We start from the raw sequence: 41295 nt of genomic DNA, 5'->3' as shown, positions 1-41295 counted from the left end.
TGCGCGTGGACGTCCGCGCGTGGGAACTGGCGGAGCTGGCACGCGTCGACGAGCGCCTGCGCGCGCTCGCCCCCGCCGTCCCGGGAGCGGTGATCCGGGTCGACGGCGAGATCAACCGTCCGCCGCTGGAGCCGGCGAGCTCCCGGGAACTGTACGCGGCGGCCCGCAAGGCCGCGGCCCACCTCGGACTGCCCGATCCCGGAGAGGTCGCGGTCGGAGGCGCGTCCGACGCCAACTTCACCGGCGCGCTGGGCATCCCCACGCTCGACGGGCTCGGCCCGCTGGGGGACGGCGCCCACGCCGAGCACGAGTGGGTCGACCTGGACTCACTCGCCGGCCGGGCCCGGCTCGTCGCCGCCCTGATCGACACGCTGACGCGCCCGTGACCGTTCGGCGCGTACCTCGATCGCGTCGAGCATCATCTCCAGGCCGACGTCGAAGGCGGACGGGCCGCCGAGGCTCGGGAGCCGGTCGGCATGATGGGCGATGGCGGGGTACTTGCCGGCGTCCAGTTGCCGGTACTCCACCTGCCAGGCGAGCTCGTCCCTGCGCCGCACCTCCGGGTCGAGCGCGTGGACGGCCGCCTCCAGGCTCGCCACGGAACGGACGAAGCTGCCGAACGCGCGCTGCACCACCGCCACCTCCTCGTCGGCGACTCCGGCCCGCCGTACGGCGTCCAGGGTGAAGTCGACGCTGGAGAACTCCGTGGGCCGCCGCGTGGTGCGCATGACCATCTGCTGGGCGAACGGCGCGTAGCGGAGGTAGTGCTCGCGTACCCGCTGGGCGATGTCGCGCAGGTCGGCCCGCCAGTCGTCGGTGGGCGTGACGGTGCCGCCGTAGGAGCGGGCCCTGAGGCCGTCGACCAGTTCGAGGAGCAGTTCGTCCTTGTCCTTGAAATGGCGATACAGCGAGGTCGGGTGGGCCTCGAGCTCGGCTCCGAGCTCCTGGAAGGTCAGCGCGTCCAGGCCGTCGCGCAGCGCGATCTTCTCGGCGGCCGCGAGGATCACCTCCCGGTTGAGGCTGTCACGCGCGCGGCGTGGCCGCGCCTCCCCCTTGGAACCCTTCTCCTTCGACTGGCGCGTTGATGCCACCAAAGCCTCCCTCGTCTGCCGATGCACGCATTTTCGCACCACCTGATCGCAGTGACGGGCTAAAGCATAGTCAATGCGAATGACTAGAAACATGCCTAATACCCTTGCCTGGGTTCTGACTTGCCCATACTCTCCCTCTCATCACCCCCAGAAAGGTCAGAGCATGAGCACCAGGTTCAGACTCGGAGCAATTGGGCTCGCCGCCCTCGCCCTCCTCGCGGCCTCGTGCACGAGCGGAGGCACCGGCACGGCCCTGAAGTCCGACGCCCGCCCCGCCACGGCCGCGCCGGTGCGTCAGGGGGGAAGCATCGTCATCGGCGCCGAGCAGGAACCGGACTGCACCGACTGGATCGCGAGCTGCGCCACCTCGATCTGGGGCACGTTCATCATGGACATCCCGACGATTCCCCGGGTGTTCGAGCCCAGGAAGATCGACGGCACGTGGGGGCTCGCGGCCACGAACGTCATGGCGTCGGAACCCGAGGTCACCGCCGGGCCGCCGCAGAAGGTCACCTACCGGATCAACCCGGCGGCCGTCTGGTCGGACGGCGAGCCGATCACCTCGGAGGACTTCGCCTATACGGCGCTGGCGATCCGCGACGGCAAGGACGTCCTGAACCGGACCGGATACAGCCACATCACCAAGATCGACACTCCTGACCCCAAGACGGCGGTCGTCACGTTCGACGCTCCGTACGCGAGCTGGAAGGGCCTGTTCAGCGACGGCGGCGGCCTGCTCCCCAGCCACCTGCTCAAGGGCAAGGACCGCAGCGCCCTGATGAAGGACGGCTACACCTGGAGCGGAGGCCCGTGGAAGATCGAGTCCTGGACGAAGGGCGTCTCGGTCGTCCTCGTGCCGAACCCGAACTACTGGGGCGACAAACCCAAGCTCGACAAGGTCACCTTCCAGTTCACGGCCGACACCGCCGCGGCGTTCCAGGCGTTCAAGACCGGCCAGCTCGACGCGCTCTACCCCACGCCCCAGCTCGATTCGATCGACCAGATCAAGAGCGGGCTGCCCAACGCCAGCTCGATCGTCGATCCCGAGTCGGGCAACCTTGAGGCGATCTGGTTCAACAACGCCAAGGCGCCCTTCGACTCCGTGACGTTCCGCAAGGCCGTCTCGCACGCGATCGACCGCAAGGCCGTCGTCACCCGCCTGTACGGCGCGCTCGGCGTCACCGAACCCGCCCAGAGCGCGCACACCCCGCTCGTCGGCCGCTACGGCAGCACCGACTTCGCCCAGTACACCCCCGACCTCGCCAAGGTCGACTCCCTGATGCGGGGCGACGGGTGGGCCAAGGGATCCGACGGCGTCTGGGCCAAGGCGGGAAACAGGGCGGCGTTCTCCGTCAGCACGATGACCGGCAACAAGCGCCGCGAGCTGACCGAGCAGATCCTTCAGGAGCAACTGCGCGCCGCCGGCTTCGAGGTGAAGATCGACAACACCTCGGCCACGGACCTGTTCGCGAGCAAGCTCCCCAAGGGCGACTTCCAGATGGGCCTGTGGACCCTCGTCGACACCTTCCCCCAGCCCTCGCTCGCCGCGTCCTTCTCCTCAAGCGCGATCCCCACCGAGGACAACGGCCGCTCCGGGCTCAACATGTCACGCATCGACCTGCCCGGTCTCGACAAGGTGCTCGACACGGCCGCGTCATCGCTCGACGAGGCCGAGCGCGTCGAGATCTCCCACCAGGCGGACAAGCTTCTCGCCGACTCCGCCGCCCTCCTGCCGCTCGACGTGATCCCCAACATCCTGCTGTGGAACAACAAGATCGGCGGCCCGCTGGCCATCGACCCCGCGCGCGGTCCGTTCTGGAACCTCGCCCAATGGGGCCTGGCGAGCTGAGACGCCGATGTTCGCCTACCTCGCACGGCGGCTGCTCTACTCGGTACCCGTCGTCCTCATCGCCTCCTTCCTGCTCTTCTGGGCGGTCAGGATCGCCTTCGACCCGCTGGCCAAACTGCGCGGCGGGCGTGACCCCGGCGCGCTCGCCCGCGCCGCCGAGCGCCTCGGCCTCGACCAGTCGATCCCCGTGCAGTACTGGCACTGGCTCACGCGGTTCGTCACCGGCGACTGGGGAGTCAGCTCGCGTACGGCGGGCCCGGTCCACGGCCTGATCCTGCCCGCCCTCGGGACCACCCTGCAGCTGATCGTCTGGGGTGTCCTCGTCGCCGCGGTGGTCGCGCTGGCCGTCGGCGTCTACTCGGCGGTGCGGCAGTACTCCGCCGGCGACCTGGCCTTCACCGGGCTGTCCTACCTCGGGGTCGCGATGCCGCCGTTCTGGCTCGGGCTGATCCTCATCCAGATCCTCGCGGCCTGGCCGCAGGAACTGCTCGGCCTGACCGATCCCCCGCTCTACTTCGTGGGCCTGCACTCCCCCGACGGCGGCGGCCCGCTCGACTACGCGCGCCATCTCGTCCTGCCCGTGCTGACGCTGACCGTGGGCCTGGTGGCGAGCTGGAGCAGGTTCACCCGGGCCACCATGCTCGACGCCCTCACCAGCGAGTACGTGCGGACCGCGCGGGCCAAGGGCGTGCCGAAACGCCGGATCGTCACGCGGCACGCCCTGCGCACCTCGCTCGGCCCCTTCGTCAGCGTCACCGCGGTGGACGCCGGCCTGCTGTTCGGCGGGCTCGTGGTCACCGAGCAGATCTTCGCCATCCAGGGCATGGGCCGGTTGTTCCTCGACTCCCTGCTCGCGGGCGACGTGTTCGTCCTCGTGCCGTGGACGCTCGTGGTCGCGGTGGTCGTGATCGTGTTCAACCTGCTGGCCGACCTCGCCTACGCCGTACTCGACCCGAGAGTGAGGCTCCGATGACAGCGGAACGCACCCCGTGGCAACTCGCGCGCCGGCGGTTCCTGCGCCACCGTCTGGCCGTCGCGGGGCTCGCGGTGCTCCTCCTCCTGCTGCTCGGCTGCTTCGGCGCGGACCTGATCGCTCCCTACGAGCGCGGCGCCCAGAACCTGATGCTCGGGCCCGTGCCGCCGTCGGCGGCGCACTGGTTCGGCACCGACGAACTGGGCCGCGACTACCTCACCGAACTCCTGTACGCGGGGCGGATCTCGCTCGCTATCGGCCTGTGCGTCGCCGTGCTCGCCACCGTGGTGGGCACCGCGCTGGGGGCCGCGGCGGGGTTCTTCGGCGGCTGGGCGGACGAGATCATCATGCGGATCACGGACCTGTTCATCGTCCTGCCCGCGATCGTGGTCCTGGCGGTCGTGCTCCAGGGCGCCGGCCGTTCCCCCGTCGTGATCGTCCCGGTGCTGGCGGCGATCGGCTGGACCACCGTGGCCAGGATCGTCCGCGGCCAGGTGCTGTCACTGCGGGAGAAGGAGTACGTCGCCGCGGCCACCGTGCTGGGCGTGACCAGGTGGCGCATCATCGTGCGACATATCCTGCCCAACCTCACCGGTGTCATCGCCGTCAGCACCTCTCTCGGCGCCGCGAGCGCGGTGATCGTCGAATCGACGCTCTCCTTCCTCGGGTACGGCGTGCAGCCTCCGGAATCCAGCTGGGGCAACCTGCTGAGCCAGGCGTCCGGGCTGATCGGCACCGGCAAGGTCTACCTGCTGTACTTCCCCGGCCTGTTCATCCTCCTGACGGCGCTGGCCATCAACTTCCTCGGCGACGGCCTCAGAGACGCCTTCGACCCGAAGGGAGCACGCCCGTGAACGCCCTGCTGGAGGTCGACGACCTCACCGTCCAGCTCCCCACGGACGCCGGCACGGTCGCGGCCGTCACCGGGCTGTCGTTCTCCGTCGCGCCCGGCGAGACGCTCGCCATCGTCGGCGAGTCGGGCTCGGGCAAGAGCGTCACGTCGATGGCGGTGCTCGGGATCCTGCCCGGCCGCGCCCTGGTCACGGGGTCGGTCCGGTTCCGCGGCGAGGAGTTCCTGGGCCGCTCCGAGTCCGACCTGCGCACCCTGCGGGGCAGCCGCATCGCGATGATCTTCCAGGACGCGCTGACCGCGCTCACCCCGGTGCACACCGTCGGCGCGCAGATCGCCGAGGCCATCAGCGTGCACGACGCCTCGCTCACCCGCGCCGCGCTGCGCGAACGGGTCGTCGAGCTGCTCGACCTGGTCGGCATCCCCTCGCCGGCCAGGCGCGCGAGCCAGTACCCGCACGAGCTGTCCGGCGGCATGCGGCAGCGCGTCATGATCGCGATGAGCATCGCCAACGAACCGGACCTGCTCATCGCCGACGAGCCGACGACCGCCCTCGACGTGACCGTGCAGGCGCAGATCCTCGACGTGATCAGGCGGATCCAGCGACGCACGGCGACCGCGCTCATGCTGATCACCCACGACCTGGGCGTGGTGGCCGGGGTCGCCGACCGGGTGCTGGTGATGTACGCGGGCACCAAGGCCGAGGAGGCCGCCGTCGAACCGATCTTCTACACGCCCGCACACCCCTACACCAGGGGTCTGCTGGCCTCGCTCCCCCGGCTCGACGCCCGGCACGGCGAACGGCTCTACCAGATCCCCGGCCAGCCCTCGCGGGCGCCGGGCTGCCCGTTCCATCCGCGCTGCGAGCACGCGCGCGCCGGTCTGTGCGACACGACCGTCCCGTCGCCGGTCCGGATCGGCGACGGCCATACGGCGTCCTGCCTGCGCGCGGCGGAGCTGGAGGAGGTGCGCCCGCGATGACGGCGCTGGAGGTCACGGACCTGGTCAAGACCTATCCCGTGCGCGACGGGGCGTTCCGCCGCCGGTCCGGCACCGTGCGGGCGGTCTCCGGGGTGTCGCTGCGGATCGAGCGCGGCAAGACGCTCGGGCTCGTCGGGGAGAGCGGCTGCGGGAAGTCCACGCTGGCCGCGTGCCTGGTACGGCTCGTCGAACCGACCTCGGGCCAGGTGCTTCTCGACGGCACCGACTTCACGGCGCTGCCGTCCGACCGGTTGCGCCGGGCACGGCGGCGTATCCAGATGGTCTTCCAGGATCCGTACGCCTCGCTCAACCCCCGCATGACCGTCCGGGCGATCCTCACCGAGGCCCTCGAAACCCACGGCCTGGACACCGGGCGCGTCCCCGAACTGCTGGAGCTCGTCGGACTCGACCCCCTGCACGCCGGACGGTTTCCGCACGAGTTCTCCGGAGGGCAGCGCCAGCGCGTCGGCATCGCCCGCGCGCTCGCCGTCGAGCCCGACGTGATCGTGCTGGACGAGCCGGTCAGCGCGCTGGACGTCAGCATCCAGGCCGGCGTCATCAACCTCCTGGAGGACCTCCAGGACCAGCTCGGGCTGACGTATCTCCTCATCGCGCACGACCTGTCGGTGGTACGGCACGCCAGCGACGAGGTGGCCGTCATGTATCTCGGCCGGATCGTCGAGCAAGGACCGCCGGACGAGCTCTACCAGCGTCCCCGCCACCCCTACACCCAGGCACTGCTGTCGGCGGTGCCGATCCCCGACCCGCGGGCCGAGCGCGCCCGCCGCCGGATCATCCTGACCGGCGACGTCCCGAGCCCGACCGACCCCCCGTCGGGCTGCCGCTTCCGGACCCTCTGCCCGAAGGCGAGCTCGATCTGCGCCGCCGAGGTCCCCCCGCTCGTCACCGACGCGCGGGGCCACGGCGTCGCCTGTCACAAACCGGAGTTGATCCATGTCCTCTGACGCCTGGCGCGACCGCTTCGACACTCCGATCATCCAGGACATCCGTCCCTGTCCCGGCGACCTCAACCTTGAAATGATCTACGCGGCCGGACTCAGCGACGCCGAGGTGTCCCTCTGGAATCCGGCCACCGGCGAGACCCTGCGGGTGCCGGATCTGCCGCCGCACGTCGCGAACCCGGTGCCCGCCGCGGACGGGCGCGCCATCCTGGTGCTGCGCGACGAGGACGGCGGCGAGGTCGGCCATCTGTGGTCCTGCCCGGTCGACGGCGAACCCGTGGACCTCACCCCCGGGCTGCCTCCTTACACGCTGCGCGGCATCGACGTCGCGCGCGACGGCTCGGCGGTCGTCATCGCGACGGTCACCGACGAGGGATTCACGCTCTACCACCTGACCGGCTCAGGCCCCCACCGGCTGTATCGCAGCAGGAACGAGGCCTGGAACAGCCTGGTCTCTGCCGACGGAACGCTGGCGAGCATCGACACCACGGACCACAACCCCGGCATCCGCCGCTTCGCCGTCACGGTGCTCGACGCCGCCGACGGCGCGGTGCTGGCGTCGGTCTCCGACGGGCCGCTCGCGCCCGTTCGCGGAGTCCGGTTCTCGCCGGTCGCCGGGGACCCCCGGATGCTGCTGAGCACCGAACGCACCGGGTACGCGCGGCCCGCCGTGTGGAACCCCCTCACCGGTGAGCGGACCGACGTCGAGGCGCCCGAGCTGGCGGGCGAACTCGTCCCGCTCGACTGGTCCGGCGACGGCGCCCGGCTGCTGCTCGTCCACGTCGACGGCGGCCTGCACCGCGTCTACGAGTACGACCTCCAGGCGGGCCGGCTGCTGCGCGTGTCCCATCCCGACGGCGCCTACTTCTTCCCCGAGGTGGCGTGCGCGGTGACGAACCAGTGGAGCTCGCACTACGGACCGGACGGTCAGATCCGGCTGCTGCGCCAGCGCGCCGACCTGCCGTTCGAGATGCTCCGCCTGGAGCGCGGCGAGAGCGAGCCGCGCGTGGTCATGGCCCCGCGGAACGTCGTGCCGGGCATCCCGATGCGTTCGGTCACCGTCACCTCCAAGGACGGGACCGCGCTGCAGCTCTGGGTCGCGGCGCCGGCGGGCGCGAGCGGGCCGGTGCCGCTGGTCCTGCGGGTGCACGGCGGCCCGAACCTCGCCGACGTGGGCGGATACCACCCCGCCGCGCAGGCGTGGCTGGCCGAGGGCTTCGCCTACGCGTCGCTGAACTACCGGGGTTCCGTCACGTTCGGCAGGACGTTCCGCGAGGGGTTCTGGGGAGCCGTCGGCGACCGCGAGCTGGAGGACGTCGAGGCGGCCTGGCGGTGGCTGGTCGAGGAGGGCATCGCCGACCCGTCTGCCGTGTTCATCCGCGGCTCCTCCTACGGCGGCTTCCTGACGCTGCTCTCGCTCGGCCGGCTGCCCGGCCTGTTCGCGGGCGGGTTCGCGTTCATCGCGCTGGCCGACTGGAAACTCGCCTACGAGGACATGCACCCCGCCCTGCAGGCGGCCTGGCGCGGATTCCTGGGCGGGCGGCCCGAGCTCGCGGAGGAACGTTTCCGGCTGAGCTCCCCCATGACCTACGTCGAGGACGTGCGGGCGCCGGTGCTGATCAACCAGGGCCGCCACGACACCCGCACCCCGGCCCGCCAGGCCGAGGAGTACGCCCGCCGGCTGCGCGCCGCCGGCGGGGACGTGCTGCTGCGCTTCTTCGAGGGCGGGCACGGACCCGTCGGCAACGACGGCGTGGTGGGCAAGATCGAGCTGGAGATGGAGCTGGCCCGCAAGGCCTTGCGCGGGGAACGCTGGTCCTGAGGGGCCCTCCCGGCCGGGGTCCCGTCTCAGGCCCCGGCCAGGAACGCCTTCAGCTCCGCGGCGACCAGGGCGGGGGCCTCCTCCGGGAGGTAGTGGTCGCTCGGCAGGGCCGTACCGCTGAGATCGTCGGCGTAGTCGCGCCAGACCTTCAGGACGTCGTAGGTGCGGCCGACGAAGCTGTGCTCGCCCCACAGCGCCAGCACCGGGCAGCGCACGCGACGGCCCGCCGCGGCGTCGGCCTCGTCATGCTCCAGGTCGACGCCCGCCGCCGCCCGGTAGTCGGCGCACGACGCGGCGATCGCGGCGGGCTCGGAGAAGCAGCGCACATACTCACGGACCGCGGCCTCGTCGTACGCGGCGCCGCCGGAGTGCCGTGCGGTCATCCGGCCGCGGATCCAGAACTCGGGATCGTTGCCGATCAGCCGCTCGGGGATGCCGTTCCCGGCGGCGAGGAAGAACCAGTGGTAGTAGCCGAGGCCGAAGGCGGCGTCGGCGTGCGCGAACGTGTGCCGGGTCGGCACGATGTCCAGGACGGCGAGCGCCTCGACGGCATCGGGGTGGTCGAGGGCCATCCGGTGGCCCACCCTCGCCCCCCGGTCATGGCCCACCACGGAGAAGCGCTCGAACCCCAGCTCCCGCATCACGCCGAGCTGGTCTCCGGCCATCGCCCGCTTGGAGTAGACGTCGTCGGTGACCGGCTCCGGTTTGGCGCTGTCGCCGTACCCGCGCAGGTCGGTCAGCACGACCGTGTGCCGGGACGCCAGCGCCGGGGCCACGTCGTGCCAGATGAGGTGCGTCTGCGGGTAGCCGTGCAGGAGCAGCACGGGCGGCCCGTCGCCTCCGGCGACCGTGTGGATGGCGACGCCGTCCACGTCGATGGTGCGTGCTCGGAACGTGCTGGGCAGCGGGACGCTCATGCTTTCCTTCACGGGGCTTCGGCAGTGGGTGGTACCGATTCGAGCAGGTCCGTCAGGTCGGCGTCCAAGAGCGGCTACCTATCTGACCGATCGTCGCTGCCTATCGGTGGAACCAGGGCGAACTCAGTACGCCGCCACCTGGTCGAGGTGTGCCCGGACGGCGGCACGGTCGACGCCCAGGTGGTTCAGGAGCTGCGCCACCGGGTCCGGCTCGCGTTGGGCGAGCAACGCCAGGAGCAGCTGGACGGGCGCCTGGGCGTTCCTGTTCTTACGTGTCGTTGCCTTGATCGCGTGATTGACGGCGGCTCGGGCACCGGTGGCGAGCGCGGTAACGGGCACCGGAGGGTGCCGGAGCGGCCCGGCTTGCGGCGCCTGGCCGACGTCCAGGCCGATCGCGCGCAGGGCCGCCGTATCCAGGTCGGCGAGCGCGGCCCGTGCGGTGGCCAGATCCACGCCGAGCGCGCGGCTCGTGACGGAGCCGGGGTCGCCGAGCAGGCCGAGCAGGAGGTGCTCGGTGCCGATGCGACGGTCGCCGCGCTGCCTGGCTTCTTGAGCCGCGGCCTTGACTGCCGCCGCGAAGGGACTCTTCTCGCTCGCGAACATCGCGGTGTCTCACTTTCCGTATCTGGCGTGCACGGATTGCCGGGACATGCCGAGTGCGTCGCCGATCTGCTCCCAGGTCCACCCCTGCTCGCGGGCCAGCGCCACCGAGACGGCCTCGACCTGTTCGGCCAGCCGGTGCAGCGCTCCCACCGCGCGCAGCCCGACGGCCGGGTCGTTCGACCTGATGTGTTCGGACAGCTTCTCCATATCCACGTTGTCAGGCTAGATTGACAGGCCAGCTATGTCAATCTAGCCTGACAAGCATGGGCGATGTTGTGATCATCGGTGCGGGGCCCGTCGGGCTCATGCTGGCCTGCGAGCTGAGCCTGACCGGCGCCCGCCCCGTCGTACTGGACAAGCGAGCGGAGCCGGGCCAGACGCCCAAGGCCAACGGCCTGGGCGGGCAGATCATCGACCTGCTGGAGCACCGCGGCCTGCTGGAACGCCTGAGCGCCGACAGCCCCTTCTGCGGGGTCCCGCCGGGCTTCCCCTTCGGATCGGTCCCGCTGCGCTTCACCGGGGTCGCCGGCATCCCCCTGCGCATGCTGATGATTGCGCAGCCCCGGCTGGAGCGGCTGTTGCGCGAACGGGCGGCCGAGCTGGGCGTGTCGATCCGCTGGGGGCACGAGCTGGCCTCGCTCACGCAGGACGAGTCCGGAGTGAGCGCCCAAGGCGCCGGATTCGGCCTGCGCGCCCACTACGCCGTGGGCTGCGACGGAGGCGGCAGCCGGGTCCGCGAACTGGCCGGAATCGGTTTCCCCGGCACCACCGACGAGGAGGAACTGTGGATCGGCCACTTCACCGCCGGCACCGAGACCGGCGTGTTCGACCACCCTCAGCTGGCCGGGCTGAAACCGGGCTGGAACCGCACCCCGGCCGGGCGGATCCTGGCCGCCTCACTCCAGCCCGGCGTCCACATCGTCGGCGTGCGCGAGAAGGGCCGGCACCCGGCCGGGCCGGTGACCCTCGCCGGCTTCCGGGCGGCCATCCACCGCGTACTCGGCGACGACCTGCGGCTGGGCGAGCCGATCTGGCTGTCACGCACGAGCGCCCAGGCCCGGCTGGCCGACCACTACCGAGCCGGACGGGTGTTCCTCGCCGGTGACGCCGCCCACCTGTTCCCCGCGGGCGGCTCGGCGCTCAACGCCGGCATGACGGACGCGGTCAACCTCGGCTGGAAACTGTCCGCCACACTCAAGGGCCGAGGCCCGGAGCACCTGCTCAACAGCTATGAGTCCGAGCGCCGTCCCGCGGCTGAACGCGCCCTGCTGCAGACCCGCGCCCAGGCGGCCCTCGATCGCCTGCCGCGGGAGGAGGGCGAGGCCCTGCGGACACTGCTCACCGAGGTCTTCGCCTACGAGCAGCCCCTGCGCCACATGGCGGCCCTGCTGCACGGCTCCGACCTCCCGTACGGCGCCGCCACCCACCCACTGACCGGCCGCCTGCTACCCGGCCTGCGCCTGACCACCGGCGCCGGTGAACGGCGACTGACCGAATCCCTGCGGCAGGGCCGCCCCGTCCTGCTGGATCTCGGCGGTGAGGCCAGACTCGCCGACGACGCCCACCACTGGATCGACGTGGTCCGAGCGCACTGCGACAACCCTCCCGCCGACGCCCTCCTGATCCGTCCCGACGGGATCGTGGCCTGGGCGGGCACCGACGGGCTGGCGACGGCCGCAACGGAATGGTTCGCACCCCGCACCTGAAGGAGGCCGTCGCGGGCAAACGCTCAAGGCCGCCCGGAACCCGCACGCGAACCCGGCGACGGCGCCGTGGACGTGGCGGGCAGGGTGAGGGTCAGGACGGCCCCGCCCCCCGCGTGGTTGGCCGCGGTGAGGGTGCCGCCGTGCAGGCGCGCGTTCTCCGCGGCGATGGCCAGGCCCAGGCCGCTGCCCTCGGTCCGGGCGCGGGCGGCGTCGCCCTTGGTGAACCGGTCGAAGACATGCGGCAGCAGGCCGGCGGGAATGCCGGGCCCGTCGTCGGAGACGGTGACGACGAGCCGGTCGGCATCAGCCCGTACCCGGACGAGCACCGGCACCGCCGCGCCGCCGTGCCGCAGCGCGTTGCCGACGAGGTTGGCCAGGATGACGTCCACGCGGCGCGGGTCGAGGCGGGCGCGCAGCCCGGCCGGGATCTCGGTGCGGACCCGCTCCTGCCAGTGCCGCAGCGCGAGCGTGTTGGTGATGAGCTCGCCCAGGTCGACCTCGTCGAGGTGGAGTACGGCGGCGCCGGCGTCGAACCGTGACACCTCGATCAGGTCCTCGACGAGGCGGGTGAGTCTGCGTGTCTCGTCGGATACCAGGTGCAGCGCCTCGGCGGTGAGCGGCGCGAGCCCGCCGCCGGAGGCGTCGGCGTCGAGGACCTCGGTCACCGCGCTCATGGCCGCGAGCGGGGTGCGCAGTTCGTGGGAGACGTCGGCGGCGAACCTGCGTGCCCGCGCCTCCATGGCGCGCAGCGTGTCGGCGTCGGCCTGGAGCGTGGCGGCCATTGTGTTGAAGGTCCGGCCGAGGTCGGCGAGCTCGTCCTCGCCGGCGACGTTCACCCGGGTGTCCAGCCGGCCGCCGGCCATCTGCACGGCGGCCGCACGCAGCCGCCGGACCGGCCGCAGCAGCCGGCGCGCCGCCAGCAGCGCGGCCAGGATGGAGGCCACGGCGACGGGCAGCGCGGCGGCGCGTGCGGCGGCGGCCAGCGTGTCCACGTCCTGCTGCTGGGAGGTCAGCGGGAAGGACGCGTAGACGACGAGCGGTGCGGGACCGTCCGGGCGGGCGGCGGCGGTGACGGGAAGGGCCACGGCCAGCCAGGGTGACCGGACGTGGTGGAAGCGCTGGGCCAGCGCCGTGGTCGCCGTGGCCGCACGGGCGCGCAGCGGCGCGGGCAGCGGCGGTGCCGGCGCCCCGGCGGTGACGAGCGGGCCGCCGCGATAGGACAGGGCGGTGCGCTGACCGCGCGCGCCCATCGCACGGTCCAGTTGCAGCGCCAGGGTACGCAGGTCCGCCTCGGCGGGGTCGGCGGGCAGGTCGGGCGCGCGGGAGGTGACATGGGCGCGCAGTTCCTGCAGGGCGTCGGCTTGGGCACGTTCCACGATCGCGGTGCGGCCCTGGTGAAAGGTGACGGCGGCGGCGACCAGCGCGCTGAGCGCGGAGACCAGGAAGAACGCCACGACGAGCTGGGCTCGCAGGCCGCGGGCGAACGCCGGCCGGATCACAGCGGGCCGAACCGGTAGCCGAATCCGCGTACGGTCTGGATGTAGCGGGGATTGCGGGAGTCGTCCTCGATCTTGGCCCGCAGCCGCATGACGCACGCGTCGACCAGCCGGTAGTCGCCGTGGAAGGTGTGCTCCCACACCTGTTCGAGGAGCTGCTGGCGGCTGAAGGTCTGTTCGGGCGCGGCCGACAGGAACAGCAGCAGCTTCATCTCCGTGGGCGCCAGCGCGAGTTGCGCGCCCTTCTTGAGCACGCGCAGCGCGACCCGGTCGATGAGCAGGTCGCCCTGGGTGGTGCGCGCCTGGTTGCCGGAGGCCGGCGGTGCGGTACGGCGCAGCACCGCGCGCATCCGGGCCTCGATGACCTCGCCGCTGGCGGGTTTGATCACGTAGTCGTCGGCCCCCGCCTCCAGCCCCACGACGATGTCCACGTCGTCGTCGCGCGCCGACAGGATCACGATGGGCACCTGGCTGAAGGCGCGGATGCGGCGGCAGGTCTCCAGGCCGCTCATGCCGGGCAGCATCAGGTCGAGCAGCACGATGTCGGGGGCGCCGGCGACGAGTTCGGCCAGCCCGTCCTCACCGCTCGACACCGCCACGGGCTCGTGGCCGTGGTGGCGGAGGCCGAGGCTCACGCCCCGGCGTACGGCCGGGTCGTCCTCGATCAGCAGGACCCGGGTCATGAGAAGCCTCCCTGCCCGACGGGGTCGGCCGTCCCGTTCTCGTCACACCTGACCCGCCAGGGGTTGTCCCCCATGCCGGGTTCCAGCACCTCGATGACGGCATCGCCACCGGCGTCCGAGGCCGCGGCGGCCGTGCACACCACCTGACTCACCGCAATGGCCCGCATGTCGCGCACCAGCCACGGCAGGCGTACTTCCACTCCGCCCTCCGTGGCGCGGGCCTGGACCGGCCGCGCCGCCGGCGGCAGGTGCGTGATCAGCCCTCGGGCGCGCTCGTCCGCCGTGGGACCCGCCCACAGCTCCTTCATGGCCTGCGGCAGCCGGTCGCCGGCCAGGGCCGGGCGGGAGACCGGCCAGGTGCCCTGCGGCGTGACGAAGTACACCCGCAGAAGGCGGCTGCCGCTCGCGGTCAGGCTGCCCCGGACCAGCTGACCGGCGGGGTGGGCGTCGGTGTCGGTGATCCCGCAGCCCGCAAGCGTCGCCGCCGCGACCACGACCGCCAACACGCGGCGCAGGACCACCGGCATGTGTCGTCTCCTGTTCACTGGTCGAGTCTGCTCAGGTCCACCGTCCCGGCGCCCGGCACCGGTCGCGGGATCGCCGCCCACAGCCCCAGCGCGGTCACCGCCGTGACGGCCAGCGCCGCCCATCCGCGCCGCCCTGTGGCCCATCCGGCGCGCAGCCGCACCGGATCCTCGACGGCGGTCTTCGAGACTACCGCAGCCAGCAACGACAGCCCGATCGCGGCGATCGTCCAGGCCCAGTTCCAGGCCCAGCTACCGGGTCCGGGCGCCGGCCGCGGGAGCAGCAGGTAGATCGGCCAGTGCCACAGGTACAGGCTGTAGGACAGCTCGCCCAGCCGGCGCGGCGCGGCACTGCCGATCACCCGGCCCATCCGCCCGTCCGGCACGTGGGACAGGAGCGCGATCAGCACGGCGCTGCCCAGGGAGTGGGCGAACATCCCTCCCTGGAACAGGCCGGGCGCCTTCTCCCCCGCGGTCACCACCCACGAGGCGCCCAGCCCGCACAGCAGCAGAACGCAGATCACGTCCGTGGCCGGGCGCGGCAGGCGGGCCACGACGTTCCGTGCGGGCGCGGCGGCGGCGGCGCCGAGCAGCAGCGAGAACGCCCGGGTGTCGCTGCCCTCGTAGGCGCGGGTGGTGTCCACCGCCGCCCCGAGCTTGATCATGAGCAGGAGTGAGACGAGCGCGCCGGCGACCGCGACGAGAGCGACCCGCCGCTGCCCGCCCGGCCCCCGCCCGGCCACGGCGACGATCAAGGGCCAGGCCAGGTAGAACTGCCATTCGACGCCGATGCTCCACAGGTGGGCGAACAGGCGGGTGCCGGAGGCGTCCCAGTAGCCGATCTGCTCGCCGATGTAGTGCCAGTTGACGCTCTGGGCGGCCACCCACGGCGCGTCCTGCAGTGCGGACCTCAGCATGTCCGGCCTGGCGAACGCCCAGGCCAGCAGCAGTGTCGCCACCACCATCAGGGTCAGCGCGGGTAGCAGGCGGCGGGCCCGGCGCGCCCAGAAGGCCGCCAGGCCGAGCCGGCCGTGCCGGCCGAGCTCGTCCAGCAGCAGGCCGGTGATCAGAAAACCGGACAGGACGAAGAACAGGTCGACGCCCAGGAACCCGCCGCCCAGGTGCCCGGCGTGAAACAGCAGGACCGCGGCGACGGCGAGCCCGCGCAGCCCGTCGAGCGCGCCGATATGCGCGCGGCGGGAGGTCGCGGGCATCAGCCGCAGCCGAGTTTGACGAACTGCTCGTCGCCGGTCCATGGCCCGGTGGCCCAGTCGGCGGGGGCGGCCGGGGCGAAGCCCGCCAGTTCCCCGAGTCGCTTGGTGAACCAGGTGGCGAAGGCCGCCGACCCCTGCTGGCAGGAGTGGATGCCGTCCTTGGCGCGCTGGGCCTTGCCGGCCGTGTAGTCGCTGCCCCACAGCTCGGCGGCGTCCAGATAGCGCACGTCAGCGCCTCCGGCGGCCTTGGCCGCCATCGCGGGCGCCCTCTTGATCGCGGCCTCGTGCGGCTTGAAGAACTCGTCGATCTTGAACGGCGGCGCGGACACCAGCACGAGCCGGGCACCGGCGTCCTTGGCCGTCCGGGCGAGCTTCTGATAGGCCGACAGTTGCTGGCGGGCGGTGCCCCAGTCGTAGCCGGTGAGCTGGTAGGCGATCACCGTCGGGCGGAAGGAGGAGAGGTCTTCCTTCAGCGCCTTCCAGGTGTCGGCGGCTATCTTGCTCGTCACCGGGTGGCCGCCGGCCACGAGGGTGCCGCCACCGGCGGAACTGGCGTTCTTGAACGCCGCCCCACCGGCCTTCAACGCGGCTTCCAGGGCCGGGGCCTGCGCGCCGGCGATGGAGTCGCCCATCCACAGCACCCGGACGTCGGTCGCCGCCTTCTGCGGGTTCCGGGCCGTCTCGTCGGCCGCCGCTTGTCCGTCGCCTGCCGACGCGCCGCAACCCGCGAGCATGACCACCGCCGCCACGGTCACGGCCGCCGCGGCACGGCGGCGACCCGCCGGCCCTTGGGCAAACCGGACATTCAGGGAGAGATTCATCGATCGCATGGCCGTCAGGCAACCAGGCGAACCCGGAGATCACCGGCGTTGTCATCGTTTCATCACACAATGAGAGACTTGCCGTCATAGAAGCGGGCGGGTACCCCCGGGCGACGCCGGCAAGCCTTCCCCATCAGGTTAGACAATCACCCAGAAAAACATCATTCATGGATTATTGACGCCTTTTGGGGAAGGGCTCCAGCAGGTTTGGAGCCCGGCTCTAGTCACCCACGCCACTATGGGTAGATATGCCCAAAGTTCCGTTGTAGAAGAGGGTCACATGGCATTCCCCCACCGGTGGCTCGCGCTGCTGATCGTCCTTACGGCCATGTTCATGAACCAGCTCGATGTGACGATCGTCAACGTCGCCCTGCCCTACATTCAGCGCGAGCTGGGGGCGGGCGTCTCACTGCAGCAGTGGATCCTGGCCGGGTTCGCGCTCGCGTTCGCGTTGCTCCTGGTCACCGGGGGGCGCCTGGGGGACATCGCGGGCCGCAAGAAGGTCTTCCTCGTCGGCGTCGCGGGGTTCACCGCCGCGTCCGCGCTGGCGGGCCTCGCCCAGAACGGCCAGATGATGGCCGGCGCGAGGGTGGCGCAGGGGGTGTTCGCGGCGCTGATGGTGCCGCAGGTGCTGTCGGTGATCCAGGTGATGTTCCCGCCGCCCGAGCGCATCAAGGCGATGGGGCTGCTCGGTGTGGTCGTCCCGATCGCCTCGGTGGCCGGGCCGGTCGTCGGCGCCCTGCTCACCGCCGGGCCCGGCTGGCGCTGGATCTTCTGGGTGAACGTCCCGATCGGCGTGCTCACGTTCGCGGGCGCGGCGCGGATGGTGCCCGAGTCGAAGTCGGACCGGCCGCTGCGCCTCGACCTCCCGAGCGTGCTGCTGCTCGGGCTCGCCTCGGTCATGCTGATGTTCCCGCTGGTACAAGGGCACGAGCTGGGCTGGCCGCAATGGGCGGTGGTCTCGATGACCGCCTCGCTGCCGGTGTTCACGGTCTTCGGCCTGCGCCAGTTCCGCCGGGAGGGATTCTCCCCGCTGGTCCCACCGGCGCTGTTTCGCAACCGGTCGTTCGTCGCCGGCTCCATCCTGATGGCGCTGGTCTTCTCCGGCATCATGTCGTACATGATCGTGCTGGTATGGGACTTCCAGGTCGCGCACGGCTGGACTCCCCTGCGCATGGCGCTGACCGGCCTGGGCTGGACGATCGGCCTCGGCCTCACCGCCACCCTCGCGATCAGGTACGGCGCCGTCGCCGGCCGCCGGCTCATCGCGATCGGCCTGGTCGTCATGGCCGCGGGCATGGCCGCGCTGATCGTGGTGCTCCGGCTGCACGGCGGCGCCACGCACTCCTGGCAGGTCTTCGCCTGCCTCCTCGGGGCGGGCATGGGCTCCGGCCTGGTCGTGCCCATCCTGGTGGACCTGGTCCTGGCCGGAGTACCCGCCCGCGACGCGGGCGCGGGATCCGGCGTGGCCAACGCCACCATCCAGCTCGGCACCGCGGCGGGCGTGGCCGTCGTCGGCGCGATCTTCTTCGGCCTGGTCGGCGCCGGACCGCGCGACCCGGCGGCCTGGGCGGGCGCCACCTGGCAGACCCTGCTCTACAACGCCGGGGTGTTCCTCGCCGCGGTCCTGCTGGTCCCGCTCCTGCCCCGGCGCACCCGTACGCACGGTACGCCGTCGGGCGACCGGCAGGTGCCCACCGGCGCTTCCTGAATTCTTCCCGCCCATAATAGGAACAGGCGCACGCACAAATCGGGGAAAGAAAATCGTTTGCGCCTATTAAAAGGATCTCTGCATAATGGTGAGAGATTCTTGTCAAGGCGGTGCAACTTTGTAACACTGATCACGTGGGGTGGCGCGAGGACTCCGCAGCCCGGCGACGCGTGCACCAAGCGGCGGGCCGGCGGTGACCATCGCGTACGTAATGTTCGAGCGCACTTCATGTGCCATTCATTACAGTCCTGCACCGGGGGGCAATACCCATGGCTAAGGGGATACGGTTCGCAATCTTGGGACCGTTGGACGTGCAGCGTGGAAATCGGACGATCGCGGTCAACGCCGAGAAGCAAAGAGCGATCCTCGCCACGCTGCTGCTGTCGGCGAACCGTGTCGTGCTGGCGGACGACCTCATGGAACGACTCTGGGAGGACCGCCTGCCGCGCTACGCGCGCGCCTCGCTGCAGACGCATCTGGCCCGGTTGCGCCGCACGCTCGGCGACGTGGAGGTGATCCACACCATCCCCGGCGGCTACCTCATCGAGTCCGACCAGGACCACCTCGACCTGCTGCGGTTCCGCGCCCTCGTCGATCGGGCCGCGAGGGTGGAGAACGCCGGCGACCTGCCGGGCGAGCTCAGCCTCCTGCACGAGGCGCTGGCGCTGTGGCGCGGCACCGCGCTGGCCGGCATCCGCTCCGACTCCATCCTGCGCGATGAGGTGCCGCAGCTCACCGAGGAGTGGTTCCGGTGCCTGCACCGGCGTTTCGACGTGGAACTCGTGCTGGGAAACCACGACGGCGTCGTCCCCGAACTGCGAAGGCTCGTCCGCAAGTATCCCTTGCGCGAGCGATTGTGCAGCCAGTTGATGATCGCGCTGTTCCGCTGCGGCCAGCAGGTGGAGGCGCTGAAGGCGTTCGCGTCCGTTTCCGCCGTGCTGCGCCACGAGTACGGGCTCGACGTCGGCGACGAACTGGAGCGCCTTCAACACGCCGTGCTGACCGGCGACCCCGACCTCGTCTCCGTAAACGGTTACCGAAGAGGAGGCAGGGATCTGGGCACGGCCGTCTCCTCATGGACGACGCCGCGCCAGTTGCCCGTCGGCATCTCCGACTTCGTGGGACGGACCGAGCTTCTGAAGCGGGTCGACACGGTCCTTGACCCCGGCGGGACCGGCTCGATGGCGATCGTCACGCTGACGGGGCCCGCCGGCGTGGGCAAGACCACCACGGCCGTCCGGATCGCCCATCATGTCCAGGACCGGTTCCCCGACGGCCAGATGTACGTCCGGCTGAACGGGACGGGCGAGCATCCGCGCACGCCCGCCGAGGTGCTGGGCGAACTGCTGGAGGCGACGGGGCTGAGCCTGCCGGCGATCCCGGAAGGCCAGGAGCAGCGATCGGCGCTCTTCCGGTCCCGGCTGGCCGACCGCCGGGTCCTGCTCGTCTTCGACGACGTGCGGGACGTCGAGCAGGTACGCCCGCTCCTTCCCGGCACCCGGACCTGTGCCGTGCTCATCACCAGCCGCCGCCTGCTGTCCGCGCTGGCCGGGACCGTCTCGGAGCGCCTGGTCTGCCTGTCGAAACGCGAGTCGCTCGACCTGCTGACCGTCCTGGCCGGACGCCGGCGGGTCCAAGAGGAGGCCCTGGCGGCCGAGGAGATCGTCGCCGCCTGCGGATACCTGCCGCTGGCGCTGCGGATCGCGGGGGCGAGGCTCGCGGCCCAGCCGCTGGCGCGCCTGGGGTCCCTCGCCGCCCGGCTGCAGGACGGGCACCGCCGTCTGGACGAACTGCGGATCAGCGATCTCGACCTGCGGCGCAGCCTGGAGCGCAGCTACGTCGCGCTGGACTCGCCGGCCCGCGCCGCCTTCCGGCGGCTCGGTCTGCTGTCCGACACCGTGGTCACGCCGCTGACCCTGGCCGCGCTCGCCGACCCCGCCGACGAGCGGCTGGCCGACCGGCTCATCGAGCACAACCTGCTCGAACCGGTCGGCCTCAACACGCTGCTCGACCCGACGTACCGCCTGCACCCCCTGTCCTCCCTTTACGCGGCCGGCCTCGCCGAGCACGACGACCCGGTGATCACGAGCGCGGCCCTGCGCCGCTACACCGACTCCATCCTCGCCTTCGCCGAACGGGCGTCGGGGCACCTGCCCCGGGCGGTCGGCCAGCTCCCGCCGGAGAGCGGTATCGGCGCGCCGGTCCCCGCGCACGACATCTCCCGCGTCGACGAGCGCCCCTGGCGGTGGCTCGCCGCCGAGCGCGACCATCTCCGTGCGATGGTGGTCCGCTGCTGCCGGTACGGCTGGCACGAGCGGGCCGCCCGCATCACCGAGATCATCGCCCAGCTCGCCAGCCACAGCGACGACCTGGCGACGCTCATCCGGTTGTGCATCGTGGTCCGCGACACCGCGTGGGCCAACGGCGACGAGCGGACCGGGTGGCGGGCCGAGCACTGCCGCGCCCTGCTGCTGCTCAGGCAGGGCCGGGTGAGCGAGTCACACCGGCTGATCGTCAAGTGCGTGAGCAACTTCGAACGGCTTGAAGCCGCCGGGGAGCTGCCGTACAGCCTGGCGGTCCTGGCCTTCGTGAGCGTGACGCGGTCGAAGGCCGGTGACGGGCTGGCGCTGGCGAAGCGGGCGTACCAGCTGGCCAGGGGGCTCTCCGACCCGCACGCCGAGGTCCTCGCGCTCGGCACCACCGCCGACGCGCTGCTGGGCCTGCGGCGCAAGGCCGAGGCGCGCGCCGCGCTTGAGCGGGTGCTGCGGCAGTCGCGCGAGCTGGGCGAGACCCGTCTGGAGGCGGTGACGCTCAACCGGCTCGGCTGGTCGTCGCTGCGCGTCGGCGATCTGCGGTCGGCGCCCCTCCGGGCCCACGAGGCCAGGGAGCTCACCGGCATCGGCGACCGCTACGGCAAGGCACGTCCGCTCGCGCTGCTCGGCGCCGTCGCGCTGGAGCAGGGGCAGTTCGCGGAGGCGATGCGGCTGGCCGAGGAGAGCCGCCGCACCTTCGCCCGGCTCGGGGACACCTGCGGCGAGGCGGAGGTCGCCTGCCTCGAAGGAGAGATCCATCTGCAGGCAGGCAGGGCGCGGGACGCCGTCGCCCTCCTGGTTCCGAGCCTGAGCCGGCTCAACGAACTGGGCGCGTACCGTGTGCGGGAGCGTGCCTCGCGCATCCTCGCCCAGGCCAACATCGCGCTCGGCGAGCACCAGCGGGGCGGCCGGTGGGCCGGGGAGTTCGCGGCGCGCTCGCTCAGGCGGGACGGTCGCAGCGGCGCCGCCTGAGCCGGGCGCGCACGACGCGGACCGCCACGACGGCGCCCACGATCGCCGGCGGGATCAGCGTGCCCCACAACCCCAGCTCGGAGCCGAACTCACGATAGGAGACGCCGACGGCCGCCCCCACCCCCACGTAGAGGCACGACCAGGCCACGGCCGCCGGCAGGGCCCAGCGGATGAACCGCCGGTACGGCATGGCCAGCGTGCCCGCCGCGATCGGCACCAGGGAGTGGATCACGGTGACGAACCGCGACCCGAAGACGGCGGGTCCGCCCCGGCGGCGGAGAAAGCTCTCGGCCTTGTCCCATTTGCCGGCTCCGATGCGCCGGCCCGCCCAGCTGTGCCGGATCGACGGCCCGAACCGGCGGCCCAGCACGTATCCGAGCGTCTCCCCCGCCAGGCACCCGACGGTGGTGGCCGCGACGAGCAGGACGAACCGGAGCGGCGAGTCGACGGTGGTCCCCGCCAGCAGGACCACCCCGTCGCCCGGGACGAAGAGCCCGACCAGCAGCGAGGTCTCCACGGACATGAACAGCAGCGTGGCTCCGCAGAGCAGCAGGGGGTGGGCGTCGGTCAAGTATTCGATCAGCCCCATGCTGGGCGATCTCCTCTGAATGGTGTGTTGACTGGCCGATAGCCGCGTTGTCAGGGTCATCTCAGGGGCGGCCGGGCAAACGTCAGGGTTGTTCCCGATGGCACCCGTCACCGTACCTGACGAGCATGGTGGTACGCGGTCGGTGACCGGCGCCCGCCTCTCCCGTGCGAACGACAGCTTCGAAGGAGTGGTCCCATGATCTCCTGTCCTTCGGGACATCCGATCGACGGTGCCGAGGACGAGCCTCGAGCGCTGCGGCTGCTCATCGGCACCGACACCTACCCGCCCGACGTGAACGGCACGGCCGGCTCCGCCTACCGGCTGGCCCACGCCCTGGCCGCACGAGGGTACGACGTGCACATCGTGTGCCAGTCCGAGCACGGGCCGCCCCGGGTGGAGAGGGCGGGCGGCGTGACGATGCACCGGCTGCGGTCGGTACGCACGCGGGCGCGGCGGGCGAAACGCGTCACCGTGCCGCTCCTGCTCATGGGCACGCTCACGAAGTTGCTGCGGCGGATCGCCCCCGACGTGGTCCACGTGCACAGCCACTTCCTGGTCGGGCGCACGCTGATCAACGCGGCCCGCCAGTTGTGCGTGCCCGTGGTGGCCACCACCCATGTCACGCCGCCGATCCACCCGCCGCCCCGCGCGCCGTCGCCGGCGGGGCGGGGGTCCGTGGCGAGCAGCGCGGTGGACGATCTCGTGGGGGCCCTGGCCTGGCGCGATCTCGCCCGGGTGTTCGGGCGCGCGGACCACGTCGCGGTCCCCACCCGGGGCGCCGCGGAACTGCTCGCCGACAAGGGCCTCACCCGGCCGGTCGAGGCGGTGCCGTGCGGCGTCGACCTGAGCCGGTTCCGGCCGAGGGAGGAGCCGAAGACGTGGGCGCGCGCGAAACTCGGCCTGCCCGACCGGGAGACCGCCTTGTTCGTCGGCCCGCTGGACGCGGAGAAGCGGCTCGACGACCTGCTCCGCGCCCTCCGGTACGTGTGCCGGCAGGCGGACGCGCAGGTCGTCCTGGTGGGCGCCGGACCCGAGCGACCGCAGCTGACGCGGCTGGCGGACTCGCTCGGCGTCGGCCGCCGCACCCACTTCCTCGGGCACGTCGCGGAGGACGACCTGCACCTCGCCTACGCCTCTGCCGACGTGTTCGCCATGCCGAACGTCTCCGGCCTCGAGAGCGTCGCCACTCTTGAGGCGATGGCCAGCGGCCTGCCGGTCGTCGCGGCCGAGGCGAACGCGCTCACGCACCTCGTCCAGCAGGGCAAGACCGGATATCTCTACCGCACCGGCGAGGTACCGGTGTTCGCCCGCCTCCTCACGCGGGTACTGACCGACTCCGAACTGGCGGCGACGATGGGCGGGATCGCCCGCGCCGTCGCGGTCACCCACGACCATCTGCGCTCGCTCGCCAGGTTCGAGGAGATCTACACCGGCCTCACCCAGACGTACGGCCGGCGCGTCCAGCAACTGGCCTAACCGGCTGTCTTGTCCGCCACCAGGACCCGGAAGGCCAGGCCGGGGACCTCGTGCCGACGGCCGTTGGTGAACCCGGCCGCGGCCAGCATCCGCGTGTAGGACTGGACGGTGTGCACCTCGCCTTCGAACGTCCAGGTCAGCATCAGGATCGAGAACAGGTGCGGGGCCGGGTCCTCGGCGGGCGGCGCGTCCAGGGTGAAGCCGACCAGCACGATCTTGCCGTCGGGCTTGACCGCCGGCGCGAGCCTGCGCAGCAGCTCTCCCGCGCGCTCCTCGGAGAAGTGGTGCAGCACGTTCGTGACCAGGACCACGTCGTACGGCCCGCCGAGCGGCACCTCGAACATGTCGCCCGGCAGCCGGTGGACGCGCTCGCGTACCCCCATGCGCTCGGCGTGCTGCTCGGTCAGCGGGAGCACGTTGGGCCAGTCGAGCGCCCACATCCGCGCGTGCGGGTTGCGCTGGGTCAGGGTCAGTCCGTACATGCCGTGGCCGCAGGCCACGTCCAGCACGTCGAGGCTGTCCCGCCCGACCGCCCAGGGCTCCAGCGCGTCGGCGACGACCCGGGCCGTGGGGCGGGCCACCGCGACCGCGTAGGACGCGAAGTCCTCCCAGTACGCGTAGCCGGGGGTCTCGGCGTGGACCTCCATGACGGTCCCGCCGTGGCGTACGGCCTGGTCCAGCCGCTTGAGCGCGTCCCACTCCCAGTCACTGGCCATGACGTGGACCATGTCGCCGAAGTACGCCGGGCTCTTGCTCACCAGGAACTGCTCGGCTCCGGCGAGCAGGGCGAAGCGGCCGTCGTTCTCCTCGGCCAGGCCGACGGCGGCGAGGGCGTTCAGCAGGATGCGCATGCCGCGCACGTCGCTGCCCAGGCGGCCCGCCACGGTCTCGGCGTCGGCCGGCCCCTCCTCCAGGCAGTCGAACACGCCCATCGAGACGCCCGTCCTGAGCAGGCTCGTCGTCTTGTACGCCTGCATCATGCCGAGCAGCGACTCGCGGGTGATGGATTTCTTGCCGGCGTTCATCGTCCCTCCCTGTCGTCGACGAGGTGGACGGGAGAGCCTCCCGGCTCGGCCTCCCATCGGTAGAACTCCCTGGCCATCGCATCCCGCGGGGAACGCCAGGTCTGCGGGTCGTACGGCTCGATGAACTCCGTGAGCCGCTCGCTCAGCCGCCGGAACTCCGGGTGCCGGCGGATCTGGCTCATCGTGTGCTGGGCGTTCTCGCGTACCTCCATGAGCTGGAAGTACAGGCCGTGGAAGGAGAAGAGGCTGCGGCTCACGGCGCCGCCGAGCCGGGGCAGGTCGGTTTGGTCTGATTCGGCGAATAACCGGGCGACGTCCGCCTCGGCGGAGGGCCGGATGCGCGCGACGACCAGGATGCGTTCCATGCGGTTTCTCCTCGGCGTTTCGCTGACGGCCCTCGGCCGCGCGTCGGGCGGAAGCGGGGAACGGAAACCAGACAACGATCTGGCCGTCAGTCTGCATCGGCGGGCTAGCACGGGGCTCGAATCCACCTCGAGGACCTCGACCGCCCTTCGACCTGCCCTCTAGTCGCGGCCACGAGCATGGCAGGTGTCCGCAAGCTTTGGAGGCGGCATGTATCCCCCTTCCAGCACCCCGAAGCCGCGCGAAAGGCCGCGCTGGATCGTGACGCTGTTCCTGACCGACATGTGGGAGAGGTTCAGCTTCTTCGGGATGCAGGCGATCTTGATCTTGTTCGCGGTCGCCCCCGCGAGGGAGGGCGGGCTGGGCCTGCCGCACTCGACCGCGGTCGCCCTGTACGGCGCCTACGTGGGCCTGATCTTCGTGCTGTCCCTGCCCGGCGGCTGGCTCGGCGACCGGGTCCTGGGCGAGCACCGTGCGACGCTGTACGGCGGGATCGTCATCGCGCTGGGCCACTACCTGCTGATGCTGCCGGTCCGGCCCACCGCCTACCTCGGGCTGGTGACGATCGCCGTGGGCACCGGGCTGCTGAAGCCCAACATGCTGGCGCTGCTGGGGCGGTTCTACGGCCCCCACGAGAGCAACCGGCGCGAGGCCGCGCTCGTCGTCTTCTACGTCGGCATCCAGATCAGCGCGCTGCTCGCGCCCCTGGTCACCGGTTTCCTGGGCGAGCGCATGGACTGGCACCTCGGATTCGGGGCCGCCGGGCTCGGCATGACATTCGGGGTGATCCAGTACGCCGCCGGCTCACGGAGGTTCGGCGGGATCGGCAGCGTCCCGGCGCAGCGGGCGAGCCGGGCCGAGCTGCGCACCGTGGCGGTCCGGGTGGCGCTGGCCGGCGGCGTCATCGGCGTGCTGCTCGCGGCGGCCGTCCTGTCGGGCGGCTTCGCGATCACCCACGGGATCGCGCTCGTCGGGCTCGTCACCCTGCTCGCGCCGTTCGCCTACCTCGCGATCCTGCGCCGGCGGGCGCGGCTCAGCCGGGCCGAGAACCGCCGGTTGTCGGCGTTCCGGTGGATGCTGCTCGCGGTGGCGCTCTTCTGGATGTTCGTCATCCAGGCCGGCTCGACGCTCAGCCTGTTCGCGCAGCGGCACACCGCGCGCGAGGTGGGCGGCTTCCTGATCCCGGCGAGCTGGTTCCAGGCGGCCATCCCCTTGTTCATCCTCGTGACCGCGCCCGTCGCGGCCTGGTTCTGGACCCGCGGAGGCGGGCGCGTCGGCGTGGTGGACAAGATCGCTTTCGGGCACGGGCTGGCGGCGGCCGGCTTCACCGCGATCAGCGTGGCGGCCGTGCTGGCGGCGGGCGGGCCGGCCGTCTCGCCCGTGTGGCTGCTGTTCGTGCTGCTCACGCTGGCGGTCGGGGAGGTGATCCTCGGGCCGACGGTCATGAGCGCGACCGTGGACCTGGCCCCTTCCGCGTTCGCCGGCCGTACCATGGCGCTCTACTGGATGTTCGCGGGTGTCGGTGGCGGGCTCGGCAGCCTGCTCGGCCGGGTGGTCTCCGGTGGGGATCCGCAGCCCGGGTATTTTCTCGGGCTCGCCGTACTCGCGCTCGTGACGGCCGTGGGGTTCGCCGTCGCCAGGCGGCGGCTCGCGGCCGCGATGTCGCCCTCGGACGCGGTGGCCGTATCCTCGGCGGTGTCCTGACCTCACGCCAAATAATGCGCGAAAGAAAGACGAAAGCGGCAGTTTACCAGCATCGACTACAAAGGGTGAAGGGACCGCACTCCCCGGTAGGCAGAACCCCGATCGTGCCGACGCCGCTACGTGAGGAAACGATGCGACATGCGCTTTCAAGTGCTCGGAACCCTGGAGGTACTGGAAGGTACGCGGCGGTTGACCCCGAGCGCGCCGAAGCAGCGGACCGTGCTCGCGCTCCTGCTGTCCTCGGCGAACGAGGTCATGCCGACCGACGCGCTGGTCCAGGAACTCTGGGAGGGGCACCCGCCGGTGAGCGCGCCCACCACCCTGCAGACCTACGTCTACCAACTGCGCAAACTGCTGTCGCGGGGCGACCGGGAGGCCGACGGGCCGCGGCTCGTCACCAAACACGGCGCGTACCTGCTGGCCGTCGAGGACGACCTGCTGGACGCCGTCCGCTTCGAACGGCTCGTCCACGCCGCACGGCAGCACCTCAAGACGAACAAGCTCGAACCCGCCTCGGCGGCGCTGTGCCAGGCCCTCGGCCTCTGGCACGGATCGGCGCTCGCGGACGTGGTCACCGGGCCCCGGCTGGCGATCTACACGACCCGGCTGGAGGAGCTGCGCGTACACGCCACCAAGCTCAAGATCGAGGCTTGGCTGCGGATGGGCCGGCACCACGAGGTGATCGCCGAGCTCAAACAGCTCACCGCGGTCCACCCGCTCGACGAGTGGTTCCACCTGCGGCTGATGGAGGCGCTCTCGCTGGCCAGCCGGCGGCATGAGGCGCTGGAGGTCTATCACCGGCTTCGCTACATCCTGCGCGAGGAACTGGGCCTTGAGCCCGGCTCGGAGATGCAGGAACTGCAGCGGACGGTGCTGGCCACCGGCCATGTACCCGGCCTCGGCCACGGCCCGCTGTCCGGGCGGCACGGGCCGGCGTCCACGCGAAAGGCCGACTGCGTCCTGTGAGCTCACGACCTCATGGCCACCATGAGGTCGGCGAGCGCCGTGGTGTGCCGGGCGTCACGAAAGCGCGGATCCGCCAGCACGTCCTGGAGGAAGCAGATCGTCGTGCGGATGCCGCGCCCCGTGACCTGGAACTCGCTCAGCGCACGCGCCATCCGGGCGATCGCCTGGTCACGATCGGGCGCCCACACGATGACCTTGGCCAGGAGGGAGTCGTACTCGGCGCCGATCGTGACGCCGTCGGCGCCGTGGGTGTCGACGCGGGTGAACGGTCCCCCGGGCGGGACGAAGCGCTCGACGACGCCCGGCGTCGGGAGGAACCCCCGCCCCGGGTCCTCGGTGTTCACCCGGCACTCGATCGCCACGCCGCGCAGCACCACGTCCTCCTGGCGGAGGGAGAGCGGGCGGCCGGCGGCGATCAGCAGTTGCTCCCTGACGACGTCGACCCCGGTGACCATCTCGGTCACGGGGTGCTCGACCTGGACCCGGCAGTTGGCCTCGATGAAGAAGTACCCGCCCGCGTCGTCGACCAGGAACTCGAACGTCCCTGCGCTCACGTAGCCCACGCGCCGTGCCAGGGCGAGCGCGGCCTCCCGGACGCGCACGGCGAGCCCGGCCGCCAGTCCGGGCGCCGGGGACTCCTCGATCAGTTTCTGCCTGCGCCGCTGGACGGTGCAGTCGCGCTCGCCCAGGCTCACGAGGCCGCCGTGGAGGTCGCCCAGAACCTGGACCTCGATGTGGCGGGCGTGCTCGACGTACTTCTCGACGAAGACCCGCGCGTCGCCGAACACCGCCTGGGCGTTCGCCCTCGTCTCGGCGAACGCCCGCGGGAAGTCCCGCGCGTCGCCGACCACCGCCATGCCGCGGCCGCCGCCGCCGGCCACGGCCTTGATGATGACGGGGTATCCGATCGTGTCGGCGACCTCCTTGGCCTCCGGCCCGCTGTGGAGCGGGCGCGGGCTACCGGGAAGGACGGGCAGCCCCGCGGCGGCGGCGAGGTTGCGCGCCTGTGTCTTGTCCCCCAGGGAGGCGATCACCACCGGTGACGGGCCGATGAAGGCCAGCCCCTTCGACGCGCACATCTCGGCGAAGTCGGCGTCCTCGGACAGGAAGCCGTAGCCGGGGTGGACGGCCTGCGCCCCCGTGCTCAGCGCCGCCTCCAGGATCGCGGGCGGGTAGAGGTAGCTGCGCTTGGCCATCGCCGGTCCGATCTGCACCCGCTGGTCGGCCAGCCGCAGCGCGGGCGAGTCGCGGTCCGCCGTCGAGTGGATCATGATGACGCGGAGGCCGAGCTCGCGGCAGCTCCGGGCGATGCGCAGCGCTATCTCGCCCCGGTTGGCGATGAGGACCGACGAGAACATGGAGCCTCCAGGCGCGCTGTCGTTCAGGGGGTGGCGAGCGGGGCGACGGCGAACAGCTTCTGCCCGTACTCGACCGGCGTGCCGTCGGGCACGAGGATGTCGACGAGCCGGCCGGAGGTGTCGGCCTCGATGGGATTCATGAGCTTCATGGCCTCGAGGATTCCGATCTGCTGCCCCTTCTCGACCATGTCGCCGATACCGGCGAACGGCGCGACCCCGGGCTCGGGCGCCAGGTAGAAGGTGCCCACCATCGGCGCGCACACGTGGTGCACGCCGGGTCCGCCGGGCGCCGGATGCACCTCGTCGGGTGCGCCGGGCGCCGGAGCCGGGGCGGGTGCCGGAGCCCCGGCGGCCTCCGGCCGTTCCAGCTCGACGACCGTGTCGCCGGACCGCAGCCGCACTCTGCGCATGCCGCCGCCGACGGCGATGAGCTCGGCGGCGTGGTGGCACAGCTCGGCGATCAGCGCCCGTTCCATCGGGTCCGCCGCGCTCATCGTGGCCTCGCGTCGTACTGGCGGAACCGCTGGCGGCGCTCCGCGATCAGCTTGCGCGGCTCATGGATGGCCAGATCCTCGAACGCCTCGGACACCGCCGCCGCCAGCAGCCGCGCGGTCGCCGCCGGGTCCGCGTGGGCGCCCTCCCCCGGCTCGGGGATCACGCCGTCGACGATCCGGTGCCGCAGCAACTCGCGGGCGTCCAGGCGGAGCGCCTCGGCGGCCAGCGGCGCGGCCGCCGGGCTCTTCCACAGGATGGACGCGCACCCCTCGGGGCTGATCACCGAGTACACGGCGTTGGACAGCGCCAGGACACGGTTGGCGACGCCGAGCGCGAGCGCCCCTCCGCTGCCGCCCTCCCCGGTGACGACGGTGACGACCGGCACGGGCAGCGCCGACATCAGGCGCAGGTTCTCGGCGATCGCCCACGCCTGGCCCTCCTCCTCCGCCTCGATTCCGGGGTACGCCCCGGGCGTGTCGACCAGCGTGAGAATCGGATGTCCCAGCTTGGCGGCCAGCCGCATCAACCGGGCCGCCTTGCGGTATCCGGCGGGCGTGGGCATGCCGAAGTTGCGCTCGACACGCTCCCTGGTGGTGTGGCCCTTCTGGTGGCCGATGAAGACGATCGGCCTGCCGCCGAGCCGGGCGAGCCCGCCGACGACCGCCGGGCAGTCACCGCTCAGCCGGTCACCGTGCAGTTCCACGAACTCCTCCAGCATGTAGCCGGCGTAGTCGAGCGTCGTGGGCCGGTCGGCGTGCCGGGCGAGCTGAACGGCCGTCCAGCCGTCCCTGACCGGCAGCCGTTCCGGCTGGAAGACGAGCTGGACCGGCTCGGCGGCGGGCGCGCGCTCGGCCGGCTTCCGCAGGGAGCAGAGGCGGGCGAGCGTGGAGCGCAGCGCGGCGCGGGGCCGTACGTCGTCAATGAGCCCTTTCGCGCGCAGGAACTCCGCGGTCTGGAATCCGCAGGGAAGTTCCTGGCCGATCGTCTGCTCGATCACGCGCGGGCCGGCGAACCCGATGTGGGCGCCCGGCTCGGAGAGGATGACGTCGGGAAGCGTCGCGAAGGACGCGGCCACCCCGCCGTAGGTCGGATCGGTGATCACCGCGATGGTCAGGATCCCGGCCTCGTCGAGCTCGGCCAGGGCCTGGCTGGTCCTGGCCATCTGCATGAGCGACAGCGCGCCCTCCTGCATACGCGCGCCGCCCGAGGCCGTCACCAGCAGGAACGGCACCTGCTCCACCAGCGCGACCTCGGCCGCGGCGACGATGCGCGCTCCCACGCCGACGCCGAGGCTGCCGCCCATGAACCGGAAGTCCATGGCGGCGGCGACGGCCGCGTGGCCCTCGATCGTGCCGCGCACGCACAGCACGGCCTCGTCCATCCCGGTCTTCGCGCGCGCCTCGCGCAGCCGGTCGGGATACGGCCGGCTGTCGACGAACCCGAGCGGGTCTTCGAGGGTCGGCGGCGCCTCGATCGCCCGCACCGATCCGTCGTCGAAGATCTGCTCGATCCGCTGCCGGGCGGTGAGCCGGGTGTGCGACGCGCACCCCGGGCACACGCCGAGATCGCGGGTGAACCGCTTGCCGTACACGATCTCCCCGCACCGCGCGCAGCGGATCCATTCGGCGGCTTCGGCCGTGGGGGGAAAAGTGATGGTCATCGTCGCTCCTCCTTTTCCTCGCTCGACCACCCGTCGGCGAAGTTCGTCCGCCCGATCGCCTGCAAACCGGCCCATACGTGCCGCCCCACCGCGTGCATGATCCGCCGCGGGTCCCCGGGGCCCGGCCGTCCTTCAGAACTGGTCCACGACTTCATAGATCCCGTAGCCTTTGCCGCTGTCGTGGTACGACCGGAGCGCGGACGTCTGCCCCTTGTGCCACGTGCCCTGCTCCCAGGCGGTGAACTGCGACAGGCTCGTCCACTCGCTGAGCACGGCGAACTCGCTCGGCTCCCGCGCCGACTGCAGGAGCTGGCTGCTCAGCAGCCCCCCGGTGCCGCGCATCCCCAGGCTGACCCGCCGGTAGGCGTCGATCACCGAGCCTTCGTCGCCGGCGGCGGCCGCGTAGTAGACCAGGACGCGGACCGCGCCGCTCACCGGCCCGCCTCCGAGCGATCGCGGCCGAGGTCGTACACCACGTGCAGGGTCGTCATCGTGCCGTGCGAGCGGTAGGGGTGCAGCTTCTCGCGGTGCTCGACGTGCGCGTCGCTCTTCTCGAACACGCGGAACGCGGCCTCGCCGGCCCAGTCGCTCATGATGTAGTAGACGCCCTCTTCCTCGGCGCTCTTCGACAGCCACTGGCCGACGTTGGCCGGATTGCCGCCGACCACGTCCGCGACGGAGTACCAGACCCGCTCGAAGTCCTTCTCCTTGCCCGGGAGGATCTGCATTCTCAGCATCACCCGGAACACCCGCGCCTTGTCGCCCATCTCAGATCCCTCCGTCGACGTGGACGGTCTCGCCGGACATGTAGCGGGAGCGGTCGCTCGCCAGGAACAGCACGACGTCGGCGATCTCCTCCGGCTCGCCGAGCCGGCCGAGCGCGGTCATGGCACGGTAGCGCTGCTCCTGCTCGGGGCTGAGGCCCTCAGCGGCGTGGGTGGAGATGATCCCGGGGGCGATCACGTTGATCCTGATCCCGCGCGGGCCGAGTTCCTTGCACAGCGATCTGGCCAGGCCGAGGACTCCCGCCTTCGAGGCCGTGTAGTGCGTACGCAGGGGCACGCCGGCCATCGCCGCCTTGGAGCCGATCGCGACCACGGAGCCGCCCTCCGACATCAGCGGCAGCGCGCCGCGTATCACGAGGTACATGCCGGTGAGGTTGGTGTTCAGCACCCGCTGCCACTCGTCCAGTTCGAGCTGGGCGAACGGGATGTGGCTGATGGCGCCGGCGTTGTGCACGACGACGTCCAGCGTGCCGAGCCGCGTACGGCATTCGTCGATCAGCCTGACGACCTCGTCCGCCTTGCCCACGTCGGCCTGGACGACGCCATGCTTGCCCGGTGTGGCGGACAGGTCTTTCTCCAGCCGCGCCGCCGCCTCGTTGTCGGCGCGGTAGCAGGCGACGACGTTGCAGCCCTCCTGGGCCAGGCTGAGCACGACCGAGCGGCCGATCCCTCTCGTGCCTCCGGTGACCAGGACGTTCTTGCCCTCAAGCCGAAAGCTCATGATGGTTCTCCTCTGGGTTCGCGGTTCAGAGCAGCGCGACTGCGGCTCCGGTGTTCAGCGTGAGAGCGAGTAGGGCCAGCCCCGTCCGGGTCCTGTTCCACCGCGCCCACCGGCGGCGGAAGGCGTCCAGGTCCCAGCCGGGTGGCAGCGCGTCGGGATCCTGCGCCTTGACCCAGCGGTTCATCGGAACGTTCCGGGTGAGCGAGACGGCCACCACCGAGCCGGCCGTCAGGGCGGCGGCCGCGCACAGCAGCCGCCCCGCCGGGCGCGGCTCCGCCGCCGCGACGAGCACGTCGGCCAGGACGGTGACCATCAGGCAGGCGGGCTGGAACGGGTCGTAGCGCCCGACGGCGAACGCGTGGGCCCTGACGTAGTCGCCGGCCGTTAGCGTCATGTAGAACGGCACGACCCCCAGCACGGTGGCCATCAGCACGCCCGCGGAAAGGCCGTTGGCCAGCAGGGCCAGCGGTAGCGCCACCTCGGTCATGGCCGGCTCACGGCTTCCCGGCCCGCTGCGCCGCCCGCTCGACCTTCTCCTTGATCAGTTTCATCTGGCCGGGCGAGCTGCCGTTGATCCGGTCGGTCATCTGCTCCAGGTTCACCGGGGAGTCCGGCCTCATGCGGAAGTCCTGGATCCAGCGCATCTCCACGCCGCCGGGCACCTCCGCGTACTCCCAGTGCAGGTGCATGTACTCGAACCAGCCCAGCTCGGTGCGGTGCGCCTGCACCGTGCGCGTCCTGGCGTTGGCGGTACGCTCCGACACCCACGACCAGGCGTTGCCGTCCTTGTCGGGATGCATGGTGAGGCGGAAGCGGACCATGTCGCCCTCGCGGTGCAGGACCTCGGCCTTCGCGTACTCGCTGAAGAGGTCCGGCCACGACTCGACGTCGTTGGTCATGGTCCAGACCAGCTCCATCGGAGCCGCGATCACGATCGCGTTCTCGGTGTGTCCCCCGGCCATCGCTAGTTCACCGCCGCCCGCTCGTTGACGTAGTCGAGGACCGCGCGCGGTGTCTCCAGCGTGGCCGCCACCTCGTCCGGCACGATCACGCCCCAGTCCCGCTCCAGGCGGCTGGCCATTTCGAGCACGGCCAGGGAGTCGTAGGCGAGGTCCTTGAACGTGGTGTCGATGATGTCGCCGTCGAGGTCGATCGACTCGTCCTCACCGGCGCTGAGCCGCATCAGGGATCGCAGGTCGTCGAGCGTGAGTTCTTTCATCGGTCTCCTCCTGTCGCGGAGCTGTTGGGTGCGCGCAGCACGAGCGCGGCGTTGAACCCGCCGTACCCGCGGGCGATGATCAGCGCGGAGCGCACCCGGCAGGGACGGGGTTCGTCCCTGACCAGGTCGATCTCGTAGTCCGGGACGAGCTCGGCCACGCCGACCGTCGGCGGCAGCACCGAGTCGCGCATGGCCAGCAGCGCGGTGGCCACGTCCAGGGACGGCCCGCCCGCGTACATCCGGCCGGTCATGGTCTTGGGCGCCGTCACCGGCACCCCGTGCGCGCCGAAGACGGCCGCGATCACCCCGGCCTCGGCCCGGTCGAGCTCCGGGGTGCCCGCGGCGTCGGCGAAGACCACGTCGACGTCCCCCGGCGTCAGGCCCGCCTCGGCGAGTGCCAGCTCGACGGCCCGGCGCAGTCCGGGCGGGCGTCCGGTGCACGGGGCCGGATCGAACGTGGCGGCGTGGCCGGCGATCACGCCGTAGACCTTCTCCGCTCCACGCGCCCGGGCGCTCGCGGCGTCCTCGACGATGAGGATGGCTCCGCCCTCGCCGGCCACGTAGCCGTTGGCGCCGGTGTCGAAGGGCCGGTAGGCGAGCGCGGGATCGCCCTGGGTGCTCATCAGGCCGTTGGCGATCTGGCAGGTCAGGCCGTACGGGCTGAACGGGGCCTCGGTGCCGCCGCTCACGACCAGGCGGGCGCCGTCCTCCAGCAGCCGCCGGGCCTGCGCGAGCGACTCCAGGCCGCCGGCCTGCTCGGCGACCACGACCCCGCACGGGCCGCGCATGCCGTGCCGGATCGAGATCTGGCCGGTGGTCGCCGCGTAGAACCAGGCGATCGACTGGTAGGCGCCCACGTGCCTCGGGCCCTTGCTCCACAGCTCCTGGATCTCGCGCTGGCCGAACTCCACCCCGCCCGCCGAACTCGCCGTGACCACGCCCATCTCGTACTCGGGCAGGGCCGACGGGTCCACGCCCGCGTCGGCGAGCGCCATGTCGGTGGCCACCAGCGCCAGGTGGGTCCAGTGGTCGGTCTGCGGGATCAACCGGCCGGGCACGTGGCCGGCCGCGACGAAGTTCCCGACCTCCCCGGCCACGCGCACCGGGTAGGAACCGCTCTCGAATCGCCTGATCGTGCCGATCGCCCTCGTCCCGCTCAGCGTGGCGGACCAGTGCGCCTCCGCGCCGAGACCGGTGGGGGCGACGACACCGATCCCGGTGATCACGGGGGCGCTCGTCATGCGACCTCCAGTCCCGGCGCGGTCAGCACCATCGCCGTCTGGAAGCCGCCGAAGCCGCTGCCCACGCTGAGCACCACGTCGACGGGCTGCTCGCGCGCCACGTGGGGCACGTAGTCGAGGTCGCACTCCGGGTCCGGCGTTTCGAGGTTGGCCGTCGGCGGCACCGTGCCGTGCTCGATCGCCAGCGCGCTGGCGGCCACCTCGATGGCCCCGATCGCGCCGAGCGAGTGCCCGACCATCGACTTGATCGAGCTGACCGGAGTCCGGTAGGCGTGCTCGCCCAGGCCGCGCTTGAACGCCGCCGTCTCGTGCCGGTCGTTCTGCTTGGTGCCGGAGCCGTGGGCGTTGATGTAGCCGACGGCGTCCGGGTTCAGCCTGGCCTGGTCGAGGGCGACCCGGATGGCCTCCGCCATCTCCCGGCCGTCCGGCTTCAACCCGGTCATGTGGTACGCGTTGCCGCGCGTGGCGTACCCGGCGATCTCGCAGTAGACGTGAGCCTCGCGGCGCCGGGCGCGTTCCAGGTCCTCCAGCACGAACACGGCCGCGCCCTCGCCCAGTACGAAGCCGTTGCGCTCGCGGTCGAACGGGCGGGAGGCGTGGGCCGGGTCGTCGTTCCTGGGCGAGGTCGCCTTGATCGCGTCGAAGCAGGCCACGGTGATGGGCGAGATCGGGGCGTCGGTCGCACCGGCCAGTACGACGTCCGCCGAGCCCTCGGCGACCAGCCGCGCCCCGTACCCGACGGCGTCGAGCCCCGAGGTGCAGCCGGTCGAGATGAGCGTGACCTGGCCCTCCGCGCCGCACGCCCAGGCGACCTCGGCGGCCAGCGAGCTCGGCACCAGGTGCCCGTACAGGTGCGGGACGCCGTAGGAGGAGTCGACGAGCCAGCCGCGGCCGGAGTCGCTGACGACCACGTACTCCTCTTCGAGGCTCATCGTGCACCCGACCGCGCTGCCCAGGGTCACACCGGTGCGCGTCGGCTCCAGGTCGGAAAAGCCGAGGCCGCTGTCGGCCAGCGCCTCCCGCGTGGAGACGACCGCGAACTGCGCGGCGCGGTCCATGCGGCGGATCTCGCGCGCGCTGAGCCCCTCCGCGGCCGGGTCGAAGTCGCATTCGGCCGCGATGCGCGACCGGAACGCCCCGGCGTCGAACATCGAGATCCTCCGCGTCGCGGTACGGCCGGCCGTCAGCAGTTCCCAGAACGCCTTGCGGCCCGTGCCGCCAGGAGCCACGACACCGATGCCGGTGAGGGCCACCCGCCTGCGGTTCATCTCTTCTCCCCCACGTTGAGCGAGGGCTCGGCGGGGCTGGGCAGCGGCTCGGTGTCGACGTGGCCGAGGTCCGGCCGCGGCGCGAGCGGGCCGAGGTGGAAGACGACCATGGCCTGCGCGTCGCCGGTGTTCTCGACCCGGTGCCGGACGTCGATGGGAATGTGGAGCGCCTCGCCCGGACCGAGCCGGACCGGTGTTCCGTCCACCACGACGGTCAGGTCGCCCCGGACGAGACAAAGGAACTCCTCCGAGTAAGGGTGGTAATGCTCGGACACGAACTCCCCCGGTTCCAGCGTGAGCATTCCCATGAATCCGGACGTCGCGCCCACGGTCGCGGGGCCGAGCAGAACGCGAATTTCACCGCCACGCCGCCGATTGGGTGTGATCTCACTGGCTACGATCTTGGCTGCCCGAGTAATCGTCATGTCGAAGCCTCCCCTTCAGGCGGACTCTGCTTGAAGCAGCATGACCGCGCCGGCTAGAGGAATACTCGAAGCCTGCTCAAGCCCCTCCGCAAATGGCGCCCGGCGCCATTCCCCCACCGATATTCGAGTCCGCCTCAAGGTGCCGGACGGATACTTCGGGTGGTGACAGAGGGAGGAGCGACATACGTGATGGCCCACATTCTCACCGCCGCCGTGCTGGTCACCAGCGGGCTCGCCGCCGGTGTGCTGTTCACCCACGCCGTCGGCGTGTGGCCGGCCCTGCAGGCGATGACACCGGAGCGCTACGTCGCCGCCCACAAGTTGCTTGGCCGCGCCTACGACCCCATGATGCCGATCATCGTCGGCGTCTCCACGGTTCTCGACATCAGCCTGGCCTTTATCACAGAAAACAGCCTGACCCAGAATCTGTTCATCGCCTCGGCCGTATGTCTGGTCGGCGTCGGCGCGGTTTCACAGACCAGGAACGTGCCGATCAACAGGCGGGTGAAATCACTCGACCCCCAGGCCATTCCAGCCGACTGGAAAGACCCGAGAAGCGCCTGGGGCAAATGGAACATGGTCCGGACGACATTCGCCGTGCTCGCCCTCGTGGGAAATGCCGCGGCGGCCGTCTCCGCGTTCTGAAATCAGATCTCGGCCGAGAGGATTCACATGTCCGCGACCGGCAGCGTGCGGGGCGCCGGCCTCGCCCCGCCCCGCGACCCCGCCCAGCGCAAGGCCGACGTGCTCGGCGAACTCGAGACGGCGAGGTACGCCTGGCTGGCGACCGGCGGCGAGTCCGGCGCCCACCTCGTCCCGCTCGGCTGCGTGTGGGACGGGGCCCGCCTGGTGATGGCCACGCGCCAGCAGCACGTGACCGTGCACAACCTGCGCCGGCGCGCCGAATGCCGCGTCGCGCTCGGCGATCCCACCGACGTCGTCCTCATCGACGGCACCGTGGAGATCACCGCGCACCGCGACCTGCCGCCCGACGCCCCGGGCGTGCTCGCGGACCTGCCGGTGAACCCCACCCGGGTTCCGGGCTGCGTCTATCTCTTCCTCACGCCCCGGCGCATCCTCGCCTGGCGGCACCGCGGCGAGATCCCCGGCCGCACCGTGATGACCCGCGGCCGCTGGGTCGTCTGACCCGCTCGAGAAGACCTCGGAGGAGCACAGATGCCTGAGGTGACGGTGCCGATCGGCGGCATCCCTCATTCGGCCCTGACCGACCCGTATCCCTTCTATGAGCTGTTGCGGACGCAGGGCCGGGTCCACCACCTGGACACCCCCATCGGGCTGAAGGCGTGGTTCGTCCCGCACTACGAGGACGCCCGCCCGCTGCTCGGCGATCCCCGCTTCAGCAAGGCCGTGCACCACTCCGACGTGGTCAGGGAGGACGGGCAGAAGGCCGAGAGCTCGTTCGCCGACAACATGGTCAGCACCGACCCTCCCGAGCACACCCGGCTGCGCAAGCTGGTGCAGAAGGCGTTCACCCGCCGCCGGATCGAGCTCCTGCGCCCCCAGGTGGAGCGGTTCACCGGCGAACTGCTCGACAAGATGGAGACGGCGGGCGAGGTGGAGCTCATGGAGGACTTCTCCTTCCCGCTGCCCATGATGGTCATCGGGGAACTCCTGGGACTGCCCCCGAACGACCTCGCCGACCTGCGCGAGAAGAGCATCTTCTGGTTCATGGAGGAGGAGTTCACCGGCAGCCCGGTCGACGTCTTCCGGGCGCGGCAGGCCGGCATCGGGGCGTACGTGCGCGACCTGATCGAGCGTCGGAGGGGCACCCCCAGCGACGACCTCATCCAGGGGCTGATCGAGGCCCGCGACGGCGAGAACCGGCTGTCGGAGCGGGAGCTCGTCGCGACGGTGATGCTGCTCATCTTCGCCGGCTTCCTGACCACCGTGAACCTGATCACCAACGGCATGTACGCGCTGGTGCGCAACCCCGGCCAGCAGGCCCTGCTCGCCGCGCAGCCAGACCTCATCGGCTCCGCTGTGGAGGAGTTCCTCCGCTACGACAGCTCGCTGGCCGTGATCGAAGGCCATGCCACAGAGGACATCGAGATCGCCGGAACCCTGATCCCGGCACACTCCCTGATCATCGTCCCCGTGCACTCGGTCAACCGCGACCCGCAGGCGTTCCCCGACCCGCACCGGCTGGACATCACCCGCAACCCCAACCCGCACCTGGCCTTCAGCCACGGTGTGCACCACTGCCTGGGCGCGCCGCTGGCGAGGCTCGAAGCGCAGGTGGCCATCACCGCGCTGCTGCGCCGGTTCCCGAACATGACGCTCGCCTGCGATCCCGGCGAGGTGCGCTGGCACCGCGACTTCTTCCAGCGGTCCCTGCACGCGCTCCCCCTGCGGCTCAACCCCTGACCGTTTCCTCTGGACCGTTGAGAAAGGACGCCGGATGTCCGCAACACCCCTTGTCAGGACAGCAACGGGATTCTTCCAGGCGCAGGCCCTGTTCGCCGGGATCGAGCTGGGGCTGTTCGCCCGCATCTGCGCCGCGCCGGCCACCGCCGTGGAGATCCAGCGCGAGTTCGGCCTGCATCCCAAGCTGACGAGCGACTACCTGGACGCGCTGGTCGCGATGGACCTGCTCGTTCGGAACGGCTCCGCGTACGGCGCGGCCCCCCTGACCGCGGCCTACCTCGACCCGCGCCGGCCCGAGTACATCGGCGGCTTCCTCGCCCACAACCAGCGCCGGCTCTACCCGGCCTGGGGCAAGCTGCCCGGCTTCCTGCGCTCCGGCGAGAGCCTGGTGCGGCAGCTGTCGGAAGCCGACTTCACCGATGGCCTGTACGCCGACCCGACGCGCACCCGCCACTTCGCCGACGCGATGGACGGCTACGCGGTGCTGCTCGGCCGCCCGCTGGCGGAGAAGTACGCGTGGGACACGGTCAAGTCCTTCACCGACCTCGGCGGCTGCCGGGGACTGCTCACCATGCGGCTGGCCGCCGCCCACCCGCACCTGCGCGGGGTGACCTTCGACCTGCCCCCGCTGGAGCCGCTCTTCGACGAGCTCATCGAGAGGGAGAGCGGTGCGAGCGACCTGCGTGACCGGGTCAGCTACCAGGCGGGCAGCTTCTTCACCGACGACCTGCCCGACACCCAGGTGTACATCTTCGGCCACGTGCTGCACGACTGGGTGGACGAGCGCCGCAGGGCGCTGGTGAACCGGGCGTTCGAGCAGTTGCCCCCGGGCGGCACGCTGCTGATCTACGACAGCATGATCGACGACGAGCGGCGCGACGCGGCCTTCGGACTCCTGATGAGCCTCAACATGGCGATGATCAGTGGATCCTCGGAGTACACGGCCGCCGAGGGCCTCGGCTGGTTGAGGGAGGCCGGCTTCGAGGTGCGGCGGCCGGTCGCGCTGAACGAGCTCAGCACCCTGCTCATCGGCGACAAGCCGCTCTGACGGCACCGCTGCCTTCAGCCGGGGGGTTCAGGCGGCTCCGGCGGAGAAGGCGCGTTCCTTCAGCATCGGGATCCGCTGGGCGGTGCGCAGGAAGGTGCGGAAGCCCAGGCGGGCCAGCGGGCTCCTGGTGACGAACCGCCTGGCCGTCTTCAGGGAGTCGCGCACGGCGGCGAAGCCGTACTCGGTCATCTGTCTCTCATAGGCGGCGATCGCCGCGACGACGTCCTTCCCCTGCGCGGCGGTCAGTTCCCGGCACAGCAGCCGGGCGTCGCGCAGCGCGGTGTTGGCCCCGAGGCCCAGGTGCGGGGCCATGGTGTGGATGGCGTCGCCGAGCAGCGTGACGTTCGTGGCGGCCCACGGCCCCGTCGGTACGGCGCTGCGGATCGGCAGCAGCGACACCGTCTCCGGCGGGGTCAGGTCGATCATCCGGAGCAGGTCCGGGTGCCAGTTGCCGATCATGCCGGTGACGAGGTCGCGGATCTCGGCGCCCGGCAGCTCGGCGGCGTCCGCGGGGAACTGCCGGGTTTCCGCACCGAAGGCCCACAGGATGTAGCTGCTGGTGTTGTCGTGCATCGCGCCCTCGCGCTCGCTGGCTCCGATGCCACCGGGCAGCACGACCGGATCGCCGCCGAAGTCGTGGGGCGCGCAGAACATCGAGTAGCCCCTGGCCGGGACGATGTTGGTCAGGCCCTCGTACAGGTGGGCGGGGATGAGCCGCTTCGTCTCCTCGGTGAGCGGGAACTTGCCGGCGACGCGGGTGATGCCGGTGTCGATGCGCTCGGCCTGCGGAAGGTACTGCTGCCGCACCCGCGAGCCGCTGCCGTCGGCGGCCACCAGGACGTCGGTCGTCTCGGTAGAGCCGTCCGCGAAGTGCAGCGTGATCCGGCCGTCGGCCCCGCGCTCGTAGCGCTCGAACGTCCGGCCGAAGCGCACCACCTCGTCCAGGCCGGTGAGGAGGATCTGGCGCAGGGTGATCCGGCTGACCGAGTGGTGGTCGCGCCAGTTGGCGTCGCGCTCGCCGGCCTCCAGCTTGATCAGCGGCCGCAGCCGCTCGGTCATGAACACGAAGTCGAGCCCGCC

General features: G+C 71.5%; 42 protein-coding genes (1 of these 42 cut by a window edge). 17 read left to right on the top strand and 25 right to left on the bottom strand.

Translation table 11 applies throughout. The annotated features are described in order from the left end of the window. Positions 1–386 (top strand): M20/M25/M40 family metallo-hydrolase (locus ACFWY5_RS35450; RefSeq protein ID WP_379637156.1); only part of this gene is annotated, 386 nt, incomplete at its 5' end. Here ACFWY5_RS35450 and ACFWY5_RS35445 read toward each other — a convergent pair. Beyond that, positions 327–1091: a TetR/AcrR family transcriptional regulator gene (locus tag ACFWY5_RS35445; RefSeq protein WP_379616059.1), complete on the bottom strand. Its 765-nt coding sequence runs from the start codon at positions 1089–1091 to the stop codon at positions 327–329. The two genes, ACFWY5_RS35450 and ACFWY5_RS35445, sit on opposite strands and share 60 nt — an antisense overlap. A gap of 163 nt (positions 1092–1254) precedes the next feature. Here ACFWY5_RS35445 and ACFWY5_RS35440 point away from each other — a divergent pair, with 163 nt between their 5' ends. The 6 genes from ACFWY5_RS35440 to ACFWY5_RS35415 are packed head-to-tail and all read left to right on the top strand — an operon-like array spanning position 1255 to position 8528. Further along, the gene (locus ACFWY5_RS35440) at positions 1255–2940 is read left to right on the top strand and encodes an ABC transporter substrate-binding protein (protein ID WP_379637154.1); all 1686 of its coding nucleotides are present in this window, start codon (positions 1255–1257) and stop codon (positions 2938–2940) included. A 7-nt stretch (positions 2941–2947) separates the two neighbouring features. Further along, positions 2948–3913 (top strand): ABC transporter permease, encoded by a 966-nt coding sequence (locus ACFWY5_RS35435; RefSeq protein WP_379616055.1) that lies wholly within the window; start codon positions 2948–2950, stop codon positions 3911–3913. After that, the gene (locus tag ACFWY5_RS35430) at positions 3910–4767 is read left to right on the top strand and encodes an ABC transporter permease (RefSeq protein ID WP_379616053.1); all 858 of its coding nucleotides are present in this window, start codon (positions 3910–3912) and stop codon (positions 4765–4767) included. Before ACFWY5_RS35435 ends, ACFWY5_RS35430 begins: the two co-directional genes overlap by 4 nt. Next, positions 4764–5744: an ABC transporter ATP-binding protein gene (locus tag ACFWY5_RS35425; protein WP_379637152.1), complete on the top strand. Its 981-nt coding sequence runs from the start codon at positions 4764–4766 to the stop codon at positions 5742–5744. The genes ACFWY5_RS35430 and ACFWY5_RS35425 overlap by 4 nt, the downstream gene beginning before the upstream one ends. Next, positions 5741–6709, top strand: a complete 969-nt coding sequence (locus tag ACFWY5_RS35420; RefSeq protein ID WP_379616049.1) for an ABC transporter ATP-binding protein — start codon at positions 5741–5743, stop codon at positions 6707–6709. The genes ACFWY5_RS35425 and ACFWY5_RS35420 overlap by 4 nt, the downstream gene beginning before the upstream one ends. Beyond that, a complete protein-coding gene (locus ACFWY5_RS35415; RefSeq protein WP_379637151.1) occupies positions 6699–8528 on the top strand; it encodes a S9 family peptidase in 1830 nt (609 codons plus the stop codon). Before ACFWY5_RS35420 ends, ACFWY5_RS35415 begins: the two co-directional genes overlap by 11 nt. A gap of 26 nt (positions 8529–8554) precedes the next feature. Here the strand turns inward: ACFWY5_RS35415 and ACFWY5_RS35410 are convergent, their stop codons facing one another. The 3 genes from ACFWY5_RS35410 to ACFWY5_RS35400 form a co-directional block, all read right to left on the bottom strand. Then, entirely contained in the window at positions 8555–9445 is an 891-nt protein-coding gene (locus ACFWY5_RS35410; protein WP_379637149.1) for an alpha/beta fold hydrolase, read from the bottom strand. A 123-nt stretch (positions 9446–9568) separates the two neighbouring features. Further along, positions 9569–10048 carry a Clp protease N-terminal domain-containing protein gene (locus tag ACFWY5_RS35405; protein WP_379616043.1) on the bottom strand — a complete coding sequence of 160 codons (480 nt, stop codon included), beginning with the start codon at positions 10046–10048 and terminating at the stop codon, positions 9569–9571. 9 nt (positions 10049–10057) lie between these two features. Then, positions 10058–10255, bottom strand: a complete 198-nt coding sequence (locus ACFWY5_RS35400) for a helix-turn-helix domain-containing protein (RefSeq protein ID WP_379616130.1) — start codon at positions 10253–10255, stop codon at positions 10058–10060. Positions 10256–10311: 56 nt separating this feature from the next. Between ACFWY5_RS35400 and ACFWY5_RS35395 the strand changes: the two genes are divergently transcribed. Further along, complete coding sequence (locus ACFWY5_RS35395; RefSeq protein ID WP_379637147.1) at positions 10312–11754, top strand: FAD-dependent oxidoreductase; 1443 nt, start codon at positions 10312–10314, stop codon at positions 11752–11754. Between the two features lie 23 nt (positions 11755–11777). Here the strand turns inward: ACFWY5_RS35395 and ACFWY5_RS35390 are convergent, their stop codons facing one another. From ACFWY5_RS35390 to ACFWY5_RS35370, 5 genes are read right to left on the bottom strand one after another with little or no spacing between them, the layout of a single operon-like run. Further along, the gene (locus ACFWY5_RS35390) at positions 11778–13253 is read right to left on the bottom strand and encodes a sensor histidine kinase (protein ID WP_379637145.1); all 1476 of its coding nucleotides are present in this window, start codon (positions 13251–13253) and stop codon (positions 11778–11780) included. Continuing rightward, the gene (locus ACFWY5_RS35385; RefSeq protein WP_379616037.1) at positions 13250–13933 is read right to left on the bottom strand and encodes a response regulator transcription factor; all 684 of its coding nucleotides are present in this window, start codon (positions 13931–13933) and stop codon (positions 13250–13252) included. The genes ACFWY5_RS35390 and ACFWY5_RS35385 overlap by 4 nt, the downstream gene beginning before the upstream one ends. Then, entirely contained in the window at positions 13930–14460 is a 531-nt protein-coding gene (locus ACFWY5_RS35380) for a hypothetical protein (RefSeq protein ID WP_379637143.1), read from the bottom strand. Before ACFWY5_RS35380 ends, ACFWY5_RS35385 begins: the two co-directional genes overlap by 4 nt. Positions 14461–14474: 14 nt before the next feature. Next, positions 14475–15671, bottom strand: a complete 1197-nt coding sequence (locus ACFWY5_RS35375) for an acyltransferase family protein (protein WP_379637141.1) — start codon at positions 15669–15671, stop codon at positions 14475–14477. Further along, on the bottom strand, positions 15671–16492 hold the full coding sequence (locus ACFWY5_RS35370) for an SGNH hydrolase domain-containing protein (RefSeq protein WP_379637139.1): 822 nt from the start codon (positions 16490–16492) through the stop codon (positions 15671–15673). Before ACFWY5_RS35370 ends, ACFWY5_RS35375 begins: the two co-directional genes overlap by 1 nt. 280 nt (positions 16493–16772) lie before the next feature. On the opposite strand from ACFWY5_RS35370, the gene ACFWY5_RS35365 reads away from it, so the two are divergent. Both ACFWY5_RS35365 and ACFWY5_RS35360 read left to right on the top strand, forming a co-directional pair. Further along, on the top strand, positions 16773–18203 hold the full coding sequence (locus tag ACFWY5_RS35365) for an MFS transporter (RefSeq protein ID WP_379637137.1): 1431 nt from the start codon (positions 16773–16775) through the stop codon (positions 18201–18203). A 311-nt stretch (positions 18204–18514) separates the two neighbouring features. After that, the gene (locus ACFWY5_RS35360) at positions 18515–21487 is read left to right on the top strand and encodes a BTAD domain-containing putative transcriptional regulator (RefSeq protein WP_379637173.1); all 2973 of its coding nucleotides are present in this window, start codon (positions 18515–18517) and stop codon (positions 21485–21487) included. Here ACFWY5_RS35360 and ACFWY5_RS35355 read toward each other — a convergent pair. Next, positions 21456–22076, bottom strand: coding sequence for a DedA family protein (locus ACFWY5_RS35355; RefSeq protein WP_379616029.1), 621 nt, complete (start codon positions 22074–22076; stop codon positions 21456–21458). The genes ACFWY5_RS35360 and ACFWY5_RS35355 overlap by 32 nt on opposite strands. A gap of 195 nt (positions 22077–22271) precedes the next feature. On the opposite strand from ACFWY5_RS35355, the gene ACFWY5_RS35350 reads away from it, so the two are divergent. Further along, the gene (locus ACFWY5_RS35350) at positions 22272–23552 is read left to right on the top strand and encodes a glycosyltransferase (protein ID WP_379616027.1); all 1281 of its coding nucleotides are present in this window, start codon (positions 22272–22274) and stop codon (positions 23550–23552) included. Here ACFWY5_RS35350 and ACFWY5_RS35345 read toward each other — a convergent pair. Then, on the bottom strand, positions 23549–24577 hold the full coding sequence (locus ACFWY5_RS35345) for a methyltransferase (RefSeq protein WP_379616025.1): 1029 nt from the start codon (positions 24575–24577) through the stop codon (positions 23549–23551). The two genes, ACFWY5_RS35350 and ACFWY5_RS35345, sit on opposite strands and share 4 nt — an antisense overlap. Further along, a complete protein-coding gene (locus ACFWY5_RS35340) occupies positions 24574–24942 on the bottom strand; it encodes a TcmI family type II polyketide cyclase (RefSeq protein WP_379616023.1) in 369 nt (122 codons plus the stop codon). Before ACFWY5_RS35340 ends, ACFWY5_RS35345 begins: the two co-directional genes overlap by 4 nt. 208 nt (positions 24943–25150) lie before the next feature. On the opposite strand from ACFWY5_RS35340, the gene ACFWY5_RS35335 reads away from it, so the two are divergent. Further along, on the top strand, positions 25151–26644 hold the full coding sequence (locus tag ACFWY5_RS35335) for a peptide MFS transporter (RefSeq protein WP_379637135.1): 1494 nt from the start codon (positions 25151–25153) through the stop codon (positions 26642–26644). Between the two features lie 138 nt (positions 26645–26782). Continuing rightward, entirely contained in the window at positions 26783–27610 is an 828-nt protein-coding gene (locus ACFWY5_RS35330) for a BTAD domain-containing putative transcriptional regulator (RefSeq protein ID WP_379616019.1), read from the top strand. Positions 27611–27612: 2 nt separating this feature from the next. On the opposite strand, the gene ACFWY5_RS35325 is transcribed toward ACFWY5_RS35330, so the two are convergent. From ACFWY5_RS35325 to ACFWY5_RS35270, 12 genes are all read right to left on the bottom strand, one after another. Further along, positions 27613–28968, bottom strand: coding sequence for an acetyl/propionyl/methylcrotonyl-CoA carboxylase subunit alpha (locus ACFWY5_RS35325; protein WP_379637133.1), 1356 nt, complete (start codon positions 28966–28968; stop codon positions 27613–27615). Positions 28969–28991: 23 nt separating this feature from the next. Next, positions 28992–29462, bottom strand: a complete 471-nt coding sequence (locus tag ACFWY5_RS35320) for an acetyl-CoA carboxylase biotin carboxyl carrier protein (RefSeq protein WP_379637131.1) — start codon at positions 29460–29462, stop codon at positions 28992–28994. Next, complete coding sequence (locus ACFWY5_RS35315; protein ID WP_379637129.1) at positions 29459–31123, bottom strand: acetyl-CoA carboxylase carboxyltransferase subunit alpha; 1665 nt, start codon at positions 31121–31123, stop codon at positions 29459–29461. The genes ACFWY5_RS35320 and ACFWY5_RS35315 overlap by 4 nt, the downstream gene beginning before the upstream one ends. Before the next feature lie 132 nt (positions 31124–31255). Next, positions 31256–31558, bottom strand: a complete 303-nt coding sequence (locus ACFWY5_RS35310) for an antibiotic biosynthesis monooxygenase family protein (protein WP_379616011.1) — start codon at positions 31556–31558, stop codon at positions 31256–31258. Continuing rightward, positions 31555–31890 carry an antibiotic biosynthesis monooxygenase family protein gene (locus ACFWY5_RS35305; RefSeq protein WP_379637119.1) on the bottom strand — a complete coding sequence of 112 codons (336 nt, stop codon included), beginning with the start codon at positions 31888–31890 and terminating at the stop codon, positions 31555–31557. The genes ACFWY5_RS35310 and ACFWY5_RS35305 overlap by 4 nt, the downstream gene beginning before the upstream one ends. 1 nt (position 31891) lies before the next feature. Beyond that, positions 31892–32629: an SDR family NAD(P)-dependent oxidoreductase gene (locus ACFWY5_RS35300; RefSeq protein WP_379616006.1), complete on the bottom strand. Its 738-nt coding sequence runs from the start codon at positions 32627–32629 to the stop codon at positions 31892–31894. 25 nt (positions 32630–32654) lie between these two features. Then, positions 32655–33116, bottom strand: a complete 462-nt coding sequence (locus ACFWY5_RS35295; protein WP_379637117.1) for an anthrone oxygenase family protein — start codon at positions 33114–33116, stop codon at positions 32655–32657. 7 nt (positions 33117–33123) lie between these two features. Beyond that, a complete protein-coding gene (locus ACFWY5_RS35290; protein WP_379616002.1) occupies positions 33124–33591 on the bottom strand; it encodes an SRPBCC family protein in 468 nt (155 codons plus the stop codon). Positions 33592–33593: 2 nt separating this feature from the next. Further along, the gene (locus ACFWY5_RS35285) at positions 33594–33848 is read right to left on the bottom strand and encodes a phosphopantetheine-binding protein (protein ID WP_184970427.1); all 255 of its coding nucleotides are present in this window, start codon (positions 33846–33848) and stop codon (positions 33594–33596) included. Beyond that, positions 33845–35089, bottom strand: a complete 1245-nt coding sequence (locus tag ACFWY5_RS35280; protein WP_379637114.1) for a ketosynthase chain-length factor — start codon at positions 35087–35089, stop codon at positions 33845–33847. The genes ACFWY5_RS35285 and ACFWY5_RS35280 overlap by 4 nt, the downstream gene beginning before the upstream one ends. Continuing rightward, positions 35086–36357 carry a beta-ketoacyl-[acyl-carrier-protein] synthase family protein gene (locus ACFWY5_RS35275; protein WP_379637112.1) on the bottom strand — a complete coding sequence of 424 codons (1272 nt, stop codon included), beginning with the start codon at positions 36355–36357 and terminating at the stop codon, positions 35086–35088. Before ACFWY5_RS35275 ends, ACFWY5_RS35280 begins: the two co-directional genes overlap by 4 nt. Then, positions 36354–36665: a cupin domain-containing protein gene (locus tag ACFWY5_RS35270; protein ID WP_379615994.1), complete on the bottom strand. Its 312-nt coding sequence runs from the start codon at positions 36663–36665 to the stop codon at positions 36354–36356. Before ACFWY5_RS35270 ends, ACFWY5_RS35275 begins: the two co-directional genes overlap by 4 nt. A gap of 306 nt (positions 36666–36971) precedes the next feature. On the opposite strand from ACFWY5_RS35270, the gene ACFWY5_RS35265 reads away from it, so the two are divergent. Genes ACFWY5_RS35265 through ACFWY5_RS35250 form a run of 4 tightly spaced genes read left to right on the top strand, consistent with a single transcriptional unit; the run spans position 36972 to position 40215 of the window. Then, positions 36972–37427, top strand: a complete 456-nt coding sequence (locus tag ACFWY5_RS35265) for a DUF1772 domain-containing protein (RefSeq protein ID WP_379637110.1) — start codon at positions 36972–36974, stop codon at positions 37425–37427. 27 nt (positions 37428–37454) lie between these two features. Then, positions 37455–37928, top strand: coding sequence for a pyridoxamine 5'-phosphate oxidase family protein (locus tag ACFWY5_RS35260; RefSeq protein ID WP_379615990.1), 474 nt, complete (start codon positions 37455–37457; stop codon positions 37926–37928). 30 nt (positions 37929–37958) lie between these two features. Continuing rightward, the gene (locus tag ACFWY5_RS35255; RefSeq protein ID WP_379637107.1) at positions 37959–39167 is read left to right on the top strand and encodes a cytochrome P450; all 1209 of its coding nucleotides are present in this window, start codon (positions 37959–37961) and stop codon (positions 39165–39167) included. A gap of 34 nt (positions 39168–39201) precedes the next feature. Further along, positions 39202–40215: a methyltransferase gene (locus ACFWY5_RS35250; protein WP_379615988.1), complete on the top strand. Its 1014-nt coding sequence runs from the start codon at positions 39202–39204 to the stop codon at positions 40213–40215. A 27-nt stretch (positions 40216–40242) separates the two neighbouring features. On the opposite strand, the gene ACFWY5_RS35245 is transcribed toward ACFWY5_RS35250, so the two are convergent. Further along, on the bottom strand, positions 40243–41295 hold the 3' portion of the coding sequence (locus ACFWY5_RS35245) for an FAD-dependent oxidoreductase (RefSeq protein ID WP_379637105.1). Its footprint extends 222 nt past the window's final position; 1053 of the gene's 1275 nt are visible here — the last part of the coding sequence; its start codon lies beyond the right edge, outside the window; its stop codon occupies positions 40243–40245.

Origin of the sequence: Nonomuraea sp. NPDC059007, assembly GCF_042740555.1 — a bacterium.
Classification (GTDB): domain Bacteria; phylum Actinomycetota; class Actinomycetes; order Streptosporangiales; family Streptosporangiaceae; genus Nonomuraea.
Note: the sequence above shows the minus strand (reverse complement) of the source record. Positions and strands in the feature narration are given on the sequence as shown.

What these genes read in the sequence shown, in the direction of transcription:
- ACFWY5_RS35325 (WP_379637133.1), bottom strand. Translation starts at nt 28,968, where the DNA reads ATGTTCTCGTCGGTCCTCATCGCCAACCGGGGCGAGATAGCGCTGCGC.
- ACFWY5_RS35435 (WP_379616055.1), top strand. Translation starts at nt 2,948, where the DNA reads ATGTTCGCCTACCTCGCACGGCGGCTGCTCTACTCGGTACCCGTCGTC.
- ACFWY5_RS35280 (WP_379637114.1), bottom strand. Translation starts at nt 35,089, where the DNA reads ATGACGAGCGCCCCCGTGATCACCGGGATCGGTGTCGTCGCCCCCACC.
- ACFWY5_RS35350 (WP_379616027.1), top strand. Translation starts at nt 22,272, where the DNA reads ATGATCTCCTGTCCTTCGGGACATCCGATCGACGGTGCCGAGGACGAG.
- ACFWY5_RS35400 (WP_379616130.1), bottom strand. Translation starts at nt 10,255, where the DNA reads ATGGAGAAGCTGTCCGAACACATCAGGTCGAACGACCCGGCCGTCGGG.
- ACFWY5_RS35410 (WP_379637149.1), bottom strand. Translation starts at nt 9,445, where the DNA reads ATGAGCGTCCCGCTGCCCAGCACGTTCCGAGCACGCACCATCGACGTG.
- ACFWY5_RS35355 (WP_379616029.1), bottom strand. Translation starts at nt 22,076, where the DNA reads ATGGGGCTGATCGAATACTTGACCGACGCCCACCCCCTGCTGCTCTGC.
- ACFWY5_RS35365 (WP_379637137.1), top strand. Translation starts at nt 16,773, where the DNA reads ATGGCATTCCCCCACCGGTGGCTCGCGCTGCTGATCGTCCTTACGGCC.
- ACFWY5_RS35330 (WP_379616019.1), top strand. Translation starts at nt 26,783, where the DNA reads ATGCGCTTTCAAGTGCTCGGAACCCTGGAGGTACTGGAAGGTACGCGG.
- ACFWY5_RS35320 (WP_379637131.1), bottom strand. Translation starts at nt 29,462, where the DNA reads ATGAGCGCGGCGGACCCGATGGAACGGGCGCTGATCGCCGAGCTGTGC.
- ACFWY5_RS35345 (WP_379616025.1), bottom strand. Translation starts at nt 24,577, where the DNA reads ATGAACGCCGGCAAGAAATCCATCACCCGCGAGTCGCTGCTCGGCATG.
- ACFWY5_RS35285 (WP_184970427.1), bottom strand. Translation starts at nt 33,848, where the DNA reads ATGAAAGAACTCACGCTCGACGACCTGCGATCCCTGATGCGGCTCAGC.
- ACFWY5_RS35405 (WP_379616043.1), bottom strand. Translation starts at nt 10,048, where the DNA reads ATGTTCGCGAGCGAGAAGAGTCCCTTCGCGGCGGCAGTCAAGGCCGCG.
- ACFWY5_RS35290 (WP_379616002.1), bottom strand. Translation starts at nt 33,591, where the DNA reads ATGGCCGGGGGACACACCGAGAACGCGATCGTGATCGCGGCTCCGATG.
- ACFWY5_RS35375 (WP_379637141.1), bottom strand. Translation starts at nt 15,671, where the DNA reads ATGCCCGCGACCTCCCGCCGCGCGCATATCGGCGCGCTCGACGGGCTG.
- ACFWY5_RS35395 (WP_379637147.1), top strand. Translation starts at nt 10,312, where the DNA reads ATGGGCGATGTTGTGATCATCGGTGCGGGGCCCGTCGGGCTCATGCTG.
- ACFWY5_RS35420 (WP_379616049.1), top strand. Translation starts at nt 5,741, where the DNA reads ATGACGGCGCTGGAGGTCACGGACCTGGTCAAGACCTATCCCGTGCGC.
- ACFWY5_RS35305 (WP_379637119.1), bottom strand. Translation starts at nt 31,890, where the DNA reads ATGGGCGACAAGGCGCGGGTGTTCCGGGTGATGCTGAGAATGCAGATC.
- ACFWY5_RS35385 (WP_379616037.1), bottom strand. Translation starts at nt 13,933, where the DNA reads ATGACCCGGGTCCTGCTGATCGAGGACGACCCGGCCGTACGCCGGGGC.
- ACFWY5_RS35370 (WP_379637139.1), bottom strand. Translation starts at nt 16,492, where the DNA reads ATGAATCTCTCCCTGAATGTCCGGTTTGCCCAAGGGCCGGCGGGTCGC.
- ACFWY5_RS35380 (WP_379637143.1), bottom strand. Translation starts at nt 14,460, where the DNA reads ATGCCGGTGGTCCTGCGCCGCGTGTTGGCGGTCGTGGTCGCGGCGGCG.
- ACFWY5_RS35275 (WP_379637112.1), bottom strand. Translation starts at nt 36,357, where the DNA reads ATGAACCGCAGGCGGGTGGCCCTCACCGGCATCGGTGTCGTGGCTCCT.
- ACFWY5_RS35300 (WP_379616006.1), bottom strand. Translation starts at nt 32,629, where the DNA reads ATGAGCTTTCGGCTTGAGGGCAAGAACGTCCTGGTCACCGGAGGCACG.
- ACFWY5_RS35270 (WP_379615994.1), bottom strand. Translation starts at nt 36,665, where the DNA reads ATGGGAATGCTCACGCTGGAACCGGGGGAGTTCGTGTCCGAGCATTAC.
- ACFWY5_RS35265 (WP_379637110.1), top strand. Translation starts at nt 36,972, where the DNA reads ATGGCCCACATTCTCACCGCCGCCGTGCTGGTCACCAGCGGGCTCGCC.
- ACFWY5_RS35295 (WP_379637117.1), bottom strand. Translation starts at nt 33,116, where the DNA reads ATGACCGAGGTGGCGCTACCGCTGGCCCTGCTGGCCAACGGCCTTTCC.
- ACFWY5_RS35335 (WP_379637135.1), top strand. Translation starts at nt 25,151, where the DNA reads ATGTATCCCCCTTCCAGCACCCCGAAGCCGCGCGAAAGGCCGCGCTGG.
- ACFWY5_RS35260 (WP_379615990.1), top strand. Translation starts at nt 37,455, where the DNA reads ATGTCCGCGACCGGCAGCGTGCGGGGCGCCGGCCTCGCCCCGCCCCGC.
- ACFWY5_RS35250 (WP_379615988.1), top strand. Translation starts at nt 39,202, where the DNA reads ATGTCCGCAACACCCCTTGTCAGGACAGCAACGGGATTCTTCCAGGCG.
- ACFWY5_RS35430 (WP_379616053.1), top strand. Translation starts at nt 3,910, where the DNA reads ATGACAGCGGAACGCACCCCGTGGCAACTCGCGCGCCGGCGGTTCCTG.
- ACFWY5_RS35255 (WP_379637107.1), top strand. Translation starts at nt 37,959, where the DNA reads ATGCCTGAGGTGACGGTGCCGATCGGCGGCATCCCTCATTCGGCCCTG.
- ACFWY5_RS35440 (WP_379637154.1), top strand. Translation starts at nt 1,255, where the DNA reads ATGAGCACCAGGTTCAGACTCGGAGCAATTGGGCTCGCCGCCCTCGCC.
- ACFWY5_RS35315 (WP_379637129.1), bottom strand. Translation starts at nt 31,123, where the DNA reads ATGACCATCACTTTTCCCCCCACGGCCGAAGCCGCCGAATGGATCCGC.
- ACFWY5_RS35415 (WP_379637151.1), top strand. Translation starts at nt 6,699, where the DNA reads ATGTCCTCTGACGCCTGGCGCGACCGCTTCGACACTCCGATCATCCAG.
- ACFWY5_RS35340 (WP_379616023.1), bottom strand. Translation starts at nt 24,942, where the DNA reads ATGGAACGCATCCTGGTCGTCGCGCGCATCCGGCCCTCCGCCGAGGCG.